At 35.1% G+C, this 57491-nt stretch carries 60 protein-coding genes (2 of these 60 only partly in view); 12 read left to right on the forward strand and 48 right to left on the reverse strand.

The genetic code is table 11. The features are described from left to right. The 8 genes from G6R40_RS05340 to G6R40_RS05375 all read right to left on the reverse strand — a co-directional run. Positions 1–1473: the 5' portion of a M3 family metallopeptidase gene (locus tag G6R40_RS05340; protein WP_410497357.1), read on the reverse strand. It extends 558 nt beyond the left edge of the window; the window shows 1473 of its 2031 coding nt (coding positions 1–1473); the start codon lies at positions 1471–1473; its stop codon lies beyond the left edge, outside the window. A gap of 202 nt (positions 1474–1675) precedes the next feature. Beyond that, the gene (locus G6R40_RS05345) at positions 1676–3532 is read right to left on the reverse strand and encodes a monovalent cation:proton antiporter-2 (CPA2) family protein (protein ID WP_165132608.1); all 1857 of its coding nucleotides are present in this window, start codon (positions 3530–3532) and stop codon (positions 1676–1678) included. Continuing rightward, positions 3532–4053 carry an NAD(P)H-dependent oxidoreductase gene (locus G6R40_RS05350; protein WP_165132611.1) on the reverse strand — a complete coding sequence of 174 codons (522 nt, stop codon included), beginning with the start codon at positions 4051–4053 and terminating at the stop codon, positions 3532–3534. Before G6R40_RS05350 ends, G6R40_RS05345 begins: the two co-directional genes overlap by 1 nt. Before the next feature lie 120 nt (positions 4054–4173). Beyond that, positions 4174–4977, reverse strand: a complete 804-nt coding sequence (locus G6R40_RS05355; RefSeq protein ID WP_165137539.1) for a TPM domain-containing protein — start codon at positions 4975–4977, stop codon at positions 4174–4176. Next, on the reverse strand, positions 4958–5389 hold the full coding sequence (locus G6R40_RS05360) for a TPM domain-containing protein (RefSeq protein WP_165132614.1): 432 nt from the start codon (positions 5387–5389) through the stop codon (positions 4958–4960). Before G6R40_RS05360 ends, G6R40_RS05355 begins: the two co-directional genes overlap by 20 nt. Beyond that, on the reverse strand, positions 5389–5985 hold the full coding sequence (locus G6R40_RS05365) for a LemA family protein (protein ID WP_165132617.1): 597 nt from the start codon (positions 5983–5985) through the stop codon (positions 5389–5391). The genes G6R40_RS05360 and G6R40_RS05365 overlap by 1 nt, the downstream gene beginning before the upstream one ends. 131 nt (positions 5986–6116) lie before the next feature. After that, positions 6117–6887, reverse strand: a complete 771-nt coding sequence (mazG, locus tag G6R40_RS05370) for a nucleoside triphosphate pyrophosphohydrolase (protein WP_165132620.1) — start codon at positions 6885–6887, stop codon at positions 6117–6119. 2 nt (positions 6888–6889) lie between these two features. Continuing rightward, positions 6890–7540 (reverse strand): protein-L-isoaspartate(D-aspartate) O-methyltransferase, encoded by a 651-nt coding sequence (locus G6R40_RS05375; RefSeq protein WP_165132623.1) that lies wholly within the window; start codon positions 7538–7540, stop codon positions 6890–6892. Positions 7541–7708: 168 nt separating this feature from the next. On the opposite strand from G6R40_RS05375, the gene G6R40_RS05380 reads away from it, so the two are divergent. The 7 genes from G6R40_RS05380 (at position 7709) to G6R40_RS05410 (ending at position 14813) form a co-directional block, all read left to right on the forward strand. Then, the gene (locus G6R40_RS05380; protein ID WP_165132626.1) at positions 7709–8737 is read left to right on the forward strand and encodes a Gfo/Idh/MocA family oxidoreductase; all 1029 of its coding nucleotides are present in this window, start codon (positions 7709–7711) and stop codon (positions 8735–8737) included. 74 nt (positions 8738–8811) lie between these two features. Further along, positions 8812–9774 (forward strand): Gfo/Idh/MocA family protein, encoded by a 963-nt coding sequence (locus G6R40_RS05385; protein ID WP_165132629.1) that lies wholly within the window; start codon positions 8812–8814, stop codon positions 9772–9774. Between the two features lie 12 nt (positions 9775–9786). Beyond that, on the forward strand, positions 9787–10599 hold the full coding sequence (locus G6R40_RS05390; RefSeq protein WP_165132632.1) for a M23 family metallopeptidase: 813 nt from the start codon (positions 9787–9789) through the stop codon (positions 10597–10599). 38 nt (positions 10600–10637) lie between these two features. Next, a complete protein-coding gene (locus tag G6R40_RS05395) occupies positions 10638–11528 on the forward strand; it encodes a 3-hydroxybutyryl-CoA dehydrogenase (protein WP_165132635.1) in 891 nt (296 codons plus the stop codon). 112 nt (positions 11529–11640) lie between these two features. Next, on the forward strand, positions 11641–12915 hold the full coding sequence (locus tag G6R40_RS05400; RefSeq protein ID WP_165132638.1) for a hemolysin family protein: 1275 nt from the start codon (positions 11641–11643) through the stop codon (positions 12913–12915). 1 nt (position 12916) lies between these two features. After that, positions 12917–14272, forward strand: coding sequence for a hypothetical protein (locus tag G6R40_RS05405; protein ID WP_165132641.1), 1356 nt, complete (start codon positions 12917–12919; stop codon positions 14270–14272). 298 nt (positions 14273–14570) lie between these two features. After that, entirely contained in the window at positions 14571–14813 is a 243-nt protein-coding gene (locus G6R40_RS05410; RefSeq protein ID WP_165132644.1) for a hypothetical protein, read from the forward strand. 55 nt (positions 14814–14868) lie between these two features. Here G6R40_RS05410 and G6R40_RS05415 read toward each other — a convergent pair whose 3' ends face one another. The 14 genes from G6R40_RS05415 to G6R40_RS05480 all read right to left on the reverse strand — a co-directional run bounded on the left by G6R40_RS05415 (position 14869) and on the right by G6R40_RS05480 (position 26554). Further along, a complete protein-coding gene (locus G6R40_RS05415) occupies positions 14869–15273 on the reverse strand; it encodes an META domain-containing protein (RefSeq protein ID WP_165132647.1) in 405 nt (134 codons plus the stop codon). A 136-nt stretch (positions 15274–15409) separates the two neighbouring features. Then, positions 15410–17467 (reverse strand): M13 family metallopeptidase, encoded by a 2058-nt coding sequence (locus tag G6R40_RS05420; protein WP_165132650.1) that lies wholly within the window; start codon positions 17465–17467, stop codon positions 15410–15412. A 140-nt stretch (positions 17468–17607) separates the two neighbouring features. Beyond that, positions 17608–18276, reverse strand: a complete 669-nt coding sequence (locus tag G6R40_RS05425; protein ID WP_165132653.1) for a superoxide dismutase — start codon at positions 18274–18276, stop codon at positions 17608–17610. A gap of 89 nt (positions 18277–18365) precedes the next feature. Next, on the reverse strand, positions 18366–19037 hold the full coding sequence (locus tag G6R40_RS05430; RefSeq protein ID WP_165132656.1) for an SCO family protein: 672 nt from the start codon (positions 19035–19037) through the stop codon (positions 18366–18368). 203 nt (positions 19038–19240) lie between these two features. Continuing rightward, complete coding sequence (locus G6R40_RS05435; RefSeq protein ID WP_165132659.1) at positions 19241–19786, reverse strand: hypothetical protein; 546 nt, start codon at positions 19784–19786, stop codon at positions 19241–19243. Positions 19787–19788: 2 nt separating this feature from the next. Next, the gene (locus tag G6R40_RS05440) at positions 19789–20484 is read right to left on the reverse strand and encodes a hypothetical protein (protein WP_116036704.1); all 696 of its coding nucleotides are present in this window, start codon (positions 20482–20484) and stop codon (positions 19789–19791) included. Between the two features lie 9 nt (positions 20485–20493). After that, complete coding sequence (locus G6R40_RS05445) at positions 20494–21099, reverse strand: DUF4082 domain-containing protein (protein ID WP_165132662.1); 606 nt, start codon at positions 21097–21099, stop codon at positions 20494–20496. Between the two features lie 43 nt (positions 21100–21142). Further along, entirely contained in the window at positions 21143–21661 is a 519-nt protein-coding gene (locus G6R40_RS05450) for a lipocalin family protein (protein WP_165132665.1), read from the reverse strand. Then, positions 21661–22524 carry a hypothetical protein gene (locus G6R40_RS05455; RefSeq protein WP_165132668.1) on the reverse strand — a complete coding sequence of 288 codons (864 nt, stop codon included), beginning with the start codon at positions 22522–22524 and terminating at the stop codon, positions 21661–21663. The genes G6R40_RS05450 and G6R40_RS05455 overlap by 1 nt, the downstream gene beginning before the upstream one ends. Positions 22525–22662: 138 nt before the next feature. Further along, positions 22663–23415 carry a hypothetical protein gene (locus G6R40_RS05460; protein ID WP_165132671.1) on the reverse strand — a complete coding sequence of 251 codons (753 nt, stop codon included), beginning with the start codon at positions 23413–23415 and terminating at the stop codon, positions 22663–22665. Between the two features lie 69 nt (positions 23416–23484). Beyond that, a complete protein-coding gene (locus G6R40_RS05465; protein ID WP_165132674.1) occupies positions 23485–24282 on the reverse strand; it encodes a hypothetical protein in 798 nt (265 codons plus the stop codon). Between the two features lie 77 nt (positions 24283–24359). Then, entirely contained in the window at positions 24360–25148 is a 789-nt protein-coding gene (locus G6R40_RS05470) for a hypothetical protein (RefSeq protein ID WP_165132677.1), read from the reverse strand. A 21-nt stretch (positions 25149–25169) separates the two neighbouring features. Beyond that, on the reverse strand, positions 25170–25760 hold the full coding sequence (locus G6R40_RS05475) for a hypothetical protein (protein ID WP_165132680.1): 591 nt from the start codon (positions 25758–25760) through the stop codon (positions 25170–25172). A gap of 77 nt (positions 25761–25837) precedes the next feature. Continuing rightward, positions 25838–26554, reverse strand: a complete 717-nt coding sequence (locus G6R40_RS05480; RefSeq protein WP_165132683.1) for a hypothetical protein — start codon at positions 26552–26554, stop codon at positions 25838–25840. A gap of 322 nt (positions 26555–26876) precedes the next feature. On the opposite strand from G6R40_RS05480, the gene G6R40_RS05485 reads away from it, so the two are divergent. Further along, positions 26877–29057: a tetratricopeptide repeat protein gene (locus G6R40_RS05485; protein WP_165132686.1), complete on the forward strand. Its 2181-nt coding sequence runs from the start codon at positions 26877–26879 to the stop codon at positions 29055–29057. 34 nt (positions 29058–29091) lie between these two features. Here G6R40_RS05485 and G6R40_RS05490 read toward each other — a convergent pair whose 3' ends face one another. From G6R40_RS05490 to mobA, 4 genes are all read right to left on the reverse strand, one after another. Continuing rightward, positions 29092–29805, reverse strand: coding sequence for a LytR/AlgR family response regulator transcription factor (locus G6R40_RS05490; protein WP_228455928.1), 714 nt, complete (start codon positions 29803–29805; stop codon positions 29092–29094). Between the two features lie 144 nt (positions 29806–29949). Further along, on the reverse strand, positions 29950–30852 hold the full coding sequence (locus G6R40_RS05495; protein ID WP_165132689.1) for a helix-turn-helix domain-containing protein: 903 nt from the start codon (positions 30850–30852) through the stop codon (positions 29950–29952). Between the two features lie 97 nt (positions 30853–30949). Continuing rightward, positions 30950–32218: a conjugal transfer protein MobB gene (gene mobB, locus G6R40_RS05500; RefSeq protein WP_165132692.1), complete on the reverse strand. Its 1269-nt coding sequence runs from the start codon at positions 32216–32218 to the stop codon at positions 30950–30952. A gap of 4 nt (positions 32219–32222) precedes the next feature. Continuing rightward, positions 32223–32657 carry a conjugal transfer protein MobA gene (gene mobA / locus G6R40_RS05505; protein WP_165132695.1) on the reverse strand — a complete coding sequence of 145 codons (435 nt, stop codon included), beginning with the start codon at positions 32655–32657 and terminating at the stop codon, positions 32223–32225. Between the two features lie 635 nt (positions 32658–33292). Here mobA and G6R40_RS05510 point away from each other — a divergent pair. After that, the gene (locus G6R40_RS05510; RefSeq protein WP_228455930.1) at positions 33293–33706 is read left to right on the forward strand and encodes a DUF3408 domain-containing protein; all 414 of its coding nucleotides are present in this window, start codon (positions 33293–33295) and stop codon (positions 33704–33706) included. A 193-nt stretch (positions 33707–33899) separates the two neighbouring features. Here the strand turns inward: G6R40_RS05510 and G6R40_RS05515 are convergent, their stop codons facing one another. Continuing rightward, a complete protein-coding gene (locus G6R40_RS05515; protein WP_165132698.1) occupies positions 33900–34874 on the reverse strand; it encodes an arsenic resistance protein in 975 nt (324 codons plus the stop codon). 205 nt (positions 34875–35079) lie between these two features. On the opposite strand from G6R40_RS05515, the gene G6R40_RS05520 reads away from it, so the two are divergent. Both G6R40_RS05520 and G6R40_RS05525 read left to right on the forward strand, forming a co-directional pair. Then, complete coding sequence (locus G6R40_RS05520) at positions 35080–35376, forward strand: helix-turn-helix domain-containing protein (protein WP_034737355.1); 297 nt, start codon at positions 35080–35082, stop codon at positions 35374–35376. Next, a complete protein-coding gene (locus tag G6R40_RS05525; RefSeq protein WP_034979496.1) occupies positions 35373–35654 on the forward strand; it encodes a helix-turn-helix domain-containing protein in 282 nt (93 codons plus the stop codon). Before G6R40_RS05520 ends, G6R40_RS05525 begins: the two co-directional genes overlap by 4 nt. A gap of 103 nt (positions 35655–35757) precedes the next feature. On the opposite strand, the gene mcrC is transcribed toward G6R40_RS05525, so the two are convergent. The 13 genes from mcrC to wecB all read right to left on the reverse strand — a co-directional run bounded on the left by mcrC (position 35758) and on the right by wecB (position 49859). Continuing rightward, positions 35758–36795: a 5-methylcytosine-specific restriction endonuclease system specificity protein McrC gene (mcrC, locus tag G6R40_RS05530; protein WP_165132701.1), complete on the reverse strand. Its 1038-nt coding sequence runs from the start codon at positions 36793–36795 to the stop codon at positions 35758–35760. Positions 36796–36798: 3 nt separating this feature from the next. Further along, entirely contained in the window at positions 36799–38691 is a 1893-nt protein-coding gene (locus G6R40_RS05535; protein WP_165132721.1) for an AAA family ATPase, read from the reverse strand. 176 nt (positions 38692–38867) lie between these two features. Next, entirely contained in the window at positions 38868–40118 is a 1251-nt protein-coding gene (locus G6R40_RS05540; protein ID WP_165132724.1) for a site-specific integrase, read from the reverse strand. A gap of 258 nt (positions 40119–40376) precedes the next feature. Beyond that, on the reverse strand, positions 40377–40640 hold the full coding sequence (locus G6R40_RS05545) for a YHS domain-containing protein (RefSeq protein WP_165132727.1): 264 nt from the start codon (positions 40638–40640) through the stop codon (positions 40377–40379). 119 nt (positions 40641–40759) lie between these two features. After that, on the reverse strand, positions 40760–42016 hold the full coding sequence (locus G6R40_RS05550; RefSeq protein ID WP_165132730.1) for a CinA family nicotinamide mononucleotide deamidase-related protein: 1257 nt from the start codon (positions 42014–42016) through the stop codon (positions 40760–40762). Between the two features lie 162 nt (positions 42017–42178). Then, complete coding sequence (locus tag G6R40_RS05555) at positions 42179–42553, reverse strand: septal ring lytic transglycosylase RlpA family protein (RefSeq protein WP_165132733.1); 375 nt, start codon at positions 42551–42553, stop codon at positions 42179–42181. Between the two features lie 536 nt (positions 42554–43089). After that, the gene (gene rimO / locus G6R40_RS05560) at positions 43090–44391 is read right to left on the reverse strand and encodes a 30S ribosomal protein S12 methylthiotransferase RimO (protein WP_165132736.1); all 1302 of its coding nucleotides are present in this window, start codon (positions 44389–44391) and stop codon (positions 43090–43092) included. Positions 44392–44506: 115 nt separating this feature from the next. Continuing rightward, entirely contained in the window at positions 44507–45055 is a 549-nt protein-coding gene (rfbC, locus tag G6R40_RS05565) for a dTDP-4-dehydrorhamnose 3,5-epimerase (protein WP_165132739.1), read from the reverse strand. Positions 45056–45073: 18 nt separating this feature from the next. Continuing rightward, positions 45074–45664 carry a sugar transferase gene (locus G6R40_RS05570; protein ID WP_165132742.1) on the reverse strand — a complete coding sequence of 197 codons (591 nt, stop codon included), beginning with the start codon at positions 45662–45664 and terminating at the stop codon, positions 45074–45076. Further along, a complete protein-coding gene (locus G6R40_RS05575; RefSeq protein ID WP_165132745.1) occupies positions 45664–46881 on the reverse strand; it encodes a DegT/DnrJ/EryC1/StrS family aminotransferase in 1218 nt (405 codons plus the stop codon). The genes G6R40_RS05570 and G6R40_RS05575 overlap by 1 nt, the downstream gene beginning before the upstream one ends. 4 nt (positions 46882–46885) lie before the next feature. Beyond that, positions 46886–47467, reverse strand: a complete 582-nt coding sequence (locus tag G6R40_RS05580; protein WP_165132748.1) for a GNAT family N-acetyltransferase — start codon at positions 47465–47467, stop codon at positions 46886–46888. Next, positions 47467–48693, reverse strand: a complete 1227-nt coding sequence (locus tag G6R40_RS05585; protein WP_165132751.1) for a glycosyltransferase family 4 protein — start codon at positions 48691–48693, stop codon at positions 47467–47469. The genes G6R40_RS05580 and G6R40_RS05585 overlap by 1 nt, the downstream gene beginning before the upstream one ends. Beyond that, on the reverse strand, positions 48693–49859 hold the full coding sequence (gene wecB, locus G6R40_RS05590; RefSeq protein ID WP_165132754.1) for a non-hydrolyzing UDP-N-acetylglucosamine 2-epimerase: 1167 nt from the start codon (positions 49857–49859) through the stop codon (positions 48693–48695). The genes G6R40_RS05585 and wecB overlap by 1 nt, the downstream gene beginning before the upstream one ends. Before the next feature lie 52 nt (positions 49860–49911). Between wecB and G6R40_RS05595 the strand changes: the two genes are divergently transcribed. Then, positions 49912–51042 carry a glycosyl hydrolase family 28-related protein gene (locus G6R40_RS05595; RefSeq protein ID WP_165132757.1) on the forward strand — a complete coding sequence of 377 codons (1131 nt, stop codon included), beginning with the start codon at positions 49912–49914 and terminating at the stop codon, positions 51040–51042. 21 nt (positions 51043–51063) lie between these two features. On the opposite strand, the gene G6R40_RS05600 is transcribed toward G6R40_RS05595, so the two are convergent. From G6R40_RS05600 to G6R40_RS05635, 8 genes are all read right to left on the reverse strand, one after another. Further along, positions 51064–52221, reverse strand: coding sequence for an NAD-dependent epimerase/dehydratase family protein (locus tag G6R40_RS05600; protein ID WP_228455931.1), 1158 nt, complete (start codon positions 52219–52221; stop codon positions 51064–51066). A gap of 183 nt (positions 52222–52404) precedes the next feature. Beyond that, a complete protein-coding gene (locus G6R40_RS05605; protein WP_165132760.1) occupies positions 52405–52833 on the reverse strand; it encodes a WxcM-like domain-containing protein in 429 nt (142 codons plus the stop codon). 3 nt (positions 52834–52836) lie between these two features. Further along, positions 52837–53199: a four helix bundle protein gene (locus G6R40_RS05610; RefSeq protein ID WP_165132763.1), complete on the reverse strand. Its 363-nt coding sequence runs from the start codon at positions 53197–53199 to the stop codon at positions 52837–52839. A gap of 29 nt (positions 53200–53228) precedes the next feature. Beyond that, a complete protein-coding gene (locus tag G6R40_RS05615; protein ID WP_165132766.1) occupies positions 53229–54263 on the reverse strand; it encodes a polysaccharide biosynthesis protein in 1035 nt (344 codons plus the stop codon). Then, positions 54260–55132 carry a glycosyltransferase family 2 protein gene (locus tag G6R40_RS05620; protein WP_165132769.1) on the reverse strand — a complete coding sequence of 291 codons (873 nt, stop codon included), beginning with the start codon at positions 55130–55132 and terminating at the stop codon, positions 54260–54262. The genes G6R40_RS05615 and G6R40_RS05620 overlap by 4 nt, the downstream gene beginning before the upstream one ends. A gap of 22 nt (positions 55133–55154) precedes the next feature. Beyond that, on the reverse strand, positions 55155–56027 hold the full coding sequence (locus tag G6R40_RS05625) for a glycosyltransferase (protein ID WP_165132772.1): 873 nt from the start codon (positions 56025–56027) through the stop codon (positions 55155–55157). Next, positions 56021–57028 carry an EpsG family protein gene (locus G6R40_RS05630; protein WP_165132775.1) on the reverse strand — a complete coding sequence of 336 codons (1008 nt, stop codon included), beginning with the start codon at positions 57026–57028 and terminating at the stop codon, positions 56021–56023. The genes G6R40_RS05625 and G6R40_RS05630 overlap by 7 nt, the downstream gene beginning before the upstream one ends. A 140-nt stretch (positions 57029–57168) precedes the next feature. Then, on the reverse strand, positions 57169–57491 hold the final stretch of the coding sequence (locus tag G6R40_RS05635; protein WP_165132778.1) for a flippase. 1168 nt of this gene lie beyond the right edge of the window; only the last 323 of its 1491 coding nucleotides appear in the window; its start codon lies off the right edge, out of view; it ends in the stop codon at positions 57169–57171.

Genomic DNA, 57491 nt, shown 5'->3' on the forward strand with positions numbered 1-57491 from the left:
ATCTCTTGGAACATTGGTCCCTGATAAAGAGGTGTATTTTTGATCTGCAAATATCCCATGAATAGAATGTCCAAACTCATGGAACATCGTCGTAACATCATCATAACTAATAAGTGATGCTTTTCCTGGAGCAGGTTTTTGATAGTTATAACAATTTACAATGACAGGTTTGGTACCCATCATGTGCGATTGCTCTACAAAATTGCTCATCCATGCGCCACCACTTTTAGAATCTCTAGTATAGAAATCCAAATAATAAATAGCTAGAGATTTACCATCATGGTCAAAGACTGCGTAAGTCACAACATCTGGATGATAAACTGGCAAATCGGTTCTTTTCTTAAAAGTGATACCATAGAATTTTTCAGCTGCATAAAAAACACCTTTTTCCAAAACTGTTGTAAGTTCAAAATAAGGTTTTATTTCATTTTCATCAAGATCGAATTTTGCTTTTCGCACTTGTTCTGCATAAAAATTCCAGTCCCAAGGCTCAAGTTTGAAACCGCCCTTTTGTTGATCTATCAAATTCTGAATATCTTTGGCTTCGCGTTTTGCAGTTTCCACAGCAGGTTTTGCCAACTGATCCATCAATTGTTTAGCAGCATCTGGTGTTTTTGCCATTTGGTCTTGTAGCTTCCATTCAGCAAAATTGTGCTTACCAAGGATTTGTGCTTTTTTAAGTCTTAGTTTCGCTAATTTTTCGATGGTGGCACGTGTATCGTTAGCATCACCTTTTTCTGCTCTTTGCCAAGATGCTTTAAACAGTTTTTCTCTAGTTGCACGATTTTTAAGATTCTGAAGCATTGGTTGCTGCGTGGTATTCTGAAGCGCCAAAAGATATTTACCGTCTTGCCCCGCGGCTTTTGCATCGGCAGCGGCGGCGGCAATGTCGTCGGCAGAAAGGCCATCCAACTCTTTAACATCAGAAATTAAAACACCACCTTGTTTTCTTGCTTCCAACAACTTGTTAGAATACTGTGTTGATAAAGATGCCAAATCTTGGTTAACTTGTTTTAATTCTTCTTTCTTTTCAGCTGAAAGATTAGCGCCAGCGATTTCAAAATTTTGTTTATAATATTGAAGGAGCTTTTTACTTTCTGAATCTAGACCATCTTCTTTTATAGATTTTACTTTATTATAAAGAAACTCGTTAAGAAATATTTTGTCCGAATGTGCTGCAAAAATGGGTGCATATTCTTCCTCCAAAGCTTGTAAAGTTGGATTGGTATTGGCACTTGTCAAATTGTAAAACACAATCTGCGCACGTTTTAAGACTTCCCCACTTTTCTCAATAGCGAGAATTGTATTTTCAAAAGTTGGTACAGATCGAACGTTAGCAATCATATTGATTTCTTGTTCTTGTTGTTTCAATCCATAATCAAAAGCAGGTTTGAAATCCGAATCTTTAATTTTATCAAATTCTGGCGCTTCATATTGAAGCTTACTTTTGGTCATGAAAGGATTATTTTTCATCGCATCGTCGCCCGAATTACTTTGGCTAGTTGTAGCCGTCTCTGTTGTGGTATTTTGTTTCATTGTACTACAAGAAATATTGAAAGCCAAAATAGCCATCAACACGCTAGTTGTTACTTTTTTCATTTTAATTTTCTTATTGAATATCTAAAGGTAGAAAAAATATTATGAATGGAATGCGGCTGAGAATGGAAATTCGGTTTTAACTTTTTTCTTCTTCCATTTTGTCATCATCATCGTCTTCGCTCCAAAAATTTTCATCAAACGTAATGCTATCGTAAGCCAACAATTCTGCTTCGCGTTCGTAAGAATCCCGAAGTCCAAAAGTGACTAAATCGCTAACTTGCTGTTTGGCTAATTTTTTTGTCGAAGCTTTGTCAATTAGCATAAATCGTTTCCCCATGCGTCTTGCGGTGTAGCTTCGCATGCCTGTTGCCCGTAAAACATCGACCGCCAAATCTACAGCTGTCCCTAAAGTTTCGCGGTAGATATTTTCCACGCCATTGTTGATAAAATCGTAGGCGTCTAGTCTGTTTTTGGCTCTTACAAAGATTTTAACTTTCGGAAAGTTTTCATGAACATATTCGACAATCAATTTATTTTTTTCTGGATCGTCCAAACAAATAATAAGAATCGATGCATCTTCAATACCCGCAGCACGAAGCAAAGAATGTTTGGTTGCATCACCAAAATAGACATTAAAACCGTTGGATCTCAATAAAGCTATTCGCTCCGGATCGCTATCCAAAACTGTTGACCTCACGCCATTAGCTCTTAAAAGTCGGCCTACGGTACTTCCAAAAAAACCAAAGCCTACAATAATAATTTTCCGTTGGGTAATCGGTTCTAATGGTAAAGCCCCAGGTTTTTCTTCATTAAATTTATCATCCAAAAAACCTTCTTTAAACATTAGCAAGAATGGTGTCACACACATTGTAATGGCAACAACTGCTAACATCTCAGCATTTGTTTGCTTATCGATAAGGTATAAACTGGTTGAGAAATTCACCAACACAAAAGCAAATTCACCAACTTGCGATAATGCAAAAGCAATGAAAAAGCTTTGGTTATTATTCATTTTATAATATTTGGCTATTCCAAAGAGAATCAAAGCTTTAACAGCCAAAACCCCAAACGCAGTTGTAAAAATAAAAACAGGATCGTTTTTAATAATTGTAAAATTAATTGTCGAGCCCACACTTACAAAGAAAACTGCTAACAAAAGTCCTTTAAAAGGATCTATTTGGCTTTCCAACTCATGGCGAAACTCGCTGTTGGCAAGCATAACGCCAGCAATAAAAGCGCCTAAAGCTGGACTAAGACCTACGGAAATCATTAATTCTGAAACACCAATAACCAAGAACAACGAAGAAGCTGTTAGAAGTTCGTTCATACCAGATTTTGAAACGAATCTTAGAAACGGTACGAATACATATTTTCCTAATAAGACCAAAGCTACCATCCCAACCAATAGTGAAAAAGGCTGCAGCCAATCTGGCAAATATTGTAACAAAATCTTTTCGTGCGAATTATCCGTATCCAATGGTGAAATAATAGGCAATAATGCCAAAATCGGAATTACTGCAATATCTTGAAAAAGCAGTATCGAAAAGGACGCCTCGCCACTTGCTGTTCGAAAAAGATTTTTTTCTTTCAAAGTTTGCAAAACAATAGCTGTCGATGATAATGCAAAACACATGGCGATGACAAAAGCCTTATTGGTGCGCCATCCTGCAAAATAAAAAACTGCGAATAATGCTATAATTGTAATAAGCAATTGGCTAAGTCCTAATCCTAAAATCCTTTTCCGAATGGCCCAAAGCTTCTTGGGATCCAACTCTAAACCGACTAAAAACAACATCATAATCACTCCAAATTCTGTCGCATGCATGACATTGCCAGCTTCATTTCCTGTGAGTTTTAAAACAAAAGGACCTATGATAATCCCGCCAACAATGTAGCCTATAACGGAACTAAGTCCCAGGCGCTTGACGATAGGAACCATCACGATGGCAGCGCCTAAAAAGATGAGTGCGGTCATTGCAATTGAACTTTCCATTAATCAGTAAGCATTTTTTTTAATAATTCGGTGAAAGGTTTTATTTCAAAAATTTTAATATCGTCGGCTTGGTAGATGAAAAGTTCATCTTTTAGAATCATATTATTGGTTTCGATACATAATTTCAAGCCCAAAGTAAGATTGGACAATTGGGTACGATAAAGACCTTTATCGGTATAGCTTTCTTCTTTTCCACCAACGCTCACCACGATAATCGCTTCCATATTTGAAAGTGGGTTGTGATCCTGATGGTTTATCCATTTCATATCCAAAACCTCATCAATCCAAAGTTTTAACAAAGGCGGCATCCCAAACCAAAGCAAGGGAAAATGAAAAACAATTCTTTCGTAATTAACAATTCTTTTTCTCTCTCGAAATGGCTGAATATGAAAGTCGGGATAATCTTCGTATAGATCTCTGAACTCAATATCCGGATTGTCCTTATAGGCTTTTATAAGTTCCACATTGGTTGTAGAATGTTCAAAATAAGGATGTGCAAAAAGCACCAATGTTTTTTTCAAAATTCTGATTTGTGTAAAATTACTTAATTATCAAAAAGAAAGCAATCTATTAATCTCATTTATATAATAAAAAAAGCAATCCTTTTAAGAATTGCTTTTGTATATTTTGATAAAATAAGCTTACCAACCGCCGCTGGCACCGCCACCGCCAAAGCTACCGCCGCCGCCAAAACCACCAAAGCCGCCACCAGAAGATCCACCGCCAAAGCCTCCACCGCCGAAACTACCTGGGAATGGGAAGAATCCGCCGCGGTATCTGCGACTTCCACCTCTTGACAAGATAACATCGTCATCATCGTCATAGTTGCCGCCATTACCACCTCCATTACCGTTAATGATAGAAATGAAAATAATAATCAAGACGATAATAAAAATAATACTTCCAATGTTGATACTATTTTCTGGTGTTTTCTTTTTGGTTGCTGGTTTAAACTTTCCTTGCACAGCTTCCATTATTGCGGAAGTTCCACTATCTATACCTTTGTACCACTCTCCTTTTCGGAAGGCTGGCGTTACCAAATAATCTAGAATTTGTCCTGCTACAGACGCAGTCAAATATTGCTCGACTGCGCGACCTTGCTGAATAGCAAACTTTCGATCTTCCGTTGCAATCATAAAAACAACGCCATTGTCAACACCTTTTTGACCAATTTCCCATTTTTGACCATACATTGTTGCCAAGAAGTTGATGTCTTGTCCGCCAGTTGTCGGAAGGATAATAACTTCTATTTCTGTAGATGTAGAATCTGCAAATTTGATTAATTTTTGATTCAGCAAATCTTGTTCTTTCTGCGTCAAAAGATTTGCCTGGTCATAAACTGGATAAAGGACTTTGGGCTTTTCTGGAATATCTTGTGCCATCAAACCTCCGAAGAAGCTCAGCAACAAAATCAAGAAAAGACTGCTACGAGAAGCTAATCTCATTGGATAATTCATTCGTATTATTTTCGCTGGTTGGAAAATATTTTTTAAGTTCTTGACCAGTTTTAAGAATTGCATCGTGAATGCCTTTATGATATTTTGAACTCGCAAATGCTGTGGTAATCTCATCGTGCAGTTGATCCCAAAAGTCTTGATGAACTTTTTTGTGAATACCTTCGTCACCGATTATTGTGAGATATTTTTGTTCAAAATTAATATGAAACAACACGGCATTTCGCTCTTTGGTTTGATTCATATTAAGTGACTTGAAAACTTGCCAAGCCACTTTCGCATTATTGTCAATTGTGGTAGAATCAATATGCACACGAATCTCGCCCGAAGTCATAGACTCGGCTTGTTGTATAGCATCTACCAAGGATGCAACTTCTTTATTTGTCAAAAAAGATGTGTACATTATTTAAAAACTTCTGGTGCTTTTTCTGCGCCTGTGTCAGCTTTGAAGTAAGGTTTTTCTTTAAAGTTTGTAAAATTAGCTACAATATTATTCGGGAACTTTTGGATAGCAATATTGTAATCTTTAGCTGCATCGTTGTAGTACACCGTTTCTGTACGAATGCTGTTTTCTATCGCTACGTATTCTCTTTGGAAGTTGGTGTATTGTTGATCTGCTTTCAAGTCAGGATATTTTTCCACAACCATCATTAATCTTCCTAATGCGCTAGACAATTGACCTTGTGCCGCTTGGAATTTTGCCATATCCGCTTCGGTCATATTGGTAGGATCAATATTAACAGACGTTGCTTTAGCTCTTGCTTCAACAACTTGCGTTAAAGTTTCTTGCTCAAATTTAGCATAAGATTTCACAGTTCTTTCAAGGTTCGGGATAAGGTTCGCTCTTTTTTGATAAACCGTTTCAACGTTTGACCATTTTGATTCTACGCCATTTTTCTGAGTTACAAAATTATTACGAACACCAATACCCCACATCAATGCAATACCTGCAATAACAACTAGGGCAATTACTAGGACTAGACAGCCTTTTCCTTTCATAGTTTATGTATTTTAAATTGTTATAAAACCAAAGATAGAAATTTCTCTGTATTAAATAAGGAAATAGTTTACATTTTAAACTAAACTGCAAAATATCTCCCAAAAACTTTTGGTGTAAATTTAAGTTTAAATTAGATCTCAAAAGTTTTTGCTTCTTCCCAAAGTTGATCCATTTCTGTAAGATTGAGATCGGCAAGCACCAGATTTTTTTCTCTTGCCAAATCTTCCATTTTTTGAAATCTGGAGATGAATTTATGATTGGTTTTTTCTAAAGCTGTATCTGGATTAAGCCCGGAAATTCTTGCATAGTTAATCAACGAAAAGAACACATCGCCCAATTCTTTTTCCTTTTTATCCAGCTCAGTTTCCGCATGAAATTCTCCAAGTTCTTCCTCAACTTTGAGCCAAGCATCATCGGCAGAATCGAACTCAAAACCGATGCCTTTCACTTTAACCTGAATGCGATAGGCTTTGATAAGCGACGGCATAGACTTCGGAACGCCCGACAAAATAGACTTGTTACCTTCTTTAAGTTTTAGTTTTTCCCAATTTTGCTTAACCGTTTCTTCATCTTCTGCAATGGTATCGCCATAGATATGAGGATGACGGAAAATCAATTTATCATTCAGAGCATTAATAACGTCCGCAATGTCAAAACTATTTTTCTCCGAACCTATTTTAGAATAAAAAACCAAATGTAACAATACATCACCAAGTTCTTTTTTAATCTCTTGTAAATCTTCTGTCAAAAGCGCATCGGACAGCTCGTAGGTTTCTTCTAATGTCAAATGGCGCAAAGTCTCAAAAGTTTGCTTTTTATCCCAAGGACATTTCTCACGAAGATCATCCATAATATCGAGCAATCGCCCGAAAGCTTCCATTTTTTCCTGCTTTGTATTCATGATTAATGATTTTTGTCCTGTAACATAGGTACGAATTTATAAATTCCGAATTCTTCTTTTTCAAATTCTTTTTCAGAAACTTTGGTAAATCGGCATAACATCTGTTCTTCGGTTTTCCCTAACGGAATTACCATTTTACCACCTATTTTCAGTTGTTTCAAAAGTTCGGTTGGCAACTGCTCGGCTCCGCAAGTCACAATAATTTTGTCAAAAGGCGCAAAACTTGGCAAACCTTCGAAACCATCTCCAAAACTTTGATATTTCGGACGCATCAACATATCCCGAAAAATTTTAGCCGAAAAGTCGTATAGATTTTTTTGACGTTCTATCGTATATACTTGCGCGTCCATTGCCATCAGAACAGCGGTTTGGTAGCCACAGCCAGTTCCGATTTCCAAAACTTTTTCTCCTGGGATCAATTCTAACAACTCGGATTGTTCGGCAACGGTGGAAGGATGAGAAATCGTCTGTCCTGCGGCAATAGGAAAAGCGCGATCTTCGTATGCAAAATCTTCAAAAATACTTTCTATAAAGAGATGGCGAGGCACCTCGTTCATAGCTTTTAAAACCAAAGGATCTTGAATGCCCAAACCACGCTGAAGGTATTCTACCAACTGGCGACGTTTTCCGCGATGTACAAAAGAATCTCTCATCTAGGCAAAAATAAAAGAATGAAATCGCATTTCAAAATTTTATCAGTTGTGTTTGAATTTTAATTCTCACTTCTTAACTCTTAACTCTTGGTTCTTGATTCTTGATTCTTGGTTCTTGACTCTTGGTTCTTAACACCGAATTCTTAACTTTGATTAAACTTTAAAAATATGCAATTGGTAAAAACAGCACTGTTAGCTTATGGTGGTTCTGGGAAACTATTTCATGCACCTTTTCTCAATGTTCATGAAGGCTATGAGTTGATTGGCGCTTGGGAACGAAGTAAAAAAAACATTCAAAAAGATTATCCACAAACTAAAAGTTTTGATTCTTTAGAAGACGTTTTACAAAGCGATGCCGAATTAATCATTGTCAATACGCCGATATACACGCATTACGAATACGCCAAAAAAGCTTTAGAAGCTGGCAAACATGTATTGGTAGAAAAAGCATTTGTCGCGACGTCCTCAGAAGCTGAAGAACTAGACAACATCGCAATAGAAAAAAATCTGAAACTATGCGTTTACCAAAACCGCCGTTGGGACAGTGATTTTTTAACGACTCAAAATATTTTAAAATCAGGCGAGCTCGGCGAAATTTTAGAAGCCGAAATACGATTCGAACGTTACAACCCCAACCTCAACCCAAAAGCTTGGAAAGAAAAAAACCAACCAGGTTCGGGAATTTTGATGGATCTTGGCGCCCATATTATCGATCAGGCTTTGGTACTTTTTGGCTGGCCAGAAGCTGTTTTTGCGGACATCAGAACTTTGCGTCCCAATAGCGAAGTCAACGATTTTTTTGACATTCTCCTATTCTACCCTAACAATCGTGTGCGATTGAAGGCTACTTTTTTCGCTAAAGAACAACTCCCTGGCTATGTATTGCAAGGTCGAAATGGCAGTTTCATCAAAATGCGTGGCGATGTCCAAGAAGATGATTTAAAACTGGGAAAAATGCCTAATCGAGACAATTGGGGAACTGAAGATAAAACACTAGAAGCTATCCTAAACATTGGAGAACATCGCAAAAAAATTGAAACATTACAAGGTAATTACCTTGGACTTTTTGACGATTTGTACCGCAGTATTGTGATGGACGAAGAAGTTCCGGTACCTGCAAGCGAGGCTGTTAAAAGCTTAAAAATTATGGAAGCTGCAGAAAAAAGTGTGTTGACAAGTAGCAAAATTAAGCTGTGATTTCATTCATAAAATTGACATTTCAAAACGCTTAAAAATCATTATCTTTACGATTCTAAAAAATAAATTTATTTATGTTAAAAGCAGGTCTTGTCGGTGCAGGACATTTAGGAAAAATTCATTTAAAACTTCTTAATCAATCCGAAAAATACCATCTTGTTGGTTTCTATGACAGCGATACCGAAAATGGTAAAAAACTAGAAGCTGAATTCGGTTACAAATATTTTGATAATCTGGATGAATTATTATCTCAGATAGATGTTTTGGATATTGTGACCCCAACATTGTATCATTTCGATTATGCTAAAAAAGCCATTGAAAAAGGCAAGCATTTTTTCATCGAAAAGCCAATTACCCAAACGCTAGAACAAGCTGAAGAAATTATCAGGCTTTGCAAAGAAAAAGGCATCAAAGCGCAAGTAGGACATGTCGAGCGTTACAATCCAGCTTTTATTGCGACCAAAGATTACATCAAAAACCCAATGTTTATCGAGATCCATCGTCTTGCGGAGTTCAACCCTCGTGGGACGGATGTTTCTGTGGTTTTGGATTTGATGATTCATGATTTGGATATTTTATTAAGTTTGGTAAAATCACCCGTTAAAGACATCCACGCCAGCGGTGTTTGTGTGGTTTCGAAAACGCCAGACATTACCAATGCCCGAATCGAATTTGAAAACGGCTGTGTTGCCAATTTAACAACGTCGAGAATTTCTATGAAAGCCATGAGAAAATCTCGATTTTTCCAGCAAGACGCCTATATTTCTGTCGATTTTTTAGAAAAGAAAGCCGAAGTTATCCGTATGAAAGATGCGCCCGAAGAGCCATCACCTTTCGATATGATTATTGAAAATGCGGAAGGCGAAAAAAATCAAATTCTTTTCGAATATCCAAATATCCAACCCAACAATGCTATTTTGGACGAGTTGGAAAGTCTTGCCTATGCCATAGAAAATGACAAACCTATCGAGGTTTCTTTAGAAGATGGTACAGAAGCTTTGAAAGTAGCTCTCAAAATCATGAAGTTGATAAGTTAATTTATTGAAAAAATGGTGAAAAATCTATTATTCCTTTTGTTACCATGTTATTTTTTTTCTCAAGAGGATCTCGATATCAAAATTGAAAAAGAAAAAAACAATAGTGATATTATACTTTATGTTACCAATAACGAATATGCTCCAGTAAGCATTGAATTTACTTTTGAAGGCAAAAACGTTAACTCAACATTAGCTGATAAAAGTGTTATGGTGATACCTGCAAAATCAGATAAAATCAAATTAACACACATTTCACCTATTCAAAAAAAGCAAGCCTACAATTTTAACTACAAAACCTATTACGTTTTGGGCGATGTTAATAATGCAAAATCGGATGATTACGAATATTGGTTACCTTACGAAAAAAACACCTCCCAAAGTATTTACCAAGCTTACAATGGGAGCTTTTCTCATCAAAATGCATACTCCTTAGATTTCAGTCACAAAATAGGAACGAAAGTTTTGGCTTCTAGAGCTGGTAAAGTTGTATTTGTGAAAATAGATTCCGATAAATCTTGTTTAACCAAAAGCTGCTCAGAATTTAACAACAAAATTGTAGTGCTTCATAATGATGGGACTTTAGCGGAATATGTACATTTAAAAAAGAATGGTTCATTAGTTGCCAAGGGTGATGATGTAGAGCGAGGGCAAGTTATTGGCTATAGTGGAAATACAGGCTGGAGCAAAGGTCCGCATTTGCATTTTTCAGTTTACAATAACAAAATAAATGCGGACAGGATTTATTATAAAACAAAATTTCGGGTGAAAGATCAAAAAAATCCAATTATATTAGAAGATAAAAAAATCTATTCCCGCGACTATTAAAAGAATAAATTTTAAATAAGAAAAATTAAATATAAAAAATGAAAAACATCGTAGTAATAGGTGCCGGCACCATGGGAAATGGTATTGCCCATACGTTTGCACAAACAGGTTTTAGTGTAAGTTTGGTTGACGTTTCTCAAGAAGCTTTAGACAGAGGGATCAAAACCATTACCACAAATCTTGATCGTATTATCGCAAAAGGCAACCTTACAGAAGAACAAAAAGCGGAAACTTTAGGAAATATCACAACCTACACCGCTTTGCAAGATGCTGCTAAAACTGCTGATCTTATCGTGGAAGCCGCTACAGAAAACCAAGATTTGAAACTAAAAATCTTCGGTCAAATGGATGAGTTTTCTCCAGCTAATTGTATTTTGGCAACCAATACATCATCTATTTCGATTACGAAAATAGCCGCTGCGACAAAAAGACCAGACAAAGTTATCGGCATGCACTTTATGAATCCAGTTCCTATTATGAAATTGGTAGAAATCATCAAAGGTTACTCGACATCGCAAGAAACTTACAATGCGGTTGCAGAAATGAGCAAAACTTTAGGTAAAGTGCCTGTAGAAGTTAATGATTATCCAGGATTTGTAGCGAACAGAATTTTAATGCCGATGATTAACGAATCTATCGAAACATTGTACAACGGCGTTGCTGGCGTGGAAGAAATCGACACCGTGATGAAGTTGGGCATGGCACACCCAATGGGACCATTACAATTAGCAGACTTCATCGGTCTAGACGTTTGTCTAGCCATTCTTAATGTGATGTATGACGGTTTCAAAAATCCAAAATATGCACCAAATCCATTGTTAGTAAACATGGTAATGGCTGGAAAATTGGGTGTAAAATCTGGTGAAGGTTTCTACGACTATTCAGAATCAAAAAAAGCAGAAAAAGTCTCGAAAATGTTCTCGAAATAATTTCTTATAAAACTTAAATCTAAAAAGTCACAAATTTTGTTTGTGGCTTTTTTCATTTAAATACAAAAATTAGCTAGAAAGATTAGTATTTTAGTAAATTCAAAAAAACTCTATGGAACTCCTCATCCTTATTGCATTGATTATTTTGAATGGCGTTTTTGCCATGTCAGAAATGGCATTGGTATCTTCAAGAAAATTCAAGTTGGAAAATCTGAAAAAGAAAGGAAGTCCTTCCGCAAAAGCAGCACTTCAGCTAATCGACAATCCTACCCGATTTTTATCAACCGTACAAATCGGCATTACGCTAATTGGCGTTCTTTTAGGAATCTTCAGTGGTGAGAGTATTACCAAAGATTTAAAAAATTTAATTCTAAAAATAGACTTTCTCGCCGCTTATGCCAACCAAATTGCCGTTTCTGCAAGTGTTATCATCATCACTTATTTTTCGATTGTTGTCGGCGAATTATTTCCTAAAAAACTAGGAATGAGCTTTCCGGAAAGCATTACACTCGTTGTTGCCAAACCTATGAATTTGCTTTCAAAAATTGCTTCTCCTTTTGTTTGGTTATTATCGGTTTCCAATAATTTATTAGCTAAAATTTTTAAAATTGATGACCATGTGGACCATTCGGTTTCGGAGGAAGAAATTGTATCGATGGTGAAAGAAAGTGCCCAAGGTGGCGAAATTCTGAATATTGAACAAGATATCGTAGAACGCGTTTTTGAACTTGGCGACCGAAAAGCAAATGCACTTTATACGCCGAAAAGCGATATGATTATTTTTGACACACAAGATTCTTGGGAAGATATTCGCAACAAAATAAAAGATGGCAAGCACTCCGCCTATCCCGTTTGTGAAAATAATAACATTGATAACATTCTAGGTATTGTAATTATTAAGGATTTGTTTCTAGCATCGAATGCGTCAGATTTTAAAGTTTCAAATTATATTAAAGAACCACTTTATTTTAATGAAACCACAAAAGCTTACCAAGTGCTTCATCAGTTCAAAAAAACTAAAAATCATTATGGCATCGTCATCGACGAATATGGAAGTGTAAAAGGCATCATCACCCTAAATGACCTCATCGACGAGCTGGTTGGCGACACGACCCACGATGAAGAAAAAAATCCTGAAATTAAAAAAATTGCCACCAACACTTGGATCGTAGATGCTGGAATGGACATTTATGATTTTCTGGATTACTTCAACAAAGAGGAGGAGGAAGAGCACATCAACAACCAATACAATACCGTGGCAGGCTATATTATCAACAACACGAATAACCTTCCCCAAGTGGGTGATGAGCTGCATATCCATAATCTTAAATATTATATTCTTGAGAAAAACGGACAACGAATTTCTAAAGTAAAAGTTCAAAAATAGTATGATAAATTTTTATTTTCTAAAACATCCTCGATTTTCAAAAATCTGCAATATTGCCATCATCATTTTGACCTATGTCATGATTATCGTCCGCTTTCTGCTCAACGAAAAAGGACGCGTTAATCCAGACTCTATACGATACATGCGTCAGGCAAATATGTTACCCATCATTGACAATACCACTGCGCCTTTAGGCTATCCGTTTGAGATTTGGTTGTTTACGAATTTGGGCTTAGACGAATTTTGGAGCAGCAAATTAGTGGGACTTATCGCCTACACTTTGATGTTGATTTTTGCTTATAGAAAAGACTTTTATTTCAAAGAAGTAGTGATGATGTCGGCATTGTTTAGTTTTGTTTCGGTATTTTCATATACCATGAGCGAAGCGCCCATTCTGCCATTTGTTTTCTTTTTACTGTATTATTCTAAACAAACGATTGATGCTAACATCCCTGGAATAAAATCGGTTTTAATGCTAAGTTTGTTATTGATTATTTGTTACAATTTTCGATACAGCGCTTTATTTTTAATGGCTGGTTTGGGCTGGTTTGGGCTTTTAAAAATTAAAACCCGTTATGGTAAATATTTTATTCTTTCTGCCTCACTAGGACTTATGTTTATCATTGGTTTTAAGTTTTTATATGTTGATTATTTTAATGAAGATTATGTCAATGATTTTCTGAATATTGGTGTTAAACCAACATCATTATTATTAACAGAACTTTGGCAAGGTTTGGCCACAACATACAATCCATTTGTACACATCGCTGATCCATCAGGCGGCATTGTCAATTATGGCATTTACGGCATCGGAATTATCAATATTCTGGTGATTTTATATTTTGTTGTTAAATCAAAAAATACAGCTTTTGACGAGTTGCTCCTTTGGACGGGTTTTGTAGGTTTGGCATGTTCCTTTTTGGTGCAATATTTTTATTCGGTTAACCCAATAGATTATCGTTTGTTAGCGCCTTTCAGTCTTTCCATTTGGATGTACTATTTCAAAAAGCTTATCGAGAGATTTGGGAATTTGGCGTATTGGGTTCCTTTGGGAAGTTTGTTGACGGGTTTTGCCTTTACATACTTATCTAAAGGAAATTATCTCGAAAACCGAAAAGAAATAAAGGCTTTTCTAAAATCCGAAAATATGGAAAACACGGACATTTTGTTTTATCTAAAATCTCGTGAAGACCTTGCCAACATCCGCGCTGCCGAAATCATCAGCACGGTTAATCCAAAAATAAATCTGACGTTTTCCGCGAAAGACACCCTGAATCCTCGTGTATTGACGCCCTATCGTGTTGATTCTAAATTAAAGATAAAACGCAACCAGTTCCAAAAATTTGACAAAAAATAATCCTTCTATTTTCTCAAAAACCGGGAATCTTGTAGAACAAAAAATTTGAAAATATGATTTTTTGCGAAAAACGAATTTTAGGTTTTCGGAAAAGTTATTTTTGTTATCTTTGATGCAAGGATTGTGTCTAGACAAAGAATGGATTATCTGCCACCTAGCCCCGATTGTAGTGAAAATCCTTTTTGCGAGAGGCCTTGCCGAGCAAAAAGATTGCAACGGAAAGCGGGTAGAATATTCCAAAGCATGTGTCGATGACCTGCTCCTAAAAAAATATTAGAAACTATTAAATTTTATAGATATGACTTTACCTAAGTTTTTATTGGCGGACAACACAGATTTCCCAGAAGATCTTTTTGTAGTACATACAGAATATCCTCGTTTTATCCTTAATGTTGAGGAAGAAGAAGTTGAATGGTTGGACGACCTAGAAGGCGATGACGAGGAGACTTTGGCTAACGAGGCTACAAAAGTGGTTGAAGAGGCCTTCAAATGGTGTGATGCTGAATTGGCAAAATACGATGACGAAGAAGAAGAGGATTAAGAATTTTTAAATACTTAAAATCGAAAAACGGAACTCAATTTTGAGTTCCGTTTTTTTATTTTTTGTTGAATTTCAAAAGTAACAGGTTGTCTTTGTAAAGTTCTAATGTATCGCCACTCACCACATAACGGTTGGCTTGCTGCAACATATTAAGAAAGCCTGTCTCCACACTCATATTAACACAAGCTTTTCTGGTAGAGCCTACATTGGTAGCGGCAAAAGTTCCGGCTTTTGGATCGATCGCAACATTGGTCGAAAAATAATTGTTACAACCTGTATTACCTGAGATTTTATCAGCCTCTACCACTAAAGTCGGTTGCTCTGTACTAACTTCTTCTGCCAAAATCCAAGAACTTCCCGTAAGGGCTACCTGGTTTCCGCCTTTTTTCACAGAATAGCTAGATGCTGCACAAGATGCTAGGATAAGTGCCGCAGATATTGAAAGAAATAAATGTTTCATAATTTTAAATTTTTGAAGAAAGACAAGTTTTTGCATTTCTTTTTCAAAGATAAAATTAATTTTCTAAAAATAATATATACGCAATAAAAGAGGCGCCGCATCGTAGATGCGGCGCCTTATAAATAAAACCTAGCAATTACCAGATTCTGATTCTTTCTTCTGGTTTTTTATAATGTTTGTCTCCTTCTTTAACATCAAAAGCTTTGTAGAATGCATCCGTGTTAACCAATGGACCAAAACTTCTGAAATAACCTGGCGAATGTGGATCGGTTTTCACTTGATTCACCATATATTTTTCACTCGATAAAGTTCTCCAAACGGTTGCCCAGCTTAAGAAAAATCTTTGATTTTGTGTGTAACCACTGATGCTACCAGGATTCCCTTTATCTTTAAGATACATTTGAAGCGCATCAAAAGCGATGTTAATACCACCTAAATCTGCAATATTTTCACCATTGGTAAATGTTCCGTTAACGAAAGTTCCTTTAACAGGTTCGTACTTATCAAACTGACTTGCTAAAGCTTTTGTTGCTTTTTCGAAGTTGGCTTTATCTTCTGGTGTCCACCAATCGACAAGATTACCATCTGCATCGAACTGCGCACCTGAGTCGTCAAAACCATGTGTCATCTCGTGTCCGATAACAGCGCCAATTCCTCCAAAATTAACGGCGGCATCAGCTTCTGGATTGAAGAAAGGCGGTTGAAGAATTGCCGCTGGGAAAACGATTTCGTTATTCAATGGATTGTAATAGGCATTCACCATTTGAGGTGTCATCCCCCACTCCGACTTGTCCACAGCTTTACCAATTTTGTCAAGATCTCTTTGATATTGCCATTCGGTTACATTTTGCAAATTGCTGTACAATGTTCCACCTTTCGCTCCAGAAGTGATATCCAATTTAGAATAATCTTTCCACTTGTCTGGATAAGCCACTTTAACTGTGAATTTGTTTAATTTTTCTAAAGCTTTTACTTTGGTTGTAGATGACATCCAGTTAAGATCGTTGATGTGTACTGCAAAACTTTTTTTAAGATAATCGATAAGCTCTACCATCTGTGCTTTTGCAGAAGCAGGGAAATATTTATCAACATACAATTTACCAAAAGCTTCTCCTAAAACACCATTGATTAACTGATAACCTCTTTTATTAAGCGCTCTTTGCTCTTGTTGACCACTTAGATATTTTCCATAAAATGCAAAACGTTTATCATCCAAAGCTTTAGTTAAATAACTTGCACTGCCATTAATCATGTGGAATTTAAGATAATCTTTAATTAATGGTAGATCTTTGCTGTTAAAAAGCTTGTCAAAATTTTTGTAATAGCCTATCTCACCGATAATCACTTTATCAGTATTAACGCCTACGCTTTTAAGATAAGCCGCTAGGTCAACATTTTTTACCAAAGCTTTCAGCTCAGCCATTGTTTTCGGGTTATACTGTAAAGTCGCGTCACGTACTTGCTCGTTTGTTAAATAAGTATTTGCGATTTTCTTTTCGAATTCAACAATACTTTTGGCAGTAACCGTAGAGTTTTTATAACCCAAAACATCTAGCATCGACGCCACATACTTTTGATATTCTGCTAAAGTTTCAGTATTTTTTTCGTTGACTTTTTGGTAATAATCTCTTCCCAAACCTAAAGAAGCATCACCTAAATAAACGGCATTCATTTTAGAATCTTTAAGATCCGCATCTACGCCCCAGCCGTAAAGTGTATTTTCGCCATCTTTGGTCACAGAAATCAAATAGGCTTGCAGATCTGCCATAGTTTTAATAGCGTCAATTTTGTTAAGGTTAGCTTGGATAGGTTTTATCCCGTCAGCATTACGCTTATCCATATCCATATACGTAGCATATAAATCTTGGATTTTTTTGCCTTCAGTTCCATCATTGAATTTATCTTTCAACAATGAATTAAGAATCGTCATGGAATTGTTATCTGTATCTTCGGCAAGTTTATTAAAACTTCCCCAAGTTGGCTTGTCAGCAGGGATTTTTGCAGTTTTCATCCAAGTTCCACTCACATAATTGTAGAAGTCATCTTGTGGGCGGACAGACTTATCCATAAGGCTAATGTCGAGACCTTTATCTTGATTATGATTAACTGCTGCTGGTTTTTGAGCCTGTGCGTGCATTGTGTTTACCGCACCCATACCAACCAATAAAAATAGTGAAAATGTAAGTTTTTTCATTTTTAAAATATTTAAAAAATCAGTCGATAGAAATAGAAGTATGTTACATCTAGCACAAAAAAATTAGATTAAATTTTAACACAAAAAAAAACGCTTCTCCAGGTGAAAAAGCGAGTTGTATATTTTTAAACATTAAATAGTTATTTGATTGCCATGTCGTAACGTTTTGAGATTTCGTCCCAATTAACAACTTCCCAAAGTGATTTTAAATAATCAGCACGCTTATTTTGGTATTTTAAATAATAAGCATGTTCCCAAACATCGATACCGAAAATAGGCGTTCCTTTTGTTTCTGCAACATCCATCAACGGATTATCCTGATTGGCTGTAGAGGTAATCGCTAGTTTTTTGTCTGCCGTTACAATTAACCAAGCCCAACCCGAACCGAATCTATCCGCGCCTGCTTTGGCTATTTTTTCTTTGAAAGCATCCATACTTCCAAAGTTGTCAATAATGGCTTTCGATAGCTTTGCGGAAGCTTTGGTGTCTTTTTTAGGCGTTAAAACCGTCCAAAATAGCTCGTGGTTATAATGTCCACCAGCGTTATTACGAACAGCTGGCGATTCTTTAGAAATATGAGAAAGAATTGTAAACAAACTTTCTTTTTCCATAGGTGTTCCTGCGATGGCTTTATTCAAATTCGCGGTATATCCTGCAGCATGTTTGGAGTAATGAATTTCCATAGTTTGCGCATCTACAGCCGATTCTAAAGCATTGTAAGCATAAGGAAGTGGTGATTGTTTAAACTGTGCAGACATAAAAACTGCGGCTACTAGAAAAGAAACTGTGGCTATTTTCAAAACTTTCATTGTATTTATTTTTTTGAATTAAACATTTTAGTTTTATAAAAATAGTCTATTTGTGGGCATTTACAGACATTCTTAACATTAATTAACGATTAACGAAGTAGTTTTTTGATATCTTCAATAAGAATCTCTCGGTCGGGATGGTATTTCCCCACCAAACTGGCTTTGGTTCCTGCTTCATCCTCATAATTCAAACCTGAATAATACAAAATAGGCATGCCGTCTTTTCCAAAACGACAACGGATGTTACCGTCTTTATCTACTAACGCAATTTCGCCGCTATGATTAAGGCTTTCGGCTTTGTCTTTTTGGTCACCAACATAAATATCAAACTTCTTGGCAATTTCACCGATGTAAGTTCTATCACCTGTCAAAAAATGCCAATTTGGGGATTTAGCACCTATTTTGCGCGCATGATTTTTCAAAGTTTCGGGTGTATCATTTTCGGGATCTATGCTTATGGAAATGATTCCAAAATTAGGATCGTTAATTTGATCTTCGATATAACGCATATTAGAATTCATCACAGGACAAATTGTAGGGCATTTACTAAAGAAAAACTCCACGAGATAGACTTTCCCGAGCATTTCCTTGTCGGTAATTGTTTGGTTATTTTGATCTTTTAAAGAAAATTCGGGAACCTTCATCACCGTAAAAAGTGAGGCGTTCATATAAGATTTCACACCAAAAATTAAAGCTGCAATTAACACGAGAACTCCAACGGAAATCCACCACTTCATTCTTTTTGTGGATTGATCTTGCATTAATTTATTTTAAAGTTTTCAGGAAAAAGCTGTATCGGTTGAATACTAAGCTTTTATAAAGATTATCAAAAAAGTCAGGTAACGATTTGGTAACGGTGCTTATTGCTTTGCTTTTCAACGTGTTTCCGTTAGCTCGTAGCAAATATACAAATTATATAATAAAAGAATAACAGCATAAGAACATACCTCATAGATTATGAGATTCAATGTTTGCCGATTACATCTGCTATCTTGTAACCATCACCTAAATGTACAACTAGTATTTTACTTGGATATTTTGACTGAAATGTTTCGTCTTTTAAGATAACATCAAACAAAAATCCTTTTTCTGTCGTAGAAATAAGGTCACATTTTTCGAATTCTATTTTATCCCAGTCTTGCCCGGAAATCAGAAAACCTGTGCCTATACCTGCTTTGGATGTGTCGAATTTATTTTTCCATTTTTCGTGAAACTGTGTTTCGGTCAGGCTTCCATCTATCTCCAAATCTACATTGGTAGCATCGGTTTTATACTCATAATAGTCAGCTGTTGTCATTTTTTGCATAAAGCTATCAAGCGAGCCGAGTTCTTCTGTCGCAAAATAGTTAGTGATATTTTTCACAAGCCATTCTCGGGCTTCATTTGCAATATCATCATTTTGTGTTGTAGTTTCTGTGTCGGCGACTTCTACTTTTGTATTGCTTTTTTGCTGTTCTGTACAGGCAAAAATTAAAAATAAGAGACCTGCTGCTACTGTTTTTCTTACCATATTTATTTTTCTAAATGTGCTAAGGAGATCCATGCTCTATTATTGATTCTATTCCCTTCTTTATCGGTCTCAAATAAATTAAAGTATCCTCTATCTGAAGCCACGAGCAACCAATAACCTTCATTGTATGTAAACAACCAGGCATTGGCCGGTATATTTTCGGTAGGCTCATTACTACCGCTATATGAACTGTAATGTACCAATTTTTTTGGAATGATTTTGTAGGTTTTTGTTACTTTTCCTTTATCAAGAAGTTGCAAACCGTCTTTAAATGAAAAATAAAAAGATTGATGGTCTGCAAATTTGAATGGCGAAACAACATTGTAGCTGTTGATATATTCAAATTTTTGTTTTGTTTGCGACAAGCTTTTCATCGGGAAAATTTCTTTTTCCCACAAAGTTTCGATGATTTTATACGGTTTATAATTTTTTGGTCTGCCTGTGATACCACCCGAAGCCGAACTGTTTGCCTGATTGCAGTCTTTGTCGTAAAAACGAGCAACGTTAATTATGTCGGCACCAGGCAATGGAGCTGTTTTGAGATGATACAAGATATCGCCCTCTATTTCGGCAAGGTAAAGCCCCAGATAATCCTTGCTTTCGGCAATCTTTTTCTGAAAACAAGATGGTATTCCTTTCTCCTGTGCCATTGCATTGTTGAATGATAGTGCCGTTATTAAAAAAAATAATGTTTTCATCCTTACTGATCAGTAATTTGTCTGCTGGAATACAAAACTAACGTCACCATAAAGATAACGCAACTCCTCACCATTTTCTGGAAAAGTTGGACCTAGAATATCTCTACTAAACATATAGTTTGCACCAAGCACTGATATGTTACCCGCTTCAATCGGGTATCGAATATCAGATTGGTCTGCTTTCATCCGTTCATAATAACTTCTCGTGTTATTAGCACTGATGATATACGTTTTGGTAGGTAATATTTCTATTGGTTGAATATTTTGAGTGGCTTCAATGTTGGCTTTTACAATTGGAATGGTCACTGTTTTGATAATAGCTCTCGTTTCTGCATCCCAAATGGTAACGGGTATATTGGTTCTATCTCTTGGAATTTTCAGGGTGACAGCATTTATCGTACCCTTCACCTTTGGTTTGAATTTATATCCTATTTCGCCATATGCACCTAATTCGTAATTATTAATTAATTCATCAAAACCAGACTTTTGCAAAAAAGAAGTTAAGGGATTTTCTTGTGAAAATTCTTTGTCATTATCGCTATCATCTTTACTGCACGCTATGGATGCAAGTGTAAGAGCGAGAATAGGAAGAACTATTTTTATCAAATTTTTCATTTTATAAGTTTCTTGTAATTGACAATTGATAGTTGATAATGAATTACTTTTTCAAATGAAAAACAAGCGGACTGCTGATGTCCATTTCTACCTGTCCGTTGCTTTTCTGCGCGATGAGCTTTTGATAGACTTGCGAATCTATTGTGAGGGTCATCATATTGCCGTCAAGGGTGAATGTCATTTGCTGTTCTTCGCCCTCGGTATTGTCAAAGATAATGGTATTGCCTTTTACTTTGTAACCGCCAATTTGGTCTTTTGGTGTGTTTGGAAGGGTCAGGAAACAAATACCGTTGGTAAATTCATAGGTTCCTCCTTTCCATATTGGGTTAAAATCAATGTCCATTCCCGGATTGTTTTTGCCTGACGGGTAGATTTTTACCGGTCCGCCAGAAACTTTTGTAATCTGCCATTTGCCGTTGATATCAGCTTCTTTAGTTGTTTCTTCAATCGTTTTGGCGATCTGTTCTGAAGGATTATTTTCTGTGTTAGATTGTTCTGTTTTTTGGTTTTCTCCACAAGATAATAGCGATAACGCTAAACCAATGATGATATATTTCTTCATTATTTTATTTTTATTTTGTCTACTTTTTTGTTTTCCAAAACTTTTGGGTCTATTTTTAGTTCAGATGTCGGTTTTCTGTAGCTGAATGTCCAAGTATTAAGATACGTGCCCTCCTTGACGCTACTTTCTTTCAGGTAAGTGTATAAACCTTTTGTATTAGAAAAAGTGTATATTTTCCCATTTTCGCGAGGATCGGTGATGCTTTTCAAAGGCTGTGGCATAATACATTGTAAGAAACCACTACTGTAGAAGTCGGTGTTATAATATTCCATTGCCATATAGGTGGTTAGCGTAATTGGCTTCAACATATTTTCAATTCCGTTTTTTCCCTTGTCATAGGTAAATATAAAGGCATCGCCACCGATAAGATGCTCTGTAATTTTGTATCCATCGACTTTTAGTTTATTCGTTCGCCCTTTTTTATCTTTCCAAGTGTAAGTACCTTTGTCATAATACAGTTCAAAAGCATCCCGTTCTTGTCCACTGCGAACTATTTTAGACAATTCACCAAGTTTATTATAGGTAAAATCTGCTTTTACATAATTATTATTCTTAAAAATGACGGTGATGCTGCTTACTCTTTCATTCGACCCGAATACATATTCTTGTGTGGCATAGCTGTATTTAAAGGTATAATCACCGTTGTTTGATTTGATTTCGGTCAGCCGTCCTTCTTTGTCATAGGAATATGTAATCGTTTTGCTGGATATAGTTTTGCCATTCTCCTTTTTTACAAAGCTTACTTTATCCGGCACTTCTTTTGGGGCGTTTTTGATCGCGTCTTGTACGTTTACAATCTGCGCTGAAAGTTTGTGAAAAGCTAGCAGGCACATTGTGCTTAATATTATGATAGTTGTTTTCATTTTATGAGATTTAAATAATTTGAGATTGCCACAGGTGTACAGATATTAGTTTTTTTCTTGATTTTTTTATCATCTGTGCATCCCGAAAATTGGAACAAGTACTGTGGCTTTTTATTATTATTGTCCACTGTCAATTGATTAATTATTCACTTCATACACACCGATATCACCAACGGCTTTATAAATAAATTGATCCATGGTGTTGATTAGTAGCAAATCTTTATCTTTATGTTGGCCTTTCCAACCATTTCCTTTGGGTATTATTACAAACAAATTTTTGTATTTTTCCGAGCCGCTATCCCCACCCAACCACATATTATTACTATCGTATTTATTGTATGACCATGTTAATTCTACATCAGTGGGTACAGTATTTTCTTTCCAACGCCATTTATTATCGTTAACCCTAAAACGGTAATATCCATTACCTGTAATATTTTTGTAAGATGCGTTGTCGTAGATGGATAATGTACGTTTTTCCAATTGTATATATTGCGAATCAAAATATTTGCTAATAAATTGAGGACTATCTTCATTATGTCGAGATTTTATGACGACTATTTGCCCTGATGCGTCTCGTGTAAAATCATAATATCCAAAGAACATTTTCACAGCGGTAATGCCGGTACTTGCATCATAAGTTGTTTGTATTTCTCTTTGATATGTGCCGTGGGAATCCATGTTGAATATTAAAAACTGGTTTGAGCCAACAATTTTAAGTAAGTATGCGGTCATCAATATCGGCTTATCTCCATATTCGGCAGGGGCCGATGCTTTGGGTAGATATTCTTCTATAATGACGTAGTCCGATAATTCTTCTGCCGTGATTTCCTTGGCAACTTGTTCCGGTTGCGGTGAGTCATCGTCGCTACTGCTACACGCTGTAAACAACAGCGTAAATGCGAAGATTGCGAATGTTAGTTTTGTTATATTTTTCATAATATTTTTTTTCAATTGATTTTACATTTTCTCGCACACAATAACGTCTCCAGTAGTCATTGTTTTGCCGGTATTTACTAATAGAATATCCTTGTCTTTATGCTGACCTTTCCAGCCGTTGCCTTTTGGTATGGCGATAAAAGCATTATAGAGCTGTTCTGTTCCACCGTCTTGCCCTGTCCAAACATTTCTGTGGTTCAGATAGTAAGACCACGTTAAATCTGCATCAGTAGGTACGGCATCTTGTTTGTATCGCCAAAAATCAGTAGAGAACCGATAAAAACCTGTAAGATTTTCTACGGCTTTGTAAGTAGAATTGTCGTAAACCTGACCATCTACTTTTATCAATTGTGTGTAGCTTGATGTAAACCAATAGGTATTGGGATTGTTAGGGTCATCCTCAAAATGGAAATTACCTTTTACAACAATCTGCTCATTAGCATCTCTGGTCAATTCATAATAGCCCCATTTGGTTTTGAGTTTTGTAATGCCGGTAGTTGCATCGTATGTGATTGCCTCGTCTTGTTCCAGGTTATAGAGAACAGAAGCAAACCAGCCTTCACTAAAGGCATAAAGCTTGCCGTCATTGTTGTATTCTGCAAGGTAGGTCGCAATTAAGTATGGTTTGGTACCTAATTGATTTTGATATTCAGGCTTGGCTAAAAACTCACCTACAATCATATAATTTTGCAGTTCTTCTACCGTGATTTCTTTGGCAATCTGGTTAGGTTGCGGTGAGTCGTCGTCGCTACTGCTACACGCTGTAAACAACAGCGTAAATGCGAAGATTGCGAATGTTATTTTTATTAAATTTTTCATATTTCTTGAATTGATAGTTGATAATTGACAGTTGACAATGAATTGTCCATTCTCCATTGTCCACTCTCCATTTTTAATTAATTATTGATTTCATACACACCAATATCACCGATGGCTCTGTAATAAAAATAATCCTGCACACTCACAATCAACAAATCTTTGTCTTTGTATTGACCTTTCCAACCGTTGCCTTTGGGGAGTGAGATAAAAATGTTGTACCATTGTTCTGTTCCGCCATCCGAACCCACCCAAACATTATTATTGTGTTTAGTGTATGACCAAATTAATTCTGCAGTAGTTGGTACGGCATTTTCTTTCCAACGCCATTTGTTATCACTACTTCTAAAACGGTAATAGCCGTTACCTGTTACATTTTTATAAGTTGTGTTGTCGTAGATGGATTGTGTTTTCTTTACCAATTGCAGGTATTGCGAGTCAAAATATTTGACTATACGATAGTTACTATCTTCATTATGTCGTGATTTTATGACCACAATTTGCCCGGATGCGTCTCGGGTAAAATCATAATATCCGAAGACCGTGTTAATAGACGTAATGCCGGTACTTGCATCATAAGTTGTTTGCATTTCTATTCTTTCTGTAAAATCGATGATTGAAGAATACTCACCTGTATTCACATTTTTTTCTATGTATGCAGGTATCAATATTGGCTTATCTCCATATTCGGCAGGTGCTGAGGCTTTGGGCTTATACTCTTCTATAATCACATAGTCCAATAATTCCTCTGCCGTGATTTCCTTGGCAATCTGTTCCGGTTGCGGTGTGTCGTCGTCACTTTTGCTACACGCTGTAAACAACAGTGTAAATGCGAAGAGGATGAATATAAATTTAGTCATTGCTTTCATGATCAGATTTTTTGAAAGTTATTATCTCGCAGGAACCATTTCCCATTGGTCGAATTTGTTGTTTTGCAATACGGCAGTTTCGGTTCCGTTGTAGCTGGTGTCGCCGTCCCAGATCAATACTTTTCCGCCGTAGGTGCCGGTTACAAAATGGAATCTGTTCGATGTTCCTGCCGCCGGTTTCAACGTGAAACTTTCAGGGTCTGCGCTATTTACGCTTAACCATTTTGAGTTAGAAAAATAGACATACCAGTTAGGCGTATCGAATTGTTTGAGTTGAATGGTGCCGTTTTTAGATTGGATTACCTCCCATTTTTGCAAATCGCTACCATCAAAATCGTCCAATCTAAGCTTTGTGAACTTTTCTTTTTTGGGATTTGTCAGTGCTTTTTGATTACCCACGTTGATAATGTAGTAGGTACCCATTGTGATTTTTTGAGCATTGCTAACGCCTGTGCCAAGGCTACCCGCAGTTTTTCGTGCTGTACCAGACGATGTAGGCATATTCAAGATACCTGAATTGTTTACTGTACGTGCTGCCTGTTGTACACTCGAACAAGATGTAACACTTGCTACTATTCCTACAAGTATTATAAGTTTGATTATTCTGTTCATAATATTTCTGTTTTTAGATGTTATTTTTTTGTTGAAATTTGAGCGCTGAATTGTAACTTTCTACTCTCCATTTTCAATTAAAACCAGCTGTCTATATTATTAATGATAAAATCTTTGTACTGATTAGCGTTTGTGCAATGACCTGCCCCGGGGACGATGAGCGTTTTGCTTTTATCCTTCACACCTGGATTTACGTTCTCTTGCAAACCGTTTACAAAAGTTTCGGCATCGGGTGTTTGTACTGTATTGTCAACTTTGTTGTTCATAAACAGCACAGGATAAAGTATACTTTTGCCTTTCCAGACATCGCCACCGGCACATTCAAGAATGACACCTTTTATACCTTCTATGGGATAACTGTTATTCTGTGGGTTTGCAGGAAGAACGGCACCGTGCAGGCGATTTCCTCCTCGTGACAATCCGCCAAGCACCACTTTATTTCTTGCAATACTAAAAGCGGTGGTTTCTGTGGTAATAAGCTGTTCCATATCTTCTTTGAACCCTGCATAATATTCCGAATTGGTTCTGTATGTAGTGGTAATTGCCACATATCCTTTATCTGCCAAAGCTGTACATTGGGCATTCAGCGTGGCATCGTTTTCATTTCCGCCATCACCTACGGCAAGGATAATAAGGCCTCTACGGGTGCTAGGTTGGCTGGTTTCCTGATAGAAAACCTTGTAGGCCGCACCGTTTGTTGTGCCTGCTTTGGTTTTTACATCGCTGTTTACCGGCATTTCCGGTTCGTTGTTATCATCGCTTGAGCAATTGGATAATAAGAACAGAAAGCTCATTAAAAACAATATGTTCAACAGTTTACATTTTTTCATAATCTCATTTTTTACCGTTAAAAAATAATTGAAAAATAGAAAAACGAGCAATCAAAAAATAGCATAAAATCGCAAAAGTGGATTTAGATATTATTGTTCTTTTCAACGCTCCATTCTTCCTTTTCAGTTAATATTATATGACAAATGAAACAAGAAAATCAAAGCAAATTTGTCCAAATGAGTAAAGCGCAAAACTGAATGAGTGAGTAATCGTGTTCAACAAGGGAAGATTTAGATTATATATTGAATATTTACTATTTTTACCTGAAAAATAAACAGTTAGCCAATGCCATCTTTTTATAAGCTTATTCTTATTATTGCATTCAGTAGTCTTTCCTTGTCTGCCTTGGCACAGGAAAATAACCTTGATGTGCTTATAAATAGTTATACATCACAAAAGACATCTTCTACATCCAGCAGCGAACTGATTTCGGCATTGGAGAAAAATATACTTACTGATCCTGCCGGAGCTACTTCCAAAATAGATTGTCTTATATTGGTAGCTCAACGCAAAAATGATAACAGCACAACAGTAAGTCTTTCGCGTCTAAAAGGAGCATCATTATTCTATCAAGGAAAATTTGTAGAAGCGGAAAAAGTTACACAAAAGGCTTACGAATTGGCAAAAAAATACAATGTACAGTCGCAAATGCCCCGTATTCTGGCAACAAAAGGCAATGCGCAGATTATGCAATCGAAACTACCCGAAGCATTAGAAACACAGAACCAAGGACTGAAAATCGCAGAATCGCTCAAAGACGAGCCAACAATCCATTTGATAAAAAATAATCTTGTTGCTATTTATCTGCAAATGAATGATTTTGATCTTGCAAAACATCATCTGGAAGATAACATTCGCTTTTATAGCAAAATACCAGCTATGGCAAATGTTTTGGCTACAAACTATAATAATCTGGCACTGGTTTATGAGAAACAGAAAGACTACAAAAAGTCCAACGAACTTCTACACAAAGCATTGGCGCAAAATGGGGTCGAAGCGAATAAAACATTGCTCTCGCAGATATACAACAATCTGGGCAGTGGGTACAACAATCTGAACGAAAACGATTCTGCCTTTTATTATTTCAGCAAAGCGTACGAGGTAACGACAGAAACTAAAAACACAAAAAGTCAAGCCGTTAGTAAAATAGGTTTATCGGATTATTATTTCAAAACCAAGAATTACAGCGAAGCCGAAAAACTAGCCTCTGAAGCTTATGCCGCAGGGAAAGAATTAAAATCTATCGATGTGCAGAAAGAAAGTGCCGATCAGCTGATGAAAATTTACAATTACCTGCATCAACCTAACACAGCTCAAAAATATTATCAAATCAGCAAACTGTTGACAGATAGTATATCTAATCAGGATAATACCCGAAAGCTGACACGATTGCAAATGCAGTATGATTTTGATAAAAAAGAAGAGCAATACAAGCACCAGCAAATTGTACATAACCTGAATTTGCAGCAACAACTCTTGTTGAATGAGCTTAATCAAAACGAATTAGCCAAAACGCAACAAGAACAAAAATTACAATCAGCCGAACTGGAAAATCAAAAATTGCAAAATGCTGAAAATAGCCAAAAACTAAAAATAACGACACAGGAAAAAACATTGGCAGAGAATAAGAATAAAAGTCTGCAACAAGAGAATGAGTTGGCGACACTTAAGCTAAAACAATTCTGGCTGTACGGATTCATTGGACTACTCGTTGCCGGATTGCTGTTTTTTCTTTGGTGGAATAAAAACCGTTTGCAACAGCTGAAAACAGAAAATAAACTGAAAGAAAAAGAAGCTGAAGAACTACTTCAAAAAAATAAGGTAACAGAAAGCGAGCTGAAAGCTATTCGTTCGCAGATGAATCCGCATTTTATTTTTAATGTTCTTAATTCTATAGAGGCATATATTGTAGAGAGCGAACCCGAAATGGCGCGTTCACTGGTACAAAAATTTGCAAAGCTAAGCCGTATGATCTTGGAAAACTCGACACAGCCGCTTTCTACACTGGAAAGCGAATGGAAGGTCAACAAAATCTACACCGATATTGAGCATATTCGTTTTGGCAAACATTTCGATTACCGCTTTGAGGTCGAAAAAGGACTGGATCTACGTCAGTATCTCATTCCTCCAATGATGTTACAGCCCCTCATAGAAAATGCTATACTTCACGGTTTGCGATACGAACGGGAGCCGGGAGCATCTTTACTTGTTACGGCAACAGAAACCGACAAGCACATCGAAATAAAAGTGATAGATAACGGATCAGGATTGGGCAACGCTAAGTCGGAAACACCGGGATACAAAAAGAAATCATTTGGACTGTCCTCTATAAAAGACCGTATCGAGATTCTTAACAGCGATTATCCTGATATGCAAGCCTCGTTTGAAATTATTGACCGTGCCACTTTAGGGGAAAAAGGTTGTATTTCTTTGCTGCGTCTACCAAAAATTGAAGAAAGAAAGTAGGATTAAACGTTACGGAATATTAGAATGCGAAAGTTTACGCCAGTTTTTCAAGTAGCATTGCTTTTTTTGTAGAAGAAACTTCAATTTCTGCACCATTTGCAAGTTCCAAAACATCGCCTTTTCGGAATTTTACAACATATTCCAAATTGACAATCGCACTGCGGTTCACCCTAAAAAAACAGTCTTCTGAAAGTATCGTTTCATATTCTTTCAGCGTTTTCGAAACAATAATCTTATTTCCAGAAACGACATGGAAAACACTGTAATTGCTCATGGCTTCAACGGTGATAATATCGCTTTTTTTGATGTAATAAATTCCTTCGGCGGTAGCTAAAGACAGTCTCCCGCTGTCTTTCTTGTTGTTTTGCTGTATGTTAGCTTTTTTGCTGACTTTTTCTTCAAGCTTGTTGATGGCTGCTTCCAATTCTTCGGGATCAACAGGCTTCATCAGGTAATCCAACGCATCGTTGCGAAGAGCATCCAGTACATAGGCATCGTAAGCAGTTACGAAAATAACCTCAAAATTAAATTGCCCCAAGAGCTCCAAAAATTGAAAGCCGTTGATTTTGGGCATCTCAATATCCAGAAAAAGAACATCAATATCTAAATTTTTAATAATAGTCAAAGCTTTTTTGGGATCATTGAAAATGGCTACAACCTCTAATTTGTCTGAAAAATTTGCAAGCTTATGGTTTAAAAGAGAAGTTCCCTTTTCTTCATCGTCTAATATTATTGCCTTTATCATCATTGTGAAAATTATTTGTTCATACAAATTCCGAATGAAAAGTATTTCTTCAAAAATACGGTAAAATACACTTCAAAAATATTAAATTGAGTGTGCTGTCCTATAAAATGATTGAATGTGTATAATGAATAAGGGAAACGATAAATACTAATGTTCTGGACTAATGTAATGCAAAATCTGATATAGGGAAGCATTCCGGTAACGTTTCATTTGTTCGGCATCGGTTTCGAAACCTTCTTCTATGGCTTTCTTCAAGGGATTAAACAAAGCTTCCCATTTTCTACGGTCTTTGGGGACAGCTCCGGTAAACTGTTTAAATTCACGGATAAAATGGTTTTGATCAAAATAATCAAACTGGTGTACAATATCTGACCAACCTGCATTGGGATTTTCTCCCAAAAAATTTTGAACGGCAGTAAACCTGGCAACACGTCCGAATAATTTGGGGTTAACACCTATAATTTCCGTAAAATGGTTGGTTAGCCCAGAATGTGACATATCCACTTTTTTGCAAATTTCCTTTATCGGCACATTCCCAGATTTTTCTGTAATTTCCCAGCTGACTTTAATGATACGTTCGTCAGTTGTTTTTGACCGTTTTTGCAGTTCGGCAATCAGAAATTTTTCCAAAATCCGCATGCAGTACTCATCATCGTGCAAATGAGCTTCCAAATCGGGCAACAAATCTTTTAATGCCGGAAATAATTCGGTAGCATCTACGGTGATATTATGGAACTGTGATTGTTCTAGTCCAAAAACGGAGTAAGCTCCCCAAGGTAGAAAATCGATATTTATAATTCGGATGTTCTCATTAGATGTATAAAGCACGGATTTGGAATGCTGTCCTGCAAAAGCTATTCTGTAATTAACGGTATTGCCTGTGAAGTAATCTGTTACTGAAGGATTTTGGTTTAGAAACAAAGTAAGCGAGGTGGCATTATCAGGTAAAAATTTTGTTTTTGAAAGCTCGTTTACAGAAAGCTCTGCGTAGGCGAACATCAATATATAATTTTTAAGTAAAGTATCCGATTCGTAGAATTTGACCTGCATAATGTTCCATTTTTTTCATTTCAGACATGGTTTAAATTTATAAAAAATATTGTTTAAACCACTAGCATATGTGTTTTTTTTACCTTTATTATTCATACTATCTCAACCCTCTCCCTTTTTTCTTTTTCTTCTTCATTTGGCTTGCAAACTGTTCTTCTTCGTAGTCCTCGCCCTGTACATCGGGTAAAAAGCTTAACAATCCCAAATCGAAATTATGCGAATGTTCCTGTGAAATGAATTCAAAGAGGTCTTTTGTTGGAAGGCTGTCCAATTCATTTGTTTTGGAAACAGGGGTATCCTGTATCTTCAATTCGGGTTTATTTCCGTCGTTCCACCAATCGTTGAATACGTTTGCCGACAAGTTTCTGTCTAATTGTGAGCCGTTCCAAACGCTACGGCTTTCGTGGTCAATAAAGGTCATACCGTAAATTCGTCCTTCACTATTACGTCTTACAACTGTATTAATACCCTGCTCAGTCAACTGCTTTTTAAAATCTGTTTCGTTGCTTGTGGTATGTATGGCAAGCTCCACCGTATTTTTCAGAACAGACCTTACAGGAGTGGTTTTAATTTTCTCTTTAGACTGCTCAAAGTGTTTTTGAAGCTGTGCCACGCCTGCGTCTTTTCCGAATAGCGATGCTTTGAACGGATTACTTGCCTTGTTTCCGTTCTCGTCCAATGCCACATAGACCAATCCATTTACAGTTTGACCGTTACGTTCGCCTTTTACTTCTTCTACTGTAATGTTAAAAAGTGATAGCAAAGCATTGTAGCTTCCCATAGTTGAAAAGCTGTAATACTTTGGCAAATGCCGTACTATCGAAGCAATTTGGCTCTTTATATCTCCACGTTGATAATCAACAGGTTTGAAAACTTTATTGCCCTGTTTCTGCTCCTGCTTGGTCGCCTTATGCAAGTTATATTTAGTTTCCAAATCCCGGCAGATTGCCATTGAGCGTGGATGGTCGTAATCATCAGGGATTTTATTTCCGTCAATGCCTACGCAGGTTGAAACAATGTGTATATGTTTGCGGTCAATGTCAGTATGCTTGAAAACAATATAAGGCTGGTTCCCGTATCCCATACGTTCCATATATTCCTGTGCCATTTCCGTAAATTGTTCATCGCTGACCTTATCCGCAGGATCTGGGTTCAGCGATATATGACGTACCGTCTTTTCAGTTTTAATATTTGCAGACAGATACGGCTCAAAGCATTTATTAAAATAGGCTACAGAATACCTACCGTCCACCGTATCAGGTATCTTATTCAGTAATAAAACAGCTCCGTTTTCCCTGTCAACTTTCTGCTGATTGTACAAAATCGCTCCGTACATATTGCTTCCCTTTCCAATTTTTGCAATCATAACTTTACTCTTTTTTCAGATACTTATCTTCAAATTCCTGTGTCAAACGGATAACTTCTTTAGTGACTTGTACCAATTCTATCGTTTCTTTTTCCAATTTAAAAAGGTATGTTCCTGCTTTTTTCTCCGAAAAATTGCGGTATAATATCTTCACAATCTGATTGTAATTTGTTCCGATTGATCGGAACTGGCTAAAAAATCGGGTCAACTTTTCGTGATATTCGATAGCATCCATATCAATTTTGACGGTTTTTACCGTCTTCTGAAAGATACAGGCGGTAATAAAATGGGCGATTACTTTCATATCTGATTGGTCAAAGAGGGCAAGAAATTTGGCATTGTCCTCTGCATTCAGGTTGATGGAATACCGATTGACCGCAGGGTCAATCTTTGGTTTCCTTCCTGATTTCTTAATCTGTTTTCTGTTTTTCTCTTCCATAATAATCCAATTTTAATTTTAAACAAACGAGCGACTTCGGAGCCGTTTCCAGCCCCCTGCAAGGGCAAGTGCTCTTGAGGTGCGGAAATTTATTTCGAGGACCTCAAGAGATAACTTGCTCTGAACAGGAGTTCAGAAAAATCCCTTTTGCAAACGGATTGGAGTTAGCCGAAAAAGCTAATCGCTTTCGTTACAAAGTTCGATAAGACTATTTGAATAACAACAACTTACAATCACGCCAAACAAAGCCAATAAACGCCAAATACTGCCACCTTTATGGGGATTGGAATTGCTTTTATTTCCTTTGTAACTGGTTAACTGGCTGATTGGTTATAACCTTAACTATGTAGCCAATCTGCATAAATCCCGACAGCAAATCTGCGTGATTGAATGCAGACGAATTACAGATTTTTGAGTTAATGAACTAGCCAATTAAGGGTATGCAGGTGCATAGGTAGATAGGTTGTTACATAGGTGCAATCGTACATACAACTGACTGCTTAGCTAGCCAAACAGCTAATTTGAGATAATATTAAAATTTAGAGATATGATAGACGAAGAAAACAAAAATCAGCAACCCGAAAAAAAAGGATTTTTCTATTGAAAATTTCCTAATTGATGAAAAGAAACAACCTTTGATAGAACAACAAGGAGCAACACATCGGGAAGGCTTTGCAAAACCCGAAGTTGATGAGGAAGCTATTATGCGTGTAATGGCAGGAGAAGAACCCGAGGAAATAGCAATAGAAACGGAACAAACTAAACCGTCAGCGAACAGTACGAAAAAAAGTACCTCCAAGCCAAAGAAGCTGACCAAACAGGACTACTGCGGACAGTTCTTTAAAATTCCGAACAGTACTGCAAGTAGGGGTAAATCGGTGTATGTACGGCAGGAACACCATGAAACATTTAACAGGCTTACCAATATTATGGGCGTCGACAAACTGACGATTTATGCCTATCTGGACAACATTATCGAGTACCACTTTCAGGAGTTCGGGGAGTTAATTAGCGAAATCTATAATGAGAAGCACAAGCCGTTGTTTTGATAGCAGTGCATTGTTGGTAGGTAGTGCGTTTCTTCCTCTTAAAATTGTTACCAAAAGAAAAAAACAGAAAAAAAAGAAAGCCATTTAATCAACGGATTTAAACCAACGAAGCACTATAAGTCCCAAAGGGTGGCGAAGCCATTATGCGTGCGGAGTTGGTGTAATCCGTTAACTTTGCTACCTTTTTATTCTTTTATAAAATGTTTTTACTTTCTTTAGTTATTATTGGAATTACCTTTATGTAAATCAATTCAAAGAAAATTTCAACAATTGTCTGTGTCACAATAACAATAGCAACTAATTGGTTTTCAGGTGCGGGTAATGCAAGTGCCAAAGGCAATACTACCAATGAATTTCTTGTGCTTGTAGAAAACGAAATGGCTCTCGAACTTTGAACATCAACTTTAAACAATTGTGCTGATATCTTTCCAATAAATGGAGCGATAATCGCAAATACGATATAAACAGGAAGTACCTTTAAAATAGGCTCGGGATTATTATACAACACGCCAATTTGTGAAGCAATAACCACAAAGAAAGTCAAAGCCATAAATGGAACAGGCAACCAGCCCGAAAAATCCAAAATCGCTTTTCCAACGTTATTATCAGATTTGGATACCATCTGCGTAATAATAGAAAATAAAAACGGAATGACGATTAAATAAAGAAATGCTTTTACGAACGGTGTTACTTCAATGATACTTATAGTTTCTTTTCCTAGAAAAATCCATAAATACAAAGGCAGTAATAACATTTGAAAAATGAACAATAACGGTGTAGAAGCTAAAACCGCTTTCGAATTACCTTTTCCCAAGTGCGAAAAAACAATGACATAATCAATACAAGGAGTTAGTAAAACCAAAGCTACTCCAAGTGTGATGATTGGTGTTGTTGGAAAAATGTTTATCAATATCCAAACTAATAGAGGAATTAAAACAAAGTTACCAAACAATAGAGCTTTAAAAAATGAACGATTTTTTAGAGCCTGTTTCAATTCCAAAAAAGGAATTTGGCAAAACATACTGTAAAGTAAAATCCCGATGATCGGCTCAATAGTTTTTTCGAGTATATTGCTGTCATTCCAGTTTAAACCCACAAAAACACTAATTAGTAGGGTAATAATGTATATCCCGATTTGTCTTTCTTCAAGCCTATCTTTTTTTATCATTCAAAATTAAAGTTATGTTTTTTATTTCCCCAAATACCTGCAATCAATTCAACCTGAATTTTACTTCGTTTTTATAAATAGATACTCACAAAGGTAAAAATTCTGTAACACTATTGGCAATTGAACGCCAAACGCTACCTCTGACAGCAACATTGGAATAACCTATGTAAATAGCTTTTATTTTCGAGGTTTAAATGATGCAGATATGGAAATAACAGTTTTAGACATTCAGATTTTAAAAGCATTGCATAGGGAAGTAAAGGAAGTTTCCAATCTAATTGCGGAAATGACCGCACCCTACAAAGCATTGCAACAGGCAACAAAATGGCTCGACCAACAGGAAGCCTGTCAACTACTGAACATTAGCAAAAGAACTTTGCAGACGTACAGGGCAAAGGGCATTCTTGGGGCAACGCAAATCAATCGGAAAACATATTTCAGATTATCCGAAGTGGAATTATTTATGCAGGGAGAGCGACCGTTAAAAAAGCAAAAGAAATGAAACAGATTGGAAATTCAAACGAGGATATGCTTGCTTTGCTCGAAGCTGTGGTAGGCATCAAGAATGAACTGCTGTATATCAGGGAATATTTCCACCCACTTTTAAAAGGGGAAATCTACCTGTCAGGCGAACAGGTCTGCGAGATGTTGCATATCAGCAAACGGACGTTGCAACAGTACAGAGATGACGGACTGATACCTTTTATCAAGCTCGAACGGAAAATTCTTTTTCGAGAAAGTGATATTATCAAGGTGTTGGAAGATAACTATCAGCGTTAGCTGACTGTCTGAAACTGTGAACGTATCATCAATTAAAGAAACAGCCCACTGCTTAAAGCGATGGGCTGTTTTAAATTATATAACTTACTTTATTAATGTTAAATCAAACGTTTATTATTTCTTTAAGCCTTGTCGATATATTTTTCCAATTTGTGTCAAGATTAACAGTCCGTATCTGAATTTTATGATTGTCATATTTAAAATCTAAATCATAATCTCTCTCAATAGTTGGATATAAAAGTATTCCAGTTGCCATATTAGTTTTTTCACTACCATCCTGCTGATTTAATAAATAACTAAATAGCTGATATAGGTTAGATGACCTAATTCTCTCTTTGTCGTAATTGACAGTCATTGTCTCTTTGTAATATTTAGCATCAATAATTATCTTTTTTTCTTCATTTTCCAATGAAATATCAGTTTCCATTTGAGGTAGATACTGATGACTTTCGATATCATCTTCTTGAAATTGCCATTTAATTATTTCTTTTTTAACAGTGTTAAATTTTCTCTGCTCAATACGATAAAAATTTCTAATAAACGCTTCAAACAACTGATTCATTTTCTTTTCATCCTTTGTAAAGTCAGAAAATTTGTATTTCCCTTTTTCTTCTGATGGGAATGTACTTTGAAAAATAAGATGACATACATTCATCACAAAACCATAAAAACGATTATTTCTGTTTAATTTGACTTGTTTAAAGTGACTTGCTTTGATTTCAATTAAGTCAACTCCGAGTAACATTGTTTGCAATTTTGCTAATTCCATTTTTAGGAAAGGGTCAATGCCTTTTGTTCTCGTGAGCCTATTAATTGTTGAAACCAAAATTTGATTTGTGATAATATTGGCAGAGAAATCATCATAAGTACAAACAGTTTTTTGTTTGAAAAGTAAATTTCTCTTGAGAGTCTGACTGATTTCAATTTTGCCTTTAACCCCTGAAATTTCTTCTTGGTGGTCTATATAACTTTTATCGATTCCTCTTTTGAGTAAAAGCTTTGAAGAGGTAATTAGTACCTTAGCAAATAAATCGAGTAATTCTGTTTTGTCATCTATAGAAACATAAACACGTTCTTTTTCGTCTAACTTGTTCCAAGCATAGCAAAGCAAAAAGTATATATTTTCGATTGGGATTGCCATTTTTTACCTTGAAAGCTGTTTTAATATATCAGAAACTTTTGAAAGGTCGTCAAACCAAATCTCTTCCAGCAACGGCTTTAGTTCATAATTTAATATGTCCGACCACCACTGATTTTCATTTCTATCATTTGAGTATGTACAAAAATAGCTATGTCCAATTTGAAAGCCTTCTCCAAGGTTAACATCTTCTTTTATTTTGATATTTAATTTTGAAATTGAAGTGCATATGTGTTCAATAATTCCTTCTGACAAACCTTTGTCACTTAAAAACGAGCGAAAATTTAGACCATAATCAGGCTGTAATGAAACAAAAGCAAATCTTCTTCTCAAAGCATAATCTACTATTGCAAGAGAACGGTCAGCTGTATTCATTGTACCAATTATATACAGATTTTCTGGAACATAAAATCGGTCTTCTTCATCTTCTGAATATGTAAGTTTTAATGCAAATTTTTCATCTCTTTTATCAGCTTCAATTAACATCAATAACTCGCCAAATATTTTACTTAAGTTACCTCTATTGATTTCATCAATTATGAAAAAGAAAGGACGGTCAGGATGAGCCAACGCTCTTTGACAAAATGAGTAAAAAATACCATCTCGTAAATCAAACCCTCCTTTTTGGGTAGGGCGTAGACCTTGTATAAAATCCTCATAACTATAAGATTGATGAAATTGAACCATTTCAATATTAGTATCTTTTATCTCTTGCATAATTTCATAAGCAAGTTTTCTAGCGATAAAAGTCTTTCCTACACCTGGAGGACCTTGTAGAATTATATTTTTCTTCCGCTTTAATAATGAAACTGTATTCGAGAAATCTTCTTCACTGATAAATGGCTTGTCTGCATCTTCAGAAAATTTGTAACTCTTGATGTTTTCAGACTGAAGGAGTTTTTCTGTGATAATATTTTTATTATCAATAATCTCTCTTATAATTTCATATTCTTCCTCTGTCAGCTTGAATAAACTTCCTTGGTTATTTATAAAGACTTCACATTCTTGAAGCGAGGGATTGTTTTTCAAATCATTCCAATGAATAGGAATTTCTAATTTTTCAATCAGTTCAAACTCAATTTCTTCTCCTTTGACTGTATTATGAATTCCTTGTGTAATTTCATAGATAGCTTTTATTTGCTTAGTAGGAGTACTTTCATACCCAATCATTAAATCACCTCTTTTGGTAGCTTCGAAATGTTTGTAGATTCTTCTTTTGTTTCCTTTTTCATTATGGGTGGTATAGGTCTGTTTCTCCCCAACATTATGTTTACTAATTGACCAAATTTTTGGATTTGCATTTAACCACCAATAATTTATGTCGTCATCTGGTTCGTGAGTAGTATCTTGTGGTAATTCAATATCTCTATTCTCTTTAACTTGCAATGTTCTGTTCAATAAGCTCTGAAACTTGTCTTCGGGTATGATTAATTCTTCTGTAAGATTAAATTTTTCAAAAGTCTCTATAAATATTTTCCACTCGTTTGAATAGAAAGAGTTAATTGTTTTTATGAAATCTGTTTCAGGATAATGCTTATAGTAATTGCCTTTGCCCTTTTGTTCGAATCCTCCTATTTTCTCAATTATTTCTTCATAAGCTTGTATGATTTGTGTGTCTTTTTCTGATTGAAATGCTAACTCAAGATAGGCATTGGGATTTTCAATATCCCAAAAATTAAATACCAAACCTGCTTGTCTAGTTTTGTTTTTCCAATCGCCTTTATTTACCAAACCGAGAAAAATGTAATGACTTCCTTGAAACCAATATCCTTTTCTAAGTCTTTCACTATCTTTTTTTCTAAGCCAAAAAGTTAGGTCAAGATATTTTTCTTCTTTGAGTTTCAGTAAATGTTGAAGGATTTTATCGCTCCAATTTATTATCAGTTCTTCTTGTGTCATACTTTCTTTTTTACTCCTGATTTCGGCATCTTCTTTACTGTTTGTATAACCCCGAAACTGGTCAATATTTATACTATTTTAACTTTTCGTAGATATTATTTTATCAATGCCTAAATTACAAAAAAAGCCAATGCAGTTAACATTGACTTTTGTACATCAGAATTATAAATCACTGTTCAGAGTTGCGAAACAAATGACTTTTCCATACCCTTAAATTTATGGGAAACCTTTTGCATATCCTTTCCGACTTTCTCATTAAGTATCTTGGCGTAAATTTGTGTGGTGGCAATGTTCTTATGTCCCAACATCTTGCTCAAACTTTCGAGCGGAACGCCCTCACTCAAAAACAATGTGGCAAATGTATGGCGTGCTAAATGAAAGGTTACTTTCTTTTCTTTAAGGCAATCAATCAATTGAGATATTCTTTTTAAGCTGTCGTTACAAACCGTATTTGATGGTACAGGAAATGCCTTTCCGTCTTTTGAAAATCCAGCATATTTTTCGATAATCATTTTGGGAATATCCAACAGCATCACATTTGACGATGTGGCTGTTTTTTTCCTACGTATGATAATCCACTGGTTACCGTCAAAGAAATCCTGAATATTGCTGTTTCTAAGCCCTTTCATATCTGAATAGGAAAGACCAGTAAAGCAACTGAAAACAAACAGGTCTTTAACCAATTCGTCTTTCTTTTTCTCGCAGTTTAACATTACAAGCTGTTCCAACTCGTTCCGCAACAGATAACCTCTGTCTTTGTCCTTTTTGGTATTCTTGTACTCGCTGAACGGATTGAAAGCAAGATGCTTTCTACTCATTGCCAAACGGCAAAGCGTGGTAAAGCCAATCATATACAGCCAAATGGTGTTATGTGTCAAGCTTTGGTCATCACGCAGGTAGTAATCAAAGTCCTGTACAAAATCAGGAGTAAGGTCGTTAAAAGACACATCGGAGTAACCGTATTTTGTAAGTACAAAATTGCGAAGATGTCTTAATAGTGTTTTATACTTACTTCGTGTTCCATTTACCCGAAGTCCGCTATTGACCTTTTTCTCATAGTCGGAAAGAAACTGTTCATAGAACTTGAAAAAGGTCATTTCTCCGCTTTCCATACCGAGGATGGCATTTTTAAGTTTAGTACTGTTTACAGCCCCCTCGTTCTTCAGAATTTTGGAATAGCATTCCTCAATACTCAAACGGATTTTATCAAGCTTGCTGTTCACATCTTGGGCTTCTCGGCTTTTTCCTAAAACCCTTCCATACTTCAAATCCCAATTTGATGCAGAAATATCCAGCTTTGTACTGAATGCAGACTGTTTGCCGTTTACGGTAATCCTGCACATAACCGTAACTTTTCCGTTCTTCTTCGGGGCATTCTTTTTAAGGTAGAAAAGAACCTTAAACGTTGATTTTTTTGTCGTTTCCATACTCACAATTCTTAATGATAAAATTAAACCTATGTGAGCTACGGAACAATACGAAAAACTATGCAGAAGACTGAATTACAGCATTTTAAAGCGATTATTTCTAATGCTTAAAAGTAACGTTTTAGTAACCTTACTTTTGCCTAACCTCGCTTTTTTCTGCTTTTTACCTCATTACCAAAAAATTAAAAAACGATTGTAAAGCCTTTATTTACAACCGTTTTCCCTGTTATTAATCTTTGATGTATTTTTACTGAAAATTTATTTTAAATAAGAGTCAGGATTTTTTTTGAATTCTTCTTTGCACATCGGACCACAAAAACCATATACTTCGCCTTTATACGTTAAAGTATCGCTAAGATGTTCCGCTGTTTTCATATTACAAATAGGATCTTCAGCGTTGGCCACTTGGATATTTATTTTATTCCCAGTTTCCATTTCAGTAACTTGCTTTACTTCAAGATTTTTCTCTTTGTTGCAAGCGACTAAAGAAACTGCAAAAAGGATAAATGCCAGGTTTTTCATGATGTTTATTTTTAATAAAATTATATTCTAAAATAGTCGAGATAGAACTCTTTCTGAGCCTTATCTAACAAAACTACTAAAGAAAATTGTGATAAAGCCATTTCTAAAGCTGAAACTTATCATTCGTTGGCTCTGACCAAAATCGCTACCAAACCCTGCAAAATACGTTGGGCAACAAAATTCATAAAATCTGTACGCTCTAGATGTGGTAAATATAAATGCCCAACTTCCTCCATATTTCCCACCCGAATCGCATAATAAACTGTGCCAACATCTTTGCCATCTTCACCTTTGTTAGGACCTGCAACACCAGTGGTTGACAGACAAATATCGGTCCCGAAAAGTTGTTGTCCGCCACGCGCCATTTCCAAAGCGACTTCTTCGCTTACCACGGTGTGTTTTGCCAGACTTTCTTTTGAAACCTTTAAAATAGTCACTTTCTTTTGTGTGGCGTAGGTTACAATTCCGCCAAGAAAATAATTGGAACTTCCGGAAACCGAAGTTATTAATTTAGAAATTTCACCGCCTGTACAACTTTCGGCTGTGGAAATACTAAGTTTTTTCTCGGTAAGAATTTCACCTAGAATTTTCTCAATTTTATCTTCGTAAGTCGCTATAACATGATCATCGATAATTTTTAAAAGCACTTGAATTTGATGTTCAACTTCTTTTTCTAAAATAGATTTATCTTTTCCTGATGCTGTAATTCTCAGCTTAACACGATTTCCGATTGGTAAATAGGATAAAGAAATATGAGTTGGAAGTTGATCTTCCCAATCTGAAATGCGCTCCGCCAAAATACTTTCTGGAATATTAACCACAGAAACAATACGAGTTAAAATAGAATCCATTTCAAAGCTTTCTTTTAAATAAGGAATAATTTTATCCTTAATTAAAGGTTTGACTTCGTAAGGCACGCCTGGTAAAGAAAACACCAATTTCCCGTTATCATCAATCATTTGGCAAGGTGCTGTGCCATATTCATTTTGAAAAACCTTAGCTTTCGATAAAACTTCTGCTTGAGAAACATTCAATTCTAATAAATGTTGACGCTTTCTTTTTTGGAGATATTTCGATAAATGTTGGTAGGTTTCTTCGTCTAAAACAAGATTATCATTAAAAAACTCAGCGAAAGCCTTTTTTGTTTTATCATCACGCGTTGGGCCTAAACCGCCGGTTGCAATTACCAAATCGGCCGTTTCCAAGGCTGTTTTTAAGCAAGATTTTATGGATTCGAGTTCATCGGAAATCGTAAAAATTTGTTTTACAGAAATGCCGATAGATTTTAGCTCTCTTGCGATGAAGTTAGAGTTGGTATCTATGGTATTTCCAGATAAAATTTCGTCACCGATGGTGATAAGAATTGCGTTTTTCATAAGGTTTTATTTTAAACCGTTTTGTTTTAAAAAAGAAAAAGCAAACTTACATGATACAGGTTTTACTTTTCTACAAATTTTTACTTGAGGATAAAAATAAAAAAAAGCATCCGTAACACAAGTGCTACAGATGCTTTCTTACTAACTAAAATTTTTTTAATCTTAATCGACAATTTCATATTCGATTGGGAGATGTCCTATTGACAAATTTCCAATCTCAGCAAAAGCGGCTTTTGACATATCAAAAGCTCTAGATTTTGTAAAAGGTCCTCTATCATTAATTCTCACTACGACACTTTTACCATTACGAAGATTCGTAATTTTCACTTTTGTCCCAAAAGGGATACTTCTGTTAGCTGCTGTAAAGGCATCGTTATCGAAAATCTCACCGCTAGCTGTTTTTCTACCTTCAAACTTATCGTGGTAGTACGATGCAAAACTTGTTTTGGCATCTGTGGCATCACTCTTGTAAGTGAAAGAGTAAATACCAAGTGTTGAAATCATCATTATGATTACGAGAATGAATCTTTTCATCATTTTTGAATTTTTTAATTGTTTTGACTCCGCAAAGTTATCCCGAAAAGCTTCGAGAGGAAAAACTTAGCACCAGCAAGTCTTAAAATTATCTTAAAATTAAATTAACATCAGCTGTAAGTCTTTTATTTACAGCAGTTTTCAGAGTTTGTTAAAAAACGTTAATTTTAATCTTATTTTCTTAAAATTTTAAAACAATTAGAGCTATTACCAAAACACAAAAACCTCTTAAATAATTGATTTTTAGCACATTTTAATATTCAAAGCATAAATGTCAATTTTGACTATTCATTAATTTAAATTGGTTTTTATAAAAAATTTGATATTTTAAAAGGACGAAACTATTACGGATATCATAAATATCTATAAAGAATCACAAGAATATATTAAAATATTAAAATTAAAAAGCAATAAAAAATCAAAACAAACTGACAATCAATCATTTAAACTAAAACAGATGAAATTTTAAGAAAAATAAGATTTTGCGTAAAAAAAGCCCTGAAAATATCAGAGCTTAAATTTTATAATCGATGTTAATTTTAAATCAATTCACCATACAAATCGAATTCTTCTGCAGAAGTAATCTTCACATTTGCAAAATCGCCAATCGAAATATAGGTATCTACAGCAGAAACCAAAACTGTATTATCAACGTCCGGCGAATCGAACTCCGTTCTACCAACGAAATAATTACCTTCTTTGCGATCAAAAATACATTTATAAACCTTTCCGATACGTTCTTGATTTTTCTCCCAAGATATTTGCGATTGCAACTCCATAATCTCTTCTACACGGGCTTCTTTAACTTCCTGAGGAACATCATCTTCCAAAACATGTGCTGTTGTATTTTCTTCATGCGAATAGGTGAAACATCCCAATCGGTCAAACCTTTGCTCGCGCACCCAATCTTTTAATTCTAGGAAGCGCTCTTCGGTTTCGCCAGGATAGCCAACAATCAAGGTTGTACGAATAGCCATATCTGGAACTTTCTCACGGAATTTAGCCAAAAGCGCATCGGTCTTTTCGTGTGTTGTTCCACGCTTCATAGATTTCAACAAATCCGAATTGATGTGTTGCAACGGAATGTCGATATAGTTACAAACTTTCGGTTCTTCACGAATAATGTCCAAAACATCTTCTGGAAATCCTGATGGAAACGCATAATGAAGTCGAATCCAATCGATACCATCAATTTTAACCAATTCTTTCAGCAAATCGCCTAATGCGCGTCTTTTATAGATATCCAACCCGTAATAGGTAAGATCTTGTGCGATTAAAATCAATTCCTTAGTTCCTTTCTTGGCTAATTTTGAAGCTTCTTCCACCAATTTTTCGATGGGCGTGGAAATGTGTCCGCCACGCATCAAAGGAATGGCGCAAAAGGAACATGGTCTATCGCAACCTTCGGATATTTTAAGATAGGCATAGTGTTTTGGTGTTGTTGTAAGACGTTCTCCAACCAATTCGTGCTTATAATCGGCGCCAAGATGTTTTAATAAAATAGGCAAATCGCGGGTTCCGAAATATTGGTCAACATCAGGAATTTCACGAATCAAGTCAGGCTTATAGCGCTCCGACAAACATCCCGTTACGAAAACCTGTTCTACTTCGCCTCTACTTTTGGCCTCGACAAAATCTAGAATTGTATTAATCGACTCTTCTTTAGCATTATCGATAAAACCACAAGTGTTGATCACCACAATATCGCCGCGATCTTCGTGTACGACTTCTTTACCATTGGCTTGTAGTTGGCCCATTAACACTTCGGAGTCGTAGACATTCTTGGAACATCCAAGCGTTACTATATTAATTTTCTTTTTACCTGTTGATTTTGTACGCATTATTATATAATAGATAATTTATAAATATTGATGTTTCGCGATTCCTCACAATGCTCAGAATGCCAATTTGCAAATTTAGGAATAAAAAAAGAACCAAATTTTGGTTCTTTAATATTTATAAAAATTGTTCTTCTTTAAAACTTGGTGAGTGTTTGTCTTTATCCGACAAAATAGCGTCTTCTAAAGGGATTTGCCAATCGATTCCCACATCTGGATCGTTCCACGCAATTGCGCCTTCGGCTTCTTTATTATAAAAATTATCGCATTTATAAGAAAAGACTGCGGTTTCACTTAGTACCGAAAAGCCATGCCCAAAACCTCTTGGAACATAAAGTTGACGTTTGTTTTCTGCGCTTAGTTCTATCCCAAACCATTGTCCATAAGTTTCGGAATCTTTTCTGAGATCTACCGCGACATCAAAAACGCGACCTTCTAAGCAAGATACAAGTTTGGCTTGTGCATGTTCTCCTTTTTGCAAATGAACACCACGGACAACGCCATAAGAAGATTTAGAAATATTATCCTGAACAAAATGACCGTTAAGACCCGTTAGTTCTTCAAATTTTTTCTCATTGAATTTTTCGTAAAAATAGCCTCTTTCATCTTCGAAAATGCTTGGCTCAATAATATAGCAATCTTTAAGCGGTGTTTCTTTTAGTTTCATAAAAATATCAATGGTTTATTAGTCTTTAACAATCGCGGAGAAGGTATCAAAAATAATTTTTATATCTTTAAAAACATTGTTATCTTCAATATAATCTAAGTTGATCGTAAGCTTTTCGGGCATAATAACATCTATATAAGTTTGTTCTGGGTTTTGGCTTTTCGCCAACAATTCGCTTTCGTTTCTGTATTTAATTGACGCATTATCGGTAATCCCAGGCCTAACAGAAAGAACTTTTTTTTGTTCTTCGTTATAAAGCTTTGTGTATTTTTCAACTTCTGGACGTGGCCCTACGAAAGACATGTCTCCTAGAAGCACGTTAAACAATTGTGGTAATTCATCAAGTTTATATTTTCTTAGAAAATATCCCACTTTGGTCACGCGTGGATCACGGTCTCCTACTGTTAATGCTCCTTTTGAAAATGAATCTGGTCGCATAGTTCGAAACTTAAGAACATCAAAAGGAACAGAATTTCTACCAATTCTTTTTTGACGATAAATAACGCCACCTTTACTATCTAAGCTGATTGCTATAGCAATAATTATATAAACAGGTATAAGTACGATAATACCTATAAGCGACAAAACAATATCAAAAAATCTTTTCATTAAACTACTTTTTGATAAGCTTCTTCTATAACATTACAAATATAATCGACATCAGTATCTGAGAGCTGTGGATAAATTGGTAAAGAAATTTCTCTAGAATAATTATCGTATGCTACAGGATAGTTGGCAATATTATAGCCTAAATTTTTAAATAATGTCAACATTGGCATTGGAATAAAATGCACATTCACAGATACGCCATTATTAGAAATATATTCTATCATTTGGTCACGTTGTTCTTCAGAAATATTATTAATTCTGAGTGCATATAAATGATAACAAGACGTTCGGCTGTCATCTTTTATGATTGGAAGTTGTGACCAATGCTTTTGTGAAAAATATTGATGATAACGCTCTGCAACACGCTTTCTTTCTTCCATTAACTGTGAAGAATATTTTCTAATTTGTGCTAGACCAATGGCCGCACAAACATCAGGCATATTCACTTTCAAGCCTTGAAAAACAATATCATATTTCCAACTACTTCCACCGCCTTGAGATTTTGTAAACGCATCTTTTGTTTGACCATTTAAAGTCCAAAGACGCATGGTTGCATACTCTTCATCATTATTAAACGGTTCTGGAAGGTTAATACAAATTGCACCTCCTTCAGAAGTTGTAATATTTTTCACGGCATGAAATGAGAAAATTGTAATATCTGCCCAAACGCCCGTTTCCTTATGTTTGTACATTGCCCCCACTGAATGAGCGGCATCAGAAAGTACTAGCATTCGTCCAAGTTTTTTTTGGTTTTCGGAGTTTGCTACAAATTTACTTTTAACCGATTCGTCATTTACAATATCGTTTATAGCATCATAATCACATGGTAAACCAGCTATATCCACTGGCATTATCACTTTTGTCTTATCTGTTATTGCTAATCTTACTTTTTCTGGATCAATAGTGAAGTCCTCTTTTACATCTACCATAATTGGCGTGGCACCACAATGCAAAACAGCCAATGCAGTTGCACTATAGGTATATGCTGGGACAATAACTTCATCTCCTTCTTTTATTCCAAACCATTTTAAAATTAAAATAGCACCTGATGTCCAAGAATTAACTGCCAAAGCTCTTGGTGCGTGTGTTAATTTGCACACTTCCTCTTCCAAGGCTTTTACTTTGGGTCCAGTGGTTATCCATCCAGATTCCAAAGTATCGACAACTTCATCGACGACATCTTGATCTACAAAAGGTGGAGAAAAGGGAATTTTCATATTTTTATGTTTTTTTTATAAATCTATACATTTTTCTGCCGTTATAACTTTCAAATTCATTAAGAATTTCGTAACCGCAATCTTTATAAAACATGATAGCTTTATCATTATTATCAAAATCGGTAGTTAGTGATATTGGCAGTTTATTATTTTCATTGCTAAGTTCTTTTTCAAATGCTGACAATAATATTTTGCCATAACCTTTTTTATTTGAAATAGTAGCAATACTTAACAATTCTGCAAAAATAAGCATTTCTTGGCTAGATTTGCTAGCATTTGAGCCTAATCTTTTTAAGGCTACTGGATTCGTGAAAAAAATATGTAGTCCAGCTTTGGCAAATCCAAATAAATTATTTTTTAACAGTTTTTTAAAAAAGGATGTATTATTAAAACTTCCTGCAGCAAATCCAACTATTTTATCTTCATCTTCTAAAACCACTAAAAGGCCAGGCTTTTTTAAAAACGCGCGATAAAACTCAATTAAAAAAATTTTCCCTAAGCTACTTAAGAAAAAATTTTGAAAACGTAAAAGATGTATCTCGACTATTTTTTTAATATCACTATTGTTAGCTGGTCTTGTTTTCATTAGTTAATTACATTTTGTTTTAAAAAATCATGAATCTTGGACGCTCCTGCTGCTCTAGAAAACTCTTGCGCATAAAGCAATTTGCTTTGCTCTTCTATATTCTTGACCATTAACTCATCCATATTGTACAGCTTTTGGATTGCTGTTAACATTGCTATATTATTTTCAGATTCAAAAACTTCGCCCAGTCTATTCGCACTGATTAATTCTGCAGCTTCACCTTCTACTCCGCCTAAAACTGGTTTTCCAACCTCAATATAAGCCTGAAGTTTTGAAGGAATAATGGATTTATAAATTGGATCCGAAATCAAATGTAAAAATAAACAATCGGCTGCATTCAAATACTTTGAAATTTCATTGCTTGACACTCGTCCGTGCAATTCTACATTGTTTATGTTTTGGGTTTTCAGTTTGGTTTTCAAAATTTCAAAATCCGTCCCATCACCGAAAAAATGAAATTTAATTTTCGGGAATTTTTCTTCTACCATTTGGTACGCTTCAGTTAATAATGATAAACCCTGATGCACCCCAATATTCCCAGCATACACAATATTGTAGGAATCTCCAGAAAATTGATAATTTTCATAATCGACCTCCGGATTTTTCTCCACCATTGACCAATTGTATAAAGTTAAGATTTTTGTTTTTGAAATTCCTTTTGATTCAACTATTTTATTAAAGCTATTAGAAACAGTTACAAAACAATCAAAAAAGCGATAATAAAAGTTATTCAGTAAAACATCTAATATTTTGATGATCCACCCAAACTTAACCACGCCAGAAACTCGAATATTCTCGGGAAAAACATCCTGAATATCGAGTAATGTTTTAGACTTTCTTTTGAATAATTTAACCGTCCAAGCTACAAAAACCACAAATGGCGATGACTGCAAAATATAATAAAAGCTTTCTTTTTTACCGAATTTAAAAATGGCATAAGATGCAAAAATCCCAAAACAAAGGTAATTGAGAATCCGTTTAAAAACATTCAAACTATGATCGGCATAGGTAAAAGTCCTAATTACTTTTATCCCATCCAGAGTTTCAACCTGAAACAATGAATTTTTATAACCAGAATATATTTCTCCTTTGGGATAATTCGGTAAACCAGTTATCACAACGGGATCCCAACCTTTCTCTTTCAACGATTTTATAAAATCAATATCTTTAAGATAAGGTTCTGGCGTGAAGTATTGCGCTACATAAAAGAGTCTATTACTCATCATTATATTTCTTCCGACCAAACGGTTCTTTTAATATAATCTGTGTAAGAAATAATAATTCTCACCACTTTTTCGGAAACATTTGGCATTGAATAATCTGCTACAGGACGGAAGTTTGGAGACTGGGAATTAGAAACTAGCGTATTTCTTTCTCCAATGACTTGTGTTTGTAATTGCGCTAAACCTTGCATAATTCGTTCTGGAGAAAGTCCCACCATCATTACTGATGCTTCTTCCATAGCTTCTGGTCTTTCGTGAGCTTGACGAATATTTAAGGCTCTGAAATTTAGAATTGAAGATTCTTCTGAAATGGTTCCTGAGTCCGATAGACAAGCATACGCATGCATTTGAAGCGCATTATAATCATGGAAACCAAGAGGTTTTAGGAACTGAATTTCTGGACGCATTTCAATTTGCATCTTATCAATCATATTTTGTGTACGTGGATGCGTAGAAACGATGATTGGATATTGGTATTTTTCGGCAATTGCATTCAGAGAAGTCATTAATCCACGGAAATTTTTCTCTGAATTGATATTTTCTTCACGGTGAGAAGAAACGACAAAGAATTTTCCTTTTTCTAAATTCAATTTTTCTAAAACATTGGATGCTTTAATTTGCGGTAGATAATGATTCAAAACCTCAAACATCGGCGAACCTGTTTTGATAATTCTGTCCGCAGGAAGTCCTTCTCTCAATAAATATTCGCGCGCAATATCGGAATAAGTAAGATTGATATCCGAAGTATGATCTACAATTTTTCGGTTGGTTTCTTCGGGAACTCTTTGGTCGAAACACCGGTTTCCTGCTTCCATGTGGAAAATCGGAATATGTCTTTTTTTCGCAGGAATTGCACACAAACAAGAATTGGTATCACCTAAAACCAAAAAAGCATCAGGTTGCAATTCTTCCAACAAGGGATCTATTTTAATTAAAATATTCCCTACCGTTTCTGTTGCTGTTTTTCCAGCTGCTTCTAAAAAATAATCTGGTTTACGAAGTCCTAAATCTTCAAAGAAAATTTGATTGAGTTCGTAATCGTAATTTTGTCCTGTGTGGACGATGATATGTTCTACAGCTTCAGAATTGTCTAAAGCCATTAATACTCTTGATAATCTTATGATTTCTGGTCGTGTTCCCACAACCGTCATTACTTTTAATTTTTTCATTTAAAATTTTAAACAAAGATATAGTATATTTACAATCATTAAAAGCAACACAATGAAAAATTCCATTATTTTAATACTATTCTTCACATTTAATTTATGCTTATCCCAAAAAGTTAACATTACGAATTATGGCGCAGTAGGAAATGGTAAAACCGATGATACCCAAGCATTTAAAAAAGCTATTAATGAACTGAAAACAAAATACAGCTTCCAAAAAAAGCCAAGCGTATTGTATATTCCCAGTGGAACCTACCTTTTATCTCAATCATTGATTTTGGATAAATATATTAGTATTGAAGGAGAATTTATCAACACGACTGTTTTACAAACAAAATCTACCAACACACCTGTTATTATTCTTGAAAAAAACATAGACGAATCTATAATATATAATAGCTACAATTACATAAAAAATATAAGCGTACAAGGACCAAATTACCAAAATAGTTTCGTAGAAAATAAAGCAACAACCACCACGAACAATGTGGGAATTTTAATCAATGGGCTTCGTACAAGGATTGAAGATGTACAAATAGAAGGTTTTTCTAACAGCGGGATTGAAGTTAATGGATCTTATTACACTTTTATATCAAGAGTATTCTTAAAAAATAATGCAATTGGCCTGTTAATTACAAATACCTCAACAAGTGTTTACCTCACACAAAGCGAATTAAGATTTAATTCTATTGGTGTTATGATTAATAATAATTCATATTCTAATTTTATTAATAATAATATGATTGAGTCTAATGTTGCAACCTATTACAAAGATGATACATCCACTAACCAATCAAATATCAACAGTAGAGGGCGAGGAATAGTTCTTAAAAATGCGTTGACCAACTTTATCAACAACAATTATCTTGAAAATCACTTCGTGAATTTCACTTTAGACAGCGCCAGTAAAAATATCATCACCAATAATTTTTATGCCATTGGTAATATGACGGTTCTTCCTGATAAGAATCAAATTTTTATGCAAATGATTGGAAATTCAACCGAAAATACACTTTCTAACAATGCTTATCTAACTACCGAACCTCATCTAGAAGCTAATAAAATCATTATCGACAACCGAGATTATTCTTCCAATAAAATTGATGTCGGAAAAGACAATGAGAAAATTAAATCTTTGATGAAAAAAAGCATTTCAAATGAAAAAAACAGACCAATAATTGATTAGTTACCGGTCTATTTTTTAATTTTAAACTTCCAAGAAATACGTATCTGCATCCTCTGGATTAAAAGGTTCATCGATCCAAAAAATCGTGTACAAATCTTCTATTCCTATATTTTTGATGTTGTGGGTGTACCAAATGGGCATATCCACATAAGCAGGTTCTGTACCGTCTAAGTAAAAATCTAAAACTTCATCCGTATCTATTTTCCTTAACTGAATTAAAGCTTTTCCTTTAATCACCGCAAAACGCTCAATTTTTCGGGTATGATAATGATTTCCTCTTGTAATATCCGGAACTGTCGTTGAAAATGAACATTGTCCGCCAATTCCTAATCGAATGACTTCCACAAAAGCGCCTCTAGGATCGGTATGTTGCGTGAATTTTACTGGATAATGCGTCTTATAATCAATATATGAACGGTAGGTATTGAATAAATTGTGTTCGAATTTTGAATTCAAAACTGGAATTTCTCCACCATCAAAATACTTGGTTTTATAATCGTTTAATAAAGCTAAAACTTCAGAAACTTTGTTGGTTGAAGTTGGTTCTATAACCAATTCGGGCTGACTTTTCTCAGAACGAATTTCTTCCATGATTTTAACAACCAATTCCTGAACGTAAATCAGTTTTACATCACCATCATTAGCAATTGTTGGTGTTTCGCCATGCGTTAACTGATGGCAGAAAGTAGCGATAAATGAGTTATAGAAAGGCTTTCCGAAAGCTCCAAAAACATTTGGGATAATTAATCCCGTTGCTTTTCCACCATTTTCGTTGGCCCAGTTGACAATCGCTTCGCGACCTTCACGTTTCGATTTTCCGTAGAGATTATCTCTTTCTTCTTGTGTAGAAGACGATATCAAAACATGAGCTTTCGAATTGGTTCTTTTCAAAGAATCTACCAATTTGTTTGCTAAAGCGACATTGGTTTCATAGATAAATTGTTCTGATTCATGACGATTCATCGCTGCTAAATGCACAATAACGTCACATTTTGAGACAAAATCATCCAATTGGGTTTCATTTTCAAAATATTCTTTCTGGAAATCAACCCTTTCAAATTCTTCTGGAAACAGTCCTAAAGTATTATATAAATGACTTCCTACAAAGCCTTTTTGTCCTGTAATTCCAATCTTTTTTGGTGATTGGTTGTTGGTTGTTGGTAACTGGTTATTCATCATTTGTTACTGGTTATTGGTTATTGGGGATTAGGGACCAGGGATTGGGGACTTGAGATCAGGATCTCTAATTTCCAGTTTCTAACTTCTACTTTCAAATTTCTAATCTCTAGTTTCTAATCTTTAATTTCTAATTTCTAATCTCTAGTCTCTAGTCTCTAGTCTCTAGTCTCTAGTCTCTAGTCTCTAGTCTCTAATAAAATAATCAATTGGAAAACGGTATTCATCCTGAACTTCGCCTAAACCAAAATCTGCTAATACTAATAATTTATTATCCTCCTCCAAAGCCTTAATTGCCGTTATGCAACCTGCTGAAACATGAAGATAAGTTAAGGATTCTGAATCCAAAATATACTGCTGAATGCTTAAATCTTTCGAAGGATTCTCGAAATCATCAACAACAATCACCGAAATTTCAAATCGGCCTTTCATTGCTGCAAACCAACGTTGCTCAATTTTGTGTCCTTGCCATCCACGAATAAAATCCGTTGAATGATTCTCTAAAGTATAAATTCTTTTAATTTGCGAGGCATCAAAATCATTATTGAACGTGATAATTCCTCTTTCATCTTCGTGCCGGTTCCCGACAGTAATTGGTAATTGGTTAATTGTCATTGGTTAATTCAACTTTTCTTTAACAGATTTTATTAAACCCGACAACATTTTAGAGATTTGATCTAATTGGATGAGTAAAATTTCATATTCTGATTTTGTTAAATAGTTTAAATTCAAAGAAATTAATATTTGCGTATCAATCTCTTGAACACTGCCTAAAGAAATATATAAAAATTGTAAAAACTCTTTATCAGATTTTCTTCCAGCACCTTCGGCAATATTGCTTGGTACTGATACAGAAGCTCTTCTAATTTGATTTATCAATCCAAATTGCTCTTCTTTTGGAAAACGCATCGTTAAAGCATAAATTTCAGTTACAAAATCTATACTCAATTTCCAAACATCTAAATCTTTATGAGTTCTCATACCAGTTCCTAATAACTAATTACAAATCACTAATAAGGATATTGCATCACATCTTCTCCAAAAACTTCTTTTCTAATTAATGGTAAAGTTGAAATTAATTTCTTAAGACCTTCTACACCTTGTTGTTCGGTATTGTGAGAATGATAATCTTCGATTTTAGAAACATCTTCTTCACCTTCTGAGAAATATTTGGCATAATTCAGATCACGATTATCGGCAGGAACTCTGTAGAAATCCCCCATATCTTCGGCTTTCATCATTTCTTCACGGGTACACAAAGTTTCATACAATTTTTCTCCATGACGCGTTCCGATCACTTTAATTGGAACTTCTTTGCCCGTAAGTTCAATTAGTGCTTGCGCCAAATCGCCAATGCTTCCTGCAGGTGCTTTGTTCACGAATAAATCTCCTGGATTTCCATTTTCGAATGCAAATAATACTAAATCTACAGCATCTTCCAAAGACATGAAAAAACGCGACATATTTGGATCCGTAATTGTAATGGGTTCCCCTTTCTGAATTTGATTTAAAAACAAAGGAATCACCGAACCACGAGAAGCCATTACGTTTCCGTAACGTGTTAAACAAACCACCGTTTCTGTAAGATTACGAGACTCTGCAACGGCAACTTTCTCCATCATGGCTTTGGAAATCCCCATCGCATTGATGGGATAAGCTGCTTTGTCTGTTGAAAGACAAATGACTTTTTGTACTTTGTTGGCTGCTGCTGCACGAATAACATTTTGCGTTCCTTCCACATTGGTTTTCACGGCTTGCATCGGGAAAAATTCGCATGAAGGAACTTGTTTCAAAGCTGCAGCATGGAAGATATAATCTACACCACGAGTAGCAGGTTCAACACTTGTATAATCGCGAACATCGCCGATATAGTATTTTATTTTATCATTTTTGTAAAGATTTCGCATGTCGTCTTGTTTTTTCTCATCACGAGAAAAAATACGAATTTCCTTAAAATGATCTGTTTCTAAAAAACGCTTGAGAACAGCCGTCCCAAAAGAGCCTGTTCCACCAGTAATCAAAAGTGTTTTATTTTTTATTTTCATAATTTTAGAAATTTCAAAGCAATTTTTAAATATAAATATGGAAAAGCATAAAAAAGATAAGCGATATATTTTGGAGTTTTATTTTCTGGAAAATAACTTAGAGTTTTATTAAGCTTATTCGCAATATAAAAACCTAATAAAATGACTTTATAATCTATGTTATTTTTAAAAAAATTTTTGTTGTTTTTAACTAAATTATAAAATTGTGCTTTGGCTTGCAATTGAAGTCTGGGATCATAGGCAGCATTTTTACCTCTTAATCTCACTTTAGTTAATACATCTGGCAAATAACCTAACTCATATTTTTGAGCCAATTTGATCCAGAAGGCACTGTCTTCACCAACTTTATAATCTTGATTAAATCTAAGTGTATTATCTGATTTTAGCACTTCTGCTTTTATCATAACACAAGGCGTTGCAATACCACAAGATATTAACATTTTGGGAAGTATATAACCTTGAATATCGGGATTGAGTATTTTTATATTTTTTGGTGAGTCGTTTTCAAAAGAGAGATAATTGGTATGACTCCATACGAATCCATGAAGTTTCATGAATTTTATTTGTTTTTCAATTTTTTCTTTAACCCATAGGTCATCAGAATCAAGGAAACAAATATAGTCTCCTACTGCTTTTTCTATCCCCACATTCCTTGCCGCGCCTGCACCATTATTTGTGGTTTTGTAGAAACGGAAATTTGGATATTTAAGAATTAAATCATCGATATTATCTTTTGATCCATCGTTGATAATTATAACTTCTAAGTTTTGATAGCTCTGATTAAAAACTGATTCCAAAGCTTCTTCAAGCCACATCTTATTATTATAGAATGGAATAATGACACTAACCAATGGCGAATTTTCTTTCATAATTAAATCAATAGGAGTAGCATTATTTATTAGAGATAACAAAAATACTTTTCATCTCGTTCATCATTTCAGAAAATCTTTTAATGCTTTGTTTTTTATTCAAAACCTTAGCAATTATTTTTTTGAAATTCAATTCTTTAAGATACAATCTAATAATTCTTTGCTCATCAAAGTTATGTTTAGAAAGATAATATTTTAAAGAAATCATTTCATTTTTGAATGCATTTCTATTGAAAGGCCTTTCGTCTAATAGATGACTATATTTCTTTGTAGGGATATATGCAATATCAAAATTACTTTTAATAAATCTATTTGAAATATCAGATTCTTCATTATACATAAAAATTTGCTCATCAAAAAGACCAATTTTTTCGAACTTTTCTTTATCTAAGAATATAAAAGCACCCGATAAGAAATCCTTTTTAGAATCAAACTTTCCTTGTTTGTTCCTAAGTTTCATTATCCATCCAGAAAGAAAAAATGTCCATTCAGGTTTTCGATAAAACGAAATATTCTCTCCTCCCATTTGTTGATAGCCAATCATCGCTAATGAAAGACTGTTAATAAATCTAGCTTTTGCATCTTGCTGTAAGGGCTCCATTAATCTAACATCAGGATTCATGACAATAATGTATTGTCCTTGTGCTTGTTTAATTCCTATATTATTTCCACCACCATAACCATTATTTGCTGGGTTATGAATAATTTTCACCCTATTCTCATAACCAATTTGTAGGATTTTTTCTTTCAAAAGACTATGACCTTCTATTGGGCTATTATCTACAATGATAATTTCATAGCTAGAACTTTCTTCATATTGTGAAATACTTTGCAAAGCTTCTTCTATTAATTTATGAGAAAGATAGGTTACAATAATATACGAAAATTCTACCATTGTTTGTATTTCAAATATTTTATAGATTCTAACATGAGTTCTAATTCATGTAAAAAGTGATTTTCTTTTAATATATAGGAAGGCAGAATGTATATAAAAAGACATACAACAAAACAAACTGCTGAAAAACTTAGTAATCTATGTGCTTTTTGCCTAACCGAATAATCCCTAATCATATATAAGAAAAATATAACATATATAATTAGAAATGGCATCACATAGCGGTGTCCCGCGATCTGAAGAAAAAATGATACGGGGATAAATATGGTCGTATAAAATGTAAGTTTGTACAAAAAGACGAATTTTTTGTCCTCTTGCCAATCTTCATTATTCTTAATATAATATTTGGCTTGAAAATATAAAAAACCTACTAAGAAGATATAAGGTAAGGAGTTGAATAAGCCTCCAACAAAACCACTGATACCACCCTTGTCAAAATATTCTCCAAAATGTTCTATTTGTCGTGCAAAGCCTAAAGAAAAACCAAGGTAAACTATCGCAAAACAAGCAATCGATAAGATGAAGATAAACTTAAAATAATTATTTGTTTTAATAAAGAAATAGATGGGTATGAAAGTAAAAAGTACAATAGTGGCTGAGTGAGATACAAATGCTAGAATACAACAAATTATCATCCAAAGGTATCGGCGTTTAAACATAAAATGGAACGCAAATAACAGAATTGAAAAAGCTAAATAATATCTAATCTGATTAGCATAATGTACATAATCTATAAGTATATAGGCCAAAAACACATAAAAATAATTGGAAGTATATCTTTTGATAAAGAAAAAATAAATGAGTGTATAGGCCACAAGATGTGATAAGAACAGATCATCATAAGACCATCCTCGTTCTTTAAAAAAGATGGTTAATTGTTTGAAACCAATATCGGTAATGCCTATTTCATGTTTAAAAAGAAAATAATACATATTATAATCTGCTGTATAGCGAAGCCCAACAGTAAAAACAAATACTGCAGCTAGCAAAAGCCAAGACATAATATTGGTTATAAATTTAACTTTAATAACTTCACCTATATACCCAATACTATAATGCAGCAGAAATAAAACAAATAAAATAAACATCAATTTCTTTTTTCATGTATCCCCGTTACTACGAGAACGTTATCTTAATTTTTCTAATTAATTTTTTTGAACAAATTAAAACTATTTTTTCCCATAATCCATAAATCCATAACTATTCTTTCTTTTAAGAGTAAAAGAATCGCAAAATAAACAACAAAAACAAGAATAGAATATAACAAAATATTAAGAAAACTTTGATTAATATATAAATTTACAAATTCTGAAACTACAAAGACAACACCACCAGCAAGGATATACCAAACGATACTTTTTGAAAAAAAACTATTAACCATCTTATTACGGGTAATAATAACAAACATAAAAACAATAGCCAACAATTCTGAAAGAACCGCAACAACCGCTGCCCCATTTTGCT

The organism is Chryseobacterium sp. POL2 (assembly GCF_011058315.1).
GTDB lineage: Bacteria > Bacteroidota > Bacteroidia > Flavobacteriales > Weeksellaceae > Soonwooa.

What these genes read in the sequence shown, in the direction of transcription:
- G6R40_RS05405 (WP_165132641.1), top strand. Translation starts at nt 12,917, where the DNA reads ATGATAAATTTTTATTTTCTAAAACATCCTCGATTTTCAAAAATCTGC.
- G6R40_RS05535 (WP_165132721.1), bottom strand. Translation starts at nt 38,691, where the DNA reads ATGACACAAGAAGAACTGATAATAAATTGGAGCGATAAAATCCTTCAA.
- G6R40_RS05435 (WP_165132659.1), bottom strand. Translation starts at nt 19,786, where the DNA reads ATGGTAAGAAAAACAGTAGCAGCAGGTCTCTTATTTTTAATTTTTGCC.
- G6R40_RS05540 (WP_165132724.1), bottom strand. Translation starts at nt 40,118, where the DNA reads ATGGAAACGACAAAAAAATCAACGTTTAAGGTTCTTTTCTACCTTAAA.
- G6R40_RS05385 (WP_165132629.1), top strand. Translation starts at nt 8,812, where the DNA reads ATGTTAAAAGCAGGTCTTGTCGGTGCAGGACATTTAGGAAAAATTCAT.
- G6R40_RS05390 (WP_165132632.1), top strand. Translation starts at nt 9,787, where the DNA reads ATGGTGAAAAATCTATTATTCCTTTTGTTACCATGTTATTTTTTTTCT.
- G6R40_RS05355 (WP_165137539.1), bottom strand. Translation starts at nt 4,977, where the DNA reads ATGAGATTAGCTTCTCGTAGCAGTCTTTTCTTGATTTTGTTGCTGAGC.
- G6R40_RS05605 (WP_165132760.1), bottom strand. Translation starts at nt 52,833, where the DNA reads ATGACAATTAACCAATTACCAATTACTGTCGGGAACCGGCACGAAGAT.
- G6R40_RS05375 (WP_165132623.1), bottom strand. Translation starts at nt 7,540, where the DNA reads ATGAGAGATTCTTTTGTACATCGCGGAAAACGTCGCCAGTTGGTAGAA.
- G6R40_RS05585 (WP_165132751.1), bottom strand. Translation starts at nt 48,693, where the DNA reads ATGATGAGTAATAGACTCTTTTATGTAGCGCAATACTTCACGCCAGAA.
- G6R40_RS05610 (WP_165132763.1), bottom strand. Translation starts at nt 53,199, where the DNA reads ATGAGAACTCATAAAGATTTAGATGTTTGGAAATTGAGTATAGATTTT.
- G6R40_RS05580 (WP_165132748.1), bottom strand. Translation starts at nt 47,467, where the DNA reads ATGAAAACAAGACCAGCTAACAATAGTGATATTAAAAAAATAGTCGAG.
- G6R40_RS05595 (WP_165132757.1), top strand. Translation starts at nt 49,912, where the DNA reads ATGAAAAATTCCATTATTTTAATACTATTCTTCACATTTAATTTATGC.
- G6R40_RS05360 (WP_165132614.1), bottom strand. Translation starts at nt 5,389, where the DNA reads ATGTACACATCTTTTTTGACAAATAAAGAAGTTGCATCCTTGGTAGAT.
- G6R40_RS05620 (WP_165132769.1), bottom strand. Translation starts at nt 55,132, where the DNA reads ATGAAAGAAAATTCGCCATTGGTTAGTGTCATTATTCCATTCTATAAT.
- G6R40_RS05470 (WP_165132677.1), bottom strand. Translation starts at nt 25,148, where the DNA reads ATGAAAGCAATGACTAAATTTATATTCATCCTCTTCGCATTTACACTG.
- G6R40_RS05630 (WP_165132775.1), bottom strand. Translation starts at nt 57,028, where the DNA reads ATGTCTTGGCTTTTGCTAGCTGCAGTATTTGTTTTTACTGTTGGGCTT.
- G6R40_RS05445 (WP_165132662.1), bottom strand. Translation starts at nt 21,099, where the DNA reads ATGAAAAATTTGATAAAAATAGTTCTTCCTATTCTCGCTCTTACACTT.
- G6R40_RS05430 (WP_165132656.1), bottom strand. Translation starts at nt 19,037, where the DNA reads ATGCAAGATCAATCCACAAAAAGAATGAAGTGGTGGATTTCCGTTGGA.
- G6R40_RS05450 (WP_165132665.1), bottom strand. Translation starts at nt 21,661, where the DNA reads ATGAAGAAATATATCATCATTGGTTTAGCGTTATCGCTATTATCTTGT.
- G6R40_RS05575 (WP_165132745.1), bottom strand. Translation starts at nt 46,881, where the DNA reads ATGAAAATTCCCTTTTCTCCACCTTTTGTAGATCAAGATGTCGTCGAT.
- G6R40_RS05600 (WP_228455931.1), bottom strand. Translation starts at nt 52,221, where the DNA reads ATGATGAATAACCAGTTACCAACAACCAACAACCAATCACCAAAAAAG.
- G6R40_RS05615 (WP_165132766.1), bottom strand. Translation starts at nt 54,263, where the DNA reads ATGAAAATAAAAAATAAAACACTTTTGATTACTGGTGGAACAGGCTCT.
- rfbC (WP_165132739.1), bottom strand. Translation starts at nt 45,055, where the DNA reads ATGAAACTAAAAGAAACACCGCTTAAAGATTGCTATATTATTGAGCCA.
- G6R40_RS05415 (WP_165132647.1), bottom strand. Translation starts at nt 15,273, where the DNA reads ATGAAACATTTATTTCTTTCAATATCTGCGGCACTTATCCTAGCATCT.
- G6R40_RS05555 (WP_165132733.1), bottom strand. Translation starts at nt 42,553, where the DNA reads ATGATGAAAAGATTCATTCTCGTAATCATAATGATGATTTCAACACTT.
- G6R40_RS05400 (WP_165132638.1), top strand. Translation starts at nt 11,641, where the DNA reads ATGGAACTCCTCATCCTTATTGCATTGATTATTTTGAATGGCGTTTTT.
- G6R40_RS05440 (WP_116036704.1), bottom strand. Translation starts at nt 20,484, where the DNA reads ATGAAAACATTATTTTTTTTAATAACGGCACTATCATTCAACAATGCA.
- G6R40_RS05345 (WP_165132608.1), bottom strand. Translation starts at nt 3,532, where the DNA reads ATGGAAAGTTCAATTGCAATGACCGCACTCATCTTTTTAGGCGCTGCC.
- G6R40_RS05515 (WP_165132698.1), bottom strand. Translation starts at nt 34,874, where the DNA reads ATGATAAAAAAAGATAGGCTTGAAGAAAGACAAATCGGGATATACATT.
- mobB (WP_165132692.1), bottom strand. Translation starts at nt 32,218, where the DNA reads ATGATTGCAAAAATTGGAAAGGGAAGCAATATGTACGGAGCGATTTTG.
- G6R40_RS05420 (WP_165132650.1), bottom strand. Translation starts at nt 17,467, where the DNA reads ATGAAAAAACTTACATTTTCACTATTTTTATTGGTTGGTATGGGTGCG.
- G6R40_RS05480 (WP_165132683.1), bottom strand. Translation starts at nt 26,554, where the DNA reads ATGAGCTTTCTGTTCTTATTATCCAATTGCTCAAGCGATGATAACAAC.
- G6R40_RS05380 (WP_165132626.1), top strand. Translation starts at nt 7,709, where the DNA reads ATGCAATTGGTAAAAACAGCACTGTTAGCTTATGGTGGTTCTGGGAAA.
- G6R40_RS05475 (WP_165132680.1), bottom strand. Translation starts at nt 25,760, where the DNA reads ATGAACAGAATAATCAAACTTATAATACTTGTAGGAATAGTAGCAAGT.
- G6R40_RS05455 (WP_165132668.1), bottom strand. Translation starts at nt 22,524, where the DNA reads ATGAAAACAACTATCATAATATTAAGCACAATGTGCCTGCTAGCTTTT.
- mazG (WP_165132620.1), bottom strand. Translation starts at nt 6,887, where the DNA reads ATGAATACAAAGCAGGAAAAAATGGAAGCTTTCGGGCGATTGCTCGAT.
- G6R40_RS05550 (WP_165132730.1), bottom strand. Translation starts at nt 42,016, where the DNA reads ATGAAAAACGCAATTCTTATCACCATCGGTGACGAAATTTTATCTGGA.
- rimO (WP_165132736.1), bottom strand. Translation starts at nt 44,391, where the DNA reads ATGCGTACAAAATCAACAGGTAAAAAGAAAATTAATATAGTAACGCTT.
- mobA (WP_165132695.1), bottom strand. Translation starts at nt 32,657, where the DNA reads ATGGAAGAGAAAAACAGAAAACAGATTAAGAAATCAGGAAGGAAACCA.
- G6R40_RS05425 (WP_165132653.1), bottom strand. Translation starts at nt 18,276, where the DNA reads ATGAAAGTTTTGAAAATAGCCACAGTTTCTTTTCTAGTAGCCGCAGTT.
- G6R40_RS05495 (WP_165132689.1), bottom strand. Translation starts at nt 30,852, where the DNA reads ATGCAGGTCAAATTCTACGAATCGGATACTTTACTTAAAAATTATATA.
- G6R40_RS05465 (WP_165132674.1), bottom strand. Translation starts at nt 24,282, where the DNA reads ATGAAAAATTTAATAAAAATAACATTCGCAATCTTCGCATTTACGCTG.
- G6R40_RS05520 (WP_034737355.1), top strand. Translation starts at nt 35,080, where the DNA reads ATGGAAATAACAGTTTTAGACATTCAGATTTTAAAAGCATTGCATAGG.
- G6R40_RS05410 (WP_165132644.1), top strand. Translation starts at nt 14,571, where the DNA reads ATGACTTTACCTAAGTTTTTATTGGCGGACAACACAGATTTCCCAGAA.
- G6R40_RS05490 (WP_228455928.1), bottom strand. Translation starts at nt 29,805, where the DNA reads ATGATGATAAAGGCAATAATATTAGACGATGAAGAAAAGGGAACTTCT.
- mcrC (WP_165132701.1), bottom strand. Translation starts at nt 36,795, where the DNA reads ATGGCAATCCCAATCGAAAATATATACTTTTTGCTTTGCTATGCTTGG.
- G6R40_RS05525 (WP_034979496.1), top strand. Translation starts at nt 35,373, where the DNA reads ATGAAACAGATTGGAAATTCAAACGAGGATATGCTTGCTTTGCTCGAA.
- G6R40_RS05395 (WP_165132635.1), top strand. Translation starts at nt 10,638, where the DNA reads ATGAAAAACATCGTAGTAATAGGTGCCGGCACCATGGGAAATGGTATT.
- wecB (WP_165132754.1), bottom strand. Translation starts at nt 49,859, where the DNA reads ATGAAAAAATTAAAAGTAATGACGGTTGTGGGAACACGACCAGAAATC.
- G6R40_RS05545 (WP_165132727.1), bottom strand. Translation starts at nt 40,640, where the DNA reads ATGAAAAACCTGGCATTTATCCTTTTTGCAGTTTCTTTAGTCGCTTGC.
- G6R40_RS05365 (WP_165132617.1), bottom strand. Translation starts at nt 5,985, where the DNA reads ATGAAAGGAAAAGGCTGTCTAGTCCTAGTAATTGCCCTAGTTGTTATT.
- G6R40_RS05625 (WP_165132772.1), bottom strand. Translation starts at nt 56,027, where the DNA reads ATGGTAGAATTTTCGTATATTATTGTAACCTATCTTTCTCATAAATTA.
- G6R40_RS05570 (WP_165132742.1), bottom strand. Translation starts at nt 45,664, where the DNA reads ATGAAAAGATTTTTTGATATTGTTTTGTCGCTTATAGGTATTATCGTA.
- G6R40_RS05485 (WP_165132686.1), top strand. Translation starts at nt 26,877, where the DNA reads ATGCCATCTTTTTATAAGCTTATTCTTATTATTGCATTCAGTAGTCTT.